Genomic DNA, 56,715 nt, shown 5'->3' on the forward strand with positions numbered 1-56,715 from the left:
GCACTTTAATCATACTTTCATATGACTAAAACGCGTCTTTGTTTTCTTAGAGGCTATTTTGTTACAGCCCCTTTTGCATATATACTCATCTATACTGGTATACTCCACTATGATAATTTGAGAATAGAAGTGAAACTATATCGAAGTATGCTATATAGGTATGGAAAGTGCAAAATATAGGTCGTCTATATATTCGATGAATAAAAAATGTAATAATATTCTTTTTTGTGAATATTGACTTGCTGAGAAGCAAATCGAAATTGAATCTAATATATATGATATCGTATGAATATTTCTAGTAAATATATACGTACTTAGCTTATATATTTACTTAGCAATAGTGGAATATTTGTTCATAGAAATATTTTAATATACTCATAAAATCATTAACATACAAATAGAAAGAAAAAAATAGATTTACTTTTAAAAATAGTATATAATATAATCTAAGTAAATAGATTTTTTGATATATATTTTGAGGAGTTTTTGCATTATGGTTGAAGTTTCTTACGAACGTTTAGCAACAATATTTAAAGCGCTCAGCGATGAAACAAGATTGCACATTATCGACATGTTGTCCTGTAATGAATTATGTGCTGCCGACATTTTGGCAAGTTTTAACTTGTCCCAATCTACATTGAGTTACCACATGAAAATATTAATTGATGCCGGTGTTGTAAATTCTCAACGCAATGGTCTTTGGACTCGCTACTCTATTAATGAAGAAACGTTTGGTGATATTTTGGACATTCTTCCACGATTGTATAAAACAAAAGATGAGTGTATTTGTGCACAAATCAAATATTGCCGTTTAGATGAGCACGAAAAAGAAGCTTAAATCATGAGACGTTGGATTATGCATGTTGATATGGATGCTTTTTTTGCATCTGTAGAACAATTGGATTATCCTGAATACAAAGGCCACCCCGTTATCGTGGGTGGTCTTTCTGCACGTGGTGTGGTAGCCACTGCATCCTATGAAGCTCGTAAATTTGGCGTCCATTCTGCAATGCCTATATCACGGGCGAGGAAACTGTGCCCTCATGGTATTTATGTATATCCTCGTTTTGATAGATATAAAGAAATTTCAAATATCATTCATAAGGTGATGGAGGAATTTACCCCTATTATAGAACCGTTGTCATTAGATGAGGCGTTTTTGGATGTTACAGGTATAACTCATAAATTTGAAGGCCCTGTGGCGCTGGGACGGGCAATTAAGAACCGCGTATTTGCCGAAACAGGGCTTATCATCTCCGCTGGCTTAGCACCTAATAAATTCCTTGCCAAATTGGCATCCGATTTAGAGAAACCAGATGGTCTGGTCGTTATTCCTTATGGCAAAGAACAAGATGTGCTTGCTGAGTTACCTATAAAACGCATTTGGGGCGTCGGTCCTCGCACAGAACAACGACTGAAGGATGGCGGGTTTGCTTTGATGAAGGATATTCAAGTATTGCCTGATGAAAGCAAATTAATTCCTTATGTAGGTAATCAAGCACGTCGCATTTGGGAATTGGCCCGTGGTATTGATGAGCGACCTGTTGAGGTAAATCGCCAAATTCAGTCCATCGGCAATGAAGAGACTTACGAAGAAGATGTAGTAGATCCTGCTGTTATAGACGTGGAATTGCACTATTTTGCAAACCGCGTGGCAAAACGATTGCGTAAACGAAACCTCATGGGTCACACGGTAGCTATTAAGGTACGGTATAATGATTTTAAAACGGTGACTCGGCAAAAACATCTAGATTCTGCCACCGATAATGAGCGTCTCATTTACGATACGTCCGTTCTATTATGGAATAAATTGATGAATGAATATAAGGGAAAAACGGATCGTAATGCTAATAGAATCCAGATGCGGACATCAGCTAATAGGAATGAATCATCAACATCGGAAACGATGGGGGCTGCACCGATACCGACTTTTGACACGTCTATTCTTGCTATGCCGTTGAAACCGTTGCGTCTCTTAGGTGTTACCGTCAGTGGACTCACAGCAGATGGCCTTGTGCAGGATGATTTGTTTACTGCCCCTATTGATGAAAGCTCCTCAAAATTGGCGACTGTGCTAGATTCTCTAGAATCTAAATTTGGTGAAAACGCCATTATGAATGGCGCTTTGTGGCAACGTAGTCATGGATTGACAGGTGATAGGCGTAAACGTAGTGAACTAAAGGCGGCGGTGGATGCTAGTGTTGATGATAACAGTCATCAAGATAAGTCGCTTCTTGACGATTCTGGTGCGATTCAAAGCGACGCGCTTAATGAGAATGAGGGAAAAAACACCACTGAAAACTTGTGATAAATATACTTTCACCAATAGAATAGTTCGTGATACAATATATATAAATCCGTGTGTATAGACATGAAAATAACCGCAAGAGAGGTATAATATGAGTATGTTTCGCGTAGCCATTCATTATGGCATTAATAGCAATGGTTTTTTGTCCTATGATACAGATACAAAAACGGTGTCCGTTGATTTACCTGAACAAGAATGGGTAGATAAGGTATTGGCATATCTTAATGCTGAGCATGTGATTCAACATGCTACAGGACTTGATACATATGAACAACTCAACGTAAAACCATTAGATTCTTTGGACAATCTAAAATTGGCATTAACACGCATGTGGGAAGCCACAGACGTACAAGTCGACTGGAGCCGTCCGGCGTAAATTATCTACGCAGAATCTAAGAAATACAAGAACCCGAAGCCTATGAGGGCTTCGGGTATAATAAGATATACATGCGTCTATAGCTCAGTAGGATAGAGCAGCAGTTTCCTAAACTGCGTGTCGCTGGTTCGATTCCGGCTAGGCGCACCATAGATAAGTACTGGCTTATTAAGTGGTTTGAATTTCTAATTTTAGTAGAAATAAGCCACTTAATAAGCCAGTTTTTGTTTTCAGGATTAATTAATTTTACAATTTTTTTACAAAACTATTAGAATAAACTTTACATTCCTTTCTTATACTGTAGTCAAAGGTAACAATGATAAATCAATTGATGGAATTGATTTAGTAGTCCAGGAGGGAATAGTATGAAATTTTCAAAATTTTTGACGCTAGCGTTGGCAGGGGTAATGGCATTTTATATTGCAGGATGTGGATCAGGTGCGACTGAAACGAAAAGTGGCGGTAATGCGTTAAGTGGAACAATTACGGCGTCAGGCTCTTCTGCATTGTTACCGTTGGCTAAAGATGCGGCGAATGATTTTAAAGCTAAGTATGCCGATGTATCTATTACACTAAACGGTGGCGGTTCTGGTACTGGTCTTAAACAAGTTTCGGAAGGTTCTGTAAATATAGGGAATTCTGATGTAGCAGCAGAAACCAAACTTAGCAAAGAAAAAGCTGCAGAATTGGTTGATCACAAAGTTGCTGTAGTAACAATTGCACCAGTAGTTAACAAGAAAATTGGTGATGTTGTTCAATCATTAACTAAACAACAATTACAAGATATTTTCACAGGAAAAGTTACAAATTGGAAAGATGTAGGCGGTCCAGATCTTAAGATTATGTTAGTTACAAGACCAGCAACATCAGGTACTCGTGCGTTATTCTCCGAATATGCACTTGATAAACAAGCAGAAGCAACAAATAAATCGCTAGAAACAGATGATTCCGGTACATTAATGCAAACTATCGCAGATAATGAAGGCGCTATCGGTTATGTATCCTTATCATATCTTGTTAATAATGATAAGGTGGCTACTGTTTCTATTGACGGTGTAGCACCAACTCTTGAAAATACATACAACGGAAAGTATTCTGTATGGGGCTATGAACATATGTATACAAAAGGGAATCCAAACGAAGCAATTAAAGCATTTATAGACTTTATCATGTCAGATGAATATGGTCAAAAACTTGAAAAACAAGGATATGGCGTAACATCTAAAATGAAAGTAAGTCGTTAAATACAGTAATATAGTTAGCTACATTCAGATAGCTAAGCTGCAAGATGGCAGTTGGCAGGTGACTGTCAACTGCCTTTTTTATAAGGAGGACGATGATGCAAGATAATAGTCGTGTAATTCGGCAAGATATATCTTGGAAAATAATCATTAGTTTAGGCGGATTTTTTATGATTGCCTTAACGTTCGCACTTGGATTTTTCTTGTTTTATCGAGGAATAGGAACTTTCACTACCTATGACCACAGTGTGTTTGAATTTTTATTTTCATCTACTTGGGCACCAGCTGATTCTCATGATGGTGGCGGAAAAGTTGGGGCCGCTATTTTTATATTTGGTTCGATTAGTACGTGTTTATTAGCGTTATTAATTTCATTGCCATTTAGTATTGGGGTCGCTATTTTTATGACAGAAATTTCTCCAGGTTTTGGCCGTAAAATTATTCAGCCAATAGTCGAAATCTTTGTAGGAATACCATCAGTTGTATATGGGTGGTTAGGGCTTACTGTATTAGTTCCTGTTATAAAAGATGTATTTGATACACAATATGGTTTCTCCGTATTGGCTGCTTCATTAGTGTTAGCGATTATGATTTTTCCTACCATTACTTCCGTATCAGCCGATGCTATTCGCAGTGTTCCTAAAAACTTTCGTCAAGCTGCGTTTGGATTAGGTTCAACTCGTTGGCAGGTTATTTATAAAATTGTGTTGCCTGCAGCAAAAAATGGAATCTTGACTGGCGTTATTCTTGGCTTGGCCCGTGCATTCGGTGAAGCATTAGCAGTCGCTATGGTTATTGGTAAAACAAAAGTATTTCCCGTATCAATTTTATCACCGACTACGAATTTAACGTCTGCCATTGCTGCAGATATGGGAGGCGCTATGGATGGAGGTGAATATAATATTGCTCTTTGGACAATGGCACTATTATTATTCTTTATTTCATTAGGCTGTATATTTTTAATTCATTATATATCTGAAAGCGACGGTGAAAATATATAATGCCCAATAAAGATAATCAAGTATTACAAGATACTACTAAAGCAATAAATGCTACTATTTTACGAGCTAAATTGTTAGATACAATTATGACTGGTGTATTCTATGTGGTTGCATTATTTTTTCTTGTTTTGTTAATTGTTTTTGCAACGTATATCATTGTAAAAGGATTTATGGATTTTGATATATCTATGATGGCCTTTGATCATAGAGGTATTGGTAACCAGCTATTTAATACAGTTTATTTAGTTATATTGGCGTTGTTGATTAGTGTTCCGCTTGGCCTCTTATCAGGTATTTATATGGCAGAATATGCAAAACCAGGTAGAGTTACGAAAATTATTCGTATTTCTATTGAGACGCTATCCTCTTTGCCATCAATTGTAGTCGGATTATTTGGGTATTTAGTGTTCATAGTGATGACTGGTTCACAATGGAATTTGTTTGCCGGTGCATTAGCTGTATCAATTTTAAGTTTACCGATTATTTCTACAACTACTGAAGATGCGCTTAAATCGTTACCTGATGGTTATAAAAAAGGTAGTTATGGCATGGGGGCAACAAAATGGCAAACCATTCGGATGGTACTATTACCCGCATGTATACCACAAATTATGACTGGTATTATTTTAGCGGCAGGGCGTGCCTTTGGCGAGGCGGCTGCATTAATGTTTACGGCAGGTATGAGCACGGATATAAATTGGAATAGCACTAACCTTTTCTCATCGACACATCCGTTAAATCCATTTAGACCAGGGGAAACACTGGCATTACAAATTTGGGCATCTCGTACAGAAGCGATTGCAGAAAATTCCACTCAAATTGCTAACTTGTGTGCAGCCATTTTAATGATTATGGTATTTACATTCAGTATTAGTGCCAGATATATTAGCCAGCATATTAATAAGAAGATGATAGGAGATAATAAATGATGAGAGAATACATAGGCGATGTTATGGGGGAATCAAACGTGCATTCTTTAGATACATCAACAGCGGTACATTCAATACAAGATAAATTTATTGTAGATAAATTAGATTTGTATTACGGTACGTTTAAAGCTTTAAAAGAAATCTCTATGAATATAAAAGAGAGTGAAGTTACTGCATTAATCGGGCCTTCAGGATGTGGTAAATCTACTTTTTTAAAAACCTTAAACCGAATGAATGATTTAGATTCAACTGTGCGTATTGAAGGTTCAGTTTTATTGGATAATAAAAATATTTTTACAGAAATTGATGTGATTAATTTGCGACAATGGGTGGGAATGGTTTTTCAACAACCAAACCCATTTCCTAAAAGTATTTACGATAACATTGCCTATGGACCGCGGGTACAGGGGATTACGAAAAAAGCTGAGTTGGACATTATTGTAGAACGGAGTTTACGGCAAGCAGCCATTTGGGATGAAGCAAAAGATCGTTTGCATAAAAGTGCCTTAGGCATGTCCGGTGGGCAGCAACAACGGCTATGCATTGCAAGAACCTTGGCAACTAAGCCGGATGTTATCTTGATGGATGAACCTACCAGTGCATTGGACCCTATTTCTACTTTGAAGATTGAGGAATTAGTTTTAGAATTAAAAAAAGATTATACTATTGTTATAGTAACTCATAATATGCAACAGGCGAGTCGTATTTCGGATAAAACAGCATTTTTTTTACTAGGTGATTTAATAGAATATAATACAACGGAAGAGATTTTTACAAATCCTAAAAATCCTAAAACAGAGGAATATATTACGGGTCGTTTTGGTTGAGGTAGGATAATGAGAAAACATTTTGATGAAGAATTATTACAAGTTAAAAGTGAATTTATTACGATGGCTTCCGTCGTAGATAAATCATTATTGCAAGCTATTACAGCATTAGAAAAAAATGATCCTGTGTTAGCGCGAGATGTAATTGAATTGGAACCTAAAATTTTAGATTTTGAACGTCTTATTGAACGTCGATGTATGCTAATTCTTTTATATCAACAACCGGTAGCTTCTGATTTACGAATGGTATCAGCTATTATGAAAATGATTTCTGAATTAAGACATTTGTCAAATCAAGCTACTGAAATTAGTGAATTAATCATTACTAATCATACTAAAATTCATTTTGGTGAAGTAGAAGAATTAGTGGAAATGGGACAAAAAGTTCGTCGCATGACCTATGATGCAATTCATGCGTTCAGCGTATCTGATGAAAGATTGGCCCGCCAAGTTGTTTCACAGGATGATGAAGTTGATAATTTGTTTACCAATGCTAAAAAAATGATTGTTAAAGGTATAAAAACAGATGCCTTTAAACCGGGAACCGGTGTGGATGCATTAATGATTTCTAAGCATATGGAAAAAATAGGCGACTATTCTGTGGCGATGGCTGCATGGACTATTTATATGATTACTAATGAACCGGTAGAAACGATTCTTGCTAGTAGTACTAATAGTAATGTATAAAATTAATGAAAGCTGAATCGGTAATTAATACATAGGTAATGCTATAGAATAGCTAATACTAATATGATTCTATAATGGAAATAGGAGCGATTATGGCAAAGAAAAAAGTGGTATATTGTGTAGAAGATGAAGAAAGTATTAGAGGATTACTTGCTTATGTATTAAAGGGACAAAATTTTGAATCTCAAACTTTTTCAGAAAGTAAATCTTTTTGGGATGCTATGAAGCATTCTCTGCCAAATCTTGTTTTGTTAGATATTATGTTAGATGGTGAAGATGGATTAACTATTTTACATAAAATGAAACAGGACTCTCGATATAAAAACATTCCTGTTATTATGCTTACGGCGAAAACGAGTGAATATGATATAGTGAAAGGCTTAGATGAAGGGGCCGATGATTATATAAAAAAACCATTTGGGGTGGTTGAATTAGTATCTCGTATTAAAGCCGTTATGCGTCGTACTGAATCTGATGCGGTAAGGGTAGACACGCTTAGCATAGGAGAGTTATCGATTCAAAGAGGTAGCCGTATCGTAACTATCGGTTCTAAAGTGATTGAGTTAACAATGAAAGAGTACGATTTACTTCTTTATTTTATAGAGAATAAAAATTTGGTGTTATCTAGAGAACAGATTATGAATCATGTGTGGGGATTTATGTATGAAGGCGAGACGAGAACGGTTGATATGCATATTATGACGCTGCGCCAAAAATTAGATACATCTAGTAAACACATAAAAACTGTACGAGGAATTGGCTATCGGTGGGAGGAAAAACACAATGAAGCAAAAGATTTTTCGTAGTTTATTTGGATTAAGTTTAAGTTGTATTATTGTGGTCATGGTAGTTTTAATGAGTCTTTCCTATAATGTATGGAAAGAAGAATTTAAGCATAATCTACGCAGTGAAACACAAACTATTGTAGCAATGGCAGAAGCAGGTAATTTCAATAAAGAGGTATTGATAAAAATTGCTAACGGAACCGGTGCTGAATATCGGTTGACATGGGTTCAAGCGGATGGATCAGTTCTATATGATTCTAATGCGGATTTAGCATCTATGGAAAATCACTTGCAACGGCCGGAAATTCAGCAAGCATTGATGACAGGTACAGGCAGTGCTATGAGAGATTCAAGCACGCTTCATGAAACTAATTATTATGAAGCAGCCCGTTTGCCCGATGGTAGCGTAATTCGTGTAGCTAAAGTGGGTGCTAATATTTATCGTGTATTATTAGCTACCGTTCCAGGCCTTTTTATTTTGTTTATAGTTATGGCATTAATTTGTTTCTTTTTATCCAAGCATTTGACGAAAAAGTTAATCACTCCGATTAAGATTGCGATTTCTAAATGGAGTAAACAGAAAGAACATAATGTAATTGGTCGTTTATCCGTTGATTACGAAGAAATTATACCGCTGATTACCGTATTAGATTCGCAAAAAGAGCGAATCGATAAGACTATACAAGAAATTGAAACAGAACGTGATACGCTCCGTGTTTTGATGGAAGAAATGAAAGTCGGTATTTTATTAGCTAATGAAACGGGACAAATTTTAATTTGTAATTCTAATTTGCGTAAATTTTTTAAACTATCAGCCACCAATGAGTTAACGAATTGTACATTATATGATCTTAATCATGAACAACAGTGGATTGACCATGTAAATCAAGTTATCCATGATAAAAAGAATGCCTCTTATCGGATTGAAGTGGAACAGAGATTTTATGATGTTGTCCTATATGTTACCGGTTCAACGCAACGCATTTTAGTGATTATTAGTGATATTACCGATGAATATCTTGCGCAAAAACGGCGTCAAGAATTTACGTCCAATATTTCACATGAACTCAAAACCCCTCTCACTACCATCAGTGGCTATGCTGAAATTATAGCCACTGAACTTTATGAAAAGAAAAGTGATGTCAAGGAAATTGGAAAGCATATTTATAAAGCAACTTGTCAAATGTTGGAAATGATTGAAAGCATTATGCACCTATCGAAAGTGGAAAAACAAACAAGCGATTTGCCATTTGAAACAGTTCCAATACAAGAATTAATTGAAACTGTTTGGAACACGTTATCATGTAAATGGGAAGATAAAAATATTACACTTAATTTAGATTGTAATGGTGCATGTATGTATGGTAATAAACAACTGTTAGAAGAAGTATTTTTAAACTTATTGGATAATGCCATTAAATTCAGTAAAGGTGATGAAAATACAATTACTGTGACCGCAGAAACGCAACCAACAATGACTACAGTGGTAGTACATGATAATGGTATTGGTATTAATAATCAAAAGATAGATTGTATTTTTGAAAGAGTTTATCAAGCTGATGCCAGTCGTGGACGCTATGAAGGGTTTGGTATTGGATTATCCTTAGTTAAACATATTATAGACTTACATAAAGGTGAAATTCGTGTAGAAAGTGAAGAAAACAAGAGTACATCCTTTATTATTTCGATTCCGAATAAGATATAACATAATTCATGAAGAGGCTGTAACCCCTAAAGAATTAAGGGATACTCTCGAATAATTGGTAAGTGAAAAGAATTGTAAAAGGACTGTAACTAGAATGCGGTAAACCGCATTCTGTTACAGTCCCTTTTTTGTTTATAAGGGCTATAGAACAAAGTCGAAAATGGACTGGCTTAAATGACAATATTAGGCATAAGATTATTTATTTTAGTAAATGGATGAAGTTATATTTTTGTGTATTCCCTATGTGTACAAATGATTTATATATGTTGACTGGGGGGGATTTCTCCTATAATGAGAGGGGCATATTCTTTATTATATAGTTGAGGGGGAATGCATGTGGAGGCTATAGAGGCACCGCTGACGGTACAGGCTAGTGTAAAGAACGAAGAAGTAAGGCGTAACTATGTTTTGGGGATTAATGGACTCAAAGGTATTGCCATTATAGGTGTTACATTGTTTCATATGTTTCCACAAACTATACAAGGTGGTTTTTTAGGAGTATCTTTGTTTTTTGTTATTAGTGGATATTTATTAGCACTTAGTACTGCACGGCAATGGAAAGAAAATCGTTATTCTATTCTATCATACTTTAAAAGTCGAATTAAGCGGATTTATCCATCACTGATGATAATGCTATTGGTTACTATAGGTGTATATGCTTATATTTTACCAAAAACAATGCAAGGAATTAGACCCGAGTTTCTATCTATCGTATTAGGCTATAATAACTGGTGGCAAATTTTACAAAATTCAGATTACTTCGCTCGTATTGCTAATGCTTCACCATTTACACCACTTTGGTTCTTATCAATCGAATTACAGTATTTTGTTATATGGCCAATACTATTTGCATGGTATAGATTTCTAGAAATTAAAATTTGCCGTTATGTAGGGTGGTCTTTTATAATTCTTTTGTGTATTGCTTCAGCATTTGTAATGCCTATTCGTTATAAATTTGGTGTGGATGTAACAACTTTATATTATGGTACGGATACACGTGTGTATGCTCTTTTATTTGGCGCTGCATTAGGGCTTTTTAAAGAGAAAAAAGTAAATAAAATAGCTCATTATAACTGGGTTAGATATATATGGTACTTTATATATATCATATTGTTAGCTGCTATAATTGGTGGATATTTATTTTTAAATGGACAGAATCCCTTAGTGTATGAGTACCTCTTATTAGCTTTTACATGTATATTTGTGAGTATGATCGCCATTTGTGAAAATAGTAATTTATCTATTGGTAAGCTCACTGATACCCCGCTATTAACTTGGTTAGGTAAACGAAGTTATGGTATTTTTTTATGGCAGTATCCAGTGCTTTTCTTGGCCCATAAATTAGAGCTGAATTCTTTTTTTGTAAATACGTTTATATACTATTTAGTATTAGTAATCCTTATTCTGTTATTGACAGTATGGACGGATGCATTGTCAAATGTTATTACGAATCGTGAAAGTAGAAGGGCATTTATCACAGATTGTAAGAAGTTTTCTATTGTTATTATAAGTGTTATTGGTATTGGCTCAGGAATATTAGGTGCGCAAGCAGTTGTTATGTCATCTGATGTAAAAATTAATGATTTAAATGAAGTACAAGCGAAAATTGAAGCTAATGCTAGTAATCAAGAATTGGCTAATAAAAAAGCCCTTGAAGCGCATAGGGAAGTATCACAAGACGAATTAAGTGGAGTTGTAGGCATAGGTGATTCTGTTATGCTTGGGGCAGAGCCGAGCTTACGTAATGTGTTACCTAATATATACATTGATGCAAAGGTATCTCGATATGTAGGGGCGGGCATTGATATTGCGAAACAGCTTGATGAAAAGGGTCAATTAGGTGATATCGTTTTAATTGGGTTAGGCACGAATGGGCCCATTACAGATTATTATGAGCCAGAGACTAAAGCATTATTAGAATATTTAGGGCCTAATCGTAAAATCTTTTGGGTTAATGTTTATGGACCAGATTTAGAATGGCAAGATTCTAATAATAAGTATTTAGAGGATATGGCTAACAAGCATTCTAATGTAACCATTATCGATTGGTATGGTGCAGTATCAAAACATCAAGAGTGGTTAAGCGATGATGGTGTTCATCCTAATGATTTAGGTGTTGAAGAATATGCAAAGCTTGTTAGAAAATCAATTGAAAATACGCTTTCTAAAACGGAAAAGCATAAGTAGTTGTGAGGGGAGGTATAGAGTATAGTAGTGAATCCATATTTTTATGAATTAGCCAAAATATCGGCTAATAAAGCTGCAGAAAATGGTATTATAGTTGACCCAAAGTGGATTTATGCCCAATGGCATGTGGAAACCGGAGGATTTACATCTAATCTGCAGGCTACGCATCATAATCTAGGTGGTATTTATAGCAGTTCTGGTAGCTGGATGTATTTTAATGATTTTCCTGAGTTTGCTGATTACTTTGGTCGCTATTTAACATATTATTCCGAAGATGGCATGGCTCACACATCTTCTTTATATGATTACGTAGCTGCGTTACACACTGGAGGATACTTTTCAGCAGATATTAGCACATATTATAATGCATTGCTTAGTATTGTTAACACAATCCCGTTTTAAGCTCTTCAATGTGCTTATTGAACATATTGATGAGTCATACTAATAGCTTGCTTAATAATGGCACTCCGGGTGTGGGGTTTAGTATAATAAAGGTTTTGAAGGAGTAATAACTATGAAACATTTACATAAATTAGTATTAGTTGGATTAACTGGTATCATATTTCCCTTGATATCGGCCATTGTAGATCCCCAAACGACTAGTATTTTCCCTTCGGTTTATGCAGCGGAATCAGCACCTATGGTTGATACATGGATCTTGTCTGATGAGGGTCGACAATATTACATCAAAGGTGGCACATTAAGATTTGCTCCAGCTACTTGGGCGGTTCGTGAATCTGGGGCGTATAGTTTCACTGCACAGATTATTTGTGTATATCCAAATGGTTATTATACAGTAAATCACTACCGAATGGCTGCTAAGGGAGCAATAGGGGTGTCTGTTGATGGAGGCCCAGTGATGGTGGTGTCTAATGATTCCATATATGGCCGTATATATCATGAGGTAAGAGATAGATATTTGATGTAAGTATTTGATTTTTTATCCCTCAATTATTCTAATCAACATTTTCCGCTGGGACATAATCGCTTAATGGTTCTTGCTTAGCTTTTAATAATTTTTCTCCATGGTCGGATTAGATGTTAGTTAAAGCGTTTCCATGAGACCGAGGTAATCATCTTTGCTAAGAACTACAATGTTGCCTTCTTTTGTGCTAATGCTCAACGGTTTATTGATTATATTAGAGTTATAGAGGCGCCGATCAGTAGCTACATAACATTGTTAACTCCCTAGTGTTTGCAGGTATTAACGCAAAGTTGTATGATATACACATGTGATAACTTTCACATGTGTATATTTTTTACCTGAAAGGGAGGATACTATGCAACACGTTCAAACCCGCAGTACTACGTCCGCGTTAGTGCTCACAGCCGTATTGATTGCCCTCGCCACATTGCTTACAATGTACACCAAAATTCCGGTGCCTGGCATTCGCGGTTATTTCAACATTGGTGATGTCGTTATTATGACATCTGCCTTATTATTAGGCCGTAAACAGGGTGCCTATATCGGTGCCATTGGCCCTGCACTGGCCGATTTATTTCTCGGCTACGCTGTTTTTGTGCCTATCACTTTTGTCGTGAAAGGCATTGAAGGTTATCTCGTTGGCACTTTATATAATAAGGATGGTTATGGTTCTGCACTGCTTGCTACTATCGCAGGTGGCGTGATTATCGTAGCTGGTTATTTTATTGCTGAATACTTTGTTATGGATCCAGGCGTTGCCTTTGGTGGTCTTTTGACTAATACAATCCAAGCCGTTATGAGCGTTATCATTAGTATGATTCTATATACGATTTTGCGTAAACGCTTAGGATAAGATTGTTTATACATTTTTTGACATGTGAAAGTAAAACATAACGAATTATATCGCTGTAAACTGATGTATGAATCGTTTATAATAGATGAATAGATATAGTAAATCCCCTAGTCATCGCATGTACTGACCCTTTAATAGTAGACTTGAAGAACTCTAGTATTAGGAAACAGTGCACATAGATAACTAGGGGATTTTGTCGTACATAGTTAGGCTGATAAATATGGTTTTCGTGCCAACATATGTGGATTGTTAAGACTATTCTTTTTCTCAATCATGCATGGCAGAATTTTATTATAATAGACCGTGCTTTTGAATACTTCTTTTACCACAAAGAGGACGTTGAGCAGTCTTAGAAATCCTGTGTAGGGAATGTAATGGGTGCAGATTTTTACTATTGATTGTGGTGGTACCTCAACATTTAATGCTACAGTAACATAGATATGAATTGTGTAAGATTTTGGATATGGATATGGATATGGATATGGATATGGATATGGATATGGATATGGATATGGATATGGATATGGATATGGCGAGTTTGACAGCCGATTATATGTAGATTATAATATAAGTACAAAAGAGCCAATGACGTGTTCTAGGCGTTAGGCTCATCATAGAATTGGAAATATGATAAACCTAACGTGTCTAAGTAGTGGTGTACTTAGTTTTAAACGTTAGGTTTATCTTTTTTGTAATATAAATTACTACTTAAGAATCAACACTACGAGGGTAGCGAACAAAATCATTAATGATAATGCTTCATATACAGGCATAATGCCACCTCCTCGAAAAGACGGAGATGAACCTAACTTACGTTACTGGCTCTTTCATTATAAGTATATAGTAGAGATTGAATATTGAAAAATACGGATTAATTTCGTACAACTTGTGCATGCACGAGTTGATGTAATACAATGGTAGTACTCATATTCTATGATAGTATTTATATGTAAAAACTAAAGGAGATGTAAATGGCAACTTTACCAAATTGTCCTAAATGTAACGATGAATATACTTATGAAGATGGCAATATGTTTGTGTGCCCTATGTGCGGTCATGAGTGGACCGAGGCTGATGCGGCTGCAGCAGCGGAAGCAGGTGTTATCCGTGATGCAAACGGCAACGAATTGAACGATGGTGATACTGTTGTAGTCGTAAAAGATCTTAAAGTAAAAGGCGCTGGCGTATTGAAACAAGGTACGCGGGTGAAAAACATTCGCCTTATTAGTGATGCTAGTGACGGACATGATATTGATTGCAAAATTGACGGCTTTGGTGCTATGGCGTTGAAATCTGAAATGGTTAAGAAAATCTAGTGTGATGAAAAACACTTTCAGTTTTTTGCAATTTATGTTACGCTGATTATCCATTTATCAATCGTGTGTTGATTTTGCACGTACAGTCTGCAAAACAATTGTTATAATTATATAGATGAAAGCTACGCCGTATGGCTGAAATTTCATGTTGCCCTACTAACAGACGTTGGTAGGGCTTTTTTCGTGGTATAATGAGTTATATTTTCTAGGGGCTAGATGAAATTAGTTTTATACCTATTTATTTCTTAGTAAGTGGTATATCAGGTAAAGTGCAATGTTGATAGATATACAAGAATGGACACAGGACTGATGTTATGGAAAGGATGGATAGTAATGGAATCTAATGAATCCTTAAAATCATATACATATAACTTGCTTGCTGAACGTGGTGTTACGGTAGAGTCTATAGCAGAACTTGTGATGTATGTACAGAAACCGTATTTGCCAAATCTCACTATGGAGGAATGTATTGATAGCGTTCACTCGGTGCTTGATAAACGAGAGGTGCATAATGCTATTATTACTGGTATTGAGTTAGATAAATTGACAGAACAAGGTGTACTTTCACAACCATTACAAAATATTGTAGAGAATGATGAAGGTTTATACGGTATCGATGAGATTTTGGCTTTATCTATCGTTAATTTATACGGATCTATCGGATTCACTAACTATGGTTATTTAGACAAGGTAAAGCCTGGTATTATTAAACAATTAGATAGCAAGGTAGGAGGTCGGTGCAATACATTCCTAGACGACCTCGTTGGTGCTGTAGCGGCAGCTGCAGCGGGACGCATTGCACATAACGAGCCAACGAGAGTAATTCATGCAGTAGTGGCGGGATGATAGTACACGAACTATTGATAGAATAATAGTAGATGTAGCGTATTAATAGAGGGATAGTATATGGAACACATTTTAATTGTTATCGACATGCAAAATGATTTTATTTCTGGTGCGCTAGGTACGCCTGAGGCGCAGGTTATCGTACCTTATGTGGAACAACTTGTAGCTGAATGGGACGGGCCTATTTATTTTACTCAAGATACTCATGAGACTAATTATTTAGATACTCAAGAAGGGCAACATCTGCCTGTAGTGCATTGTGTGAAACATAGGTCGGGCTGGAACATCCACGAATCTTTGATTGACGCAGCCCGTAACAACGAGCATGTGAGGGTAATTGAGAAGCCTTGTTTTGGGTCCTTAGATTTGGTTCGTCAATTACAAGATATGCATGCTCAGAATCCAATCGGGGATATTACCATTGTAGGGCTCTGTACTGATATATGTGTGGTTTCTAATGTGCTGCTTGTGAAAGCAGGACTCCCTGAGGTGCCTCTCATTATTGATGCTGCTGGTTGTGCTGGTGTTACTCCTGAAAAACATCGTGCTGCTTTAGAAACCATGCGTAGTTGCCAGTGCCACGTTATAAATGACTAAATTTAATCTACATTTTGTTGAGCACTTACATTCTAGTGAGTATCTATATTCTAGGAAGTATCTGAATTCTAATCAGTATTTACATTCTAGTTTAGCTCGATTTATCTAGTCATGAATTATACCGTGCATATAGATTGAAATGATAACGCCTATTATAAGGGTATCGGCATATTGGTTAGATACTCTGTAATAGGCGTGTTGTATATGTATGAATGATATGCATATATTCGGTTGCTTTTAGTATAGATACGGTGCCTATAATGCTTGACGTAGTCTATTATATCCAACTAAAATATACTGTAGAATAGTATGCATAACTAGGAGGCATGTGCCATGAGTAATGAATTAAAACCTCTACATTTTGATACGGATTATACGATGGAGGAAGCGTTGGCTGAGGCGAAACGCTGTTTAAATTGTCCTAAACCATTGTGCCGCATGGGTTGTCCTATTGAAAACGAAATTCCTCGATTCATCCAAGCTATTGCACACGGCAATTTTGGTCAAGCTAATGACATTTTAGCGGAACGCACGAATTTACCATCTATTTGCGGTCGCGTATGTCCTCGTGAAAACCAATGCGAAGGCAATTGTATTATGAACAAGGCTAAGAAACCGCCTATCAATATTGGTAAATTGGAACGCTTTGCTGCTGATTTTGAAAGCATCAACGAATTGCGTAAACCAAAGAAAATTAAACAAGACCTTGGTAAGGTAGCTGTTGTTGGTTCCGGCCCTGCAGGGCTGTCTGTTGCTGGTGATGTGGCAAAACTCGGTTATGATGTAACTGTATTTGAAGGCCAATCTGAACCAGGTGGTGTATTGTTGTTTGGTATTCCTGAATTCCGTTTGTCTAAATCTGTAGTACGCCGTGAAATTGCACGTCTCGAAGGATTAGGCGTAAAGTTCGTATGTAATACTTTCATCGGCCAAGACAAAACATTGGATGACTTGTTTGCAGAAGGTTTCGATTCTATTTTCATTGGTACTGGTACACATATTCCGCAAGAAGTTCGCATGGACAATGATGAAATCCCAGGTGTATTTCAAGCCATGTTCTTACTCACAAATGTACAATTAGTAGACAATGGGGAATTGGAAGAAAAAGATATTCCTGTGAAACAAGGCGATCGGGTTGTTATCATTGGCGGTGGTAATGTAGCGATGGATGCGGCTCGTACTTGTGTACGTTTAGGCTGTGAATCTGTAACCGTTGCGTATCGTCGTAACCAAGAACAAATGCCTGCACTGTTCTCGGAATATGAAGAAGCACGTCAAGAAGGCGTACAATTCCAATGGTTCGCATCTCCTGCTGGTGTAGAAGGTACAGACAAAGTAGAAGGGTTTAAATACGAAGTAATGGCCCTTAACGAAGATAGTGCCGGTATCCACGGAACTGGTAAGTATCAAGTGATGCCATGCGACAAAATTATCATCGCTGCTGGGCATAAACCAAATGCACGTCTTGTTGGAGAAGGCAATAACCTTGCAGTAGACGAAAAAGGCTACATCATTACTTCCGAAGAACCATATGGCATGACAAGTCGCGAAGGTGTATTTGCTGGTGGTGACGTAGTACATAAACCAGCTACCGTAGTATTGGCTATGCGGGAGGCAAAAAAAGCCGTTGATGGTATGGTAAAATATATGGAAATTAAACGGGCTATGGCCAGTGCAGAGTGATGTCCTGCATGGCGCTGTAATTGTAAATGCTAACCCTATGGTTTAACTATAGTATGGTGTAATTTTAGTACATTTAAATTCATTGTATTGATTATTCAATCATATATATAATGTAACCCTCATGGAACTGACATATGCCGTGAGGGTTTTTATATTAGTTTGTAGTCACCGAGAAAACATAAATAGCGATTAATAGATTATATATTTATAGTGAATGCAAGAGTATGTTGCTCTGATGGAGAGATAGGAGGTTATTATGAAACCTGTCATCGTAACTTGTGAAGCTCAGACAGAGACGATGCTACGGCGCCTCGGCATGCTCATACTCATTTGGCGAAAACAATTATGTCTGACCCAGTCGGACCTATCTGTCCGAACTGGTATACTGCAATCCTATATTAGTAACCTCGAAACCGGTTCTGTAGATCCTCGGTTATCTACACTGTACAGAGTCCTGCAAGGACTTGATAATATGCCTTTTGTAACATTTTTCGAAGGCCCTGAAGGCATCGTCACATTAGAATATCCCATCACTTCACTATCGTTACCTTTGGACGATGATCATAATATAAATTTTCATTAATATGCTATAGAATTAATACTTTCACCAATACCGCGAATTTGCTATAATAGAACTATTGATAAGGCCATTGTGCCAATATTAAGGAGGCAAAAATCGTGGAGTTAATTCAAAATTTGAAAAACCAAGTAAAACCATTAGGTAAAAAAATCGTGTTGCCTGAATATCAGGACGAACGCGTATTGGTAGCTACTGAAATTATTTTGAAAGAAGGTTTCTGTACACCTGTATTAGTAGGTAATCCTGCAGAAATCGCTGAAGCCGCAAAAGCAGCTGGCGTATCTGTAGAAGGTGCAGAAATTATTGATCCTAACAATTACGATGGTTACCAACAAATGGTAGACACTTTCGTAGAATTGCGTGCTAAAAAAGGTATGACTCCTGAAAAAGCTGACGCAACAATGAAAGGTGATTGCTTGTTCTTCGGCGCTATGCTTGTTCGCCTTGGCGTTGTAGATGGCATGGTTGCTGGTTCTGCTACTCCTACTGCATCTGTATTGCGCGCTGCATTACAAGTTGTAGGCACAAAACCAGGTCTTAAAACTGTATCTTCTTCCATGGTTATGTTCACAGATAAAAAAGAATATGGCGATGAAGGCATGTTGATTTTCTCCGACTGCGGTGTATTGCCAAATCCTACATCTGAACAATTGGCTGATATCGCTGAATCCACTGTAGAAAAAGCTCGCAAAGTTGTGGGTATGGCTGACCCTCGTGTATCCATGTTGTCCTTCTCTACAAAAGGTTCCGCATCTACTCCAGAAGTAGACAAAGTTGTAGAAGCTGTTAACATTTTGAAAGAACGCAATGTTGACTTCAAATTCGACGGCGAATTGCAATTGGACGCATCTATCGTTCCTTCTGTAGCGGCTAAAAAAGCTCCTGAATCCCATGTAGCAGGTAAAGCAAATATCTTGATTTTCCCTGATTTACAAGCTGCTAACATTGGTTACAAGCTAGTTCAACGCTTTGCTGGCGCTGACGCTATTGGACCATTGATTCAAGGCTTGGCTAAACCAGTTCACGATTTGAGCCGCGGTTGCTCCGCTCAAGACATCGTAGACGTATCTGCTATCGCTGCTGTTGAAAGCATTTAATACAATATATGTAATAGAAAAAAGCCGATTTCTTGGAGTCGGCTTTTTTGCTATATATGCTTTGAATTCAAGGTAATAATTGGAACTGATAACTTCATAACCTTACAACTTATAATTGAAAAGCACCAGCCTATTTGTTATGTCTGGTGCTTCTATAATGTATGATTCGTATTATTTGATTTCGTTTAAATGATCGATAATGTCTTTTGCTGCTGTACAGCCAGGGCAATCGCAAAACTCAGCACCTTGCGATTTGATTTCTTCTGCGTGAGTACGTATAGAATCGGCTGTTTCTTGACCAAATATTTCTGCTGCTGTTGGAGAGCTCATAAAGTCGATTGTTTCATCAATCAAAGCGATATTTTGTTTTACAATAGAGCCTAATTTTTTGTTAATTCGGCTTATTTATCAGTACCTTCTGCAGCAAGCCATGCATTGGCAAATGTTTTAACTGCTTCATTGCTAGATATTGCATCGGCTAATGCTTGTACTTGTGTTTTTAATTCTTCGTGTGTCATCATGAGCTCCTCTGATAACCAATACTATATGATGTTGCTAGATAATTAGTTTTGTACAGCTGTAAAACGTTGACGGCCAAATTTGTGGTTTTTAATTTCGTCAACGAGGATTTGTGCATATGTTTCGTAGGAAATATACGGTTGACCTTCGTTGTTTACGATGAAATTTTCGCTACCTAATGTGTAGTTGTCAGTTTCAGGACCTTCGGCGTCAAAAATAGCTGCAGGGGAGAAGAATGTCCAATCCACATTGCTGAATTTGCGGATAATATCTAACGCTTTACCTTGTGCTTTCGCAAGACCAAGGTATTCTGCAGGAAAATCAGGCGTGTCATATAATTGTACACTGTGATCTTCATTGACATAAAGGCTACCAGCACCGCCTACAACGATAAGACGTGTATTAGTGTCTGCTAATGCTTGTAACAACAATACTGTTAAATCTTCTTGTAAATAGAATGTATCTGGCGTAAACGCGCTTGTAGCGTTTACTACTACATCGAATTGTGTTAATTCTTCTTTTGTTAATGATAACGCATCTTTTATAATGGTAGGAATGCCTTCGATGGCCCCTTCGCGACGCACAACGCCAGTTACTTGATGACCTGCTTTTAGGGCTTTCTCAACAATACGACGACCTGCATTACCATTTGCACCGATTACTAAAATGTTCATGATGATTCTCCTTTTTGTGAAAGCTAACGCTTGTTATGTATATAATCAATAATCTGTTAGTGGAACACATACTCACTGTGAAAGCTGACTATCTAACATTAGGTAATAGGATCATACATGGCATGTTTTGCTAATGCCCATTATCTAACATTCGATTATTTGCTGTTACACTAGGTTGTGCTCACCTGATGACCTTATTATAGGAGGATACAAATATTTTGTACAGTAGAATTATTTTAGATAGGTACTATCAAAAGTGATAGAATTGTGGTATTTATTGAATAAAAAAATTACAAAATATTTTGTACCTATAGAAAAGATACTATAAAATACTTGAATAACTTTCAAATTGTGTTATCATTGGTAAATGGAAACAATATGTAATTCTATATCGTATATCAGTATATAAATAAAATTAGACCTTACATGACTAGATATGATTACTATATATTATAATAGATATCTATCATGGTGAGGGACTATCAGAAGGAGTCCTTATGGGAGAACAATTAGTAAATGTACATGATCTCGTTGGAAGATGCCCTTATGCAACGAGTCAGAAATTATTGAGTGGGAAATGGGCGCTGCTCATTATGCACGAATTATCGGATGGCCCTGTGCGTTTTCGTGAGTTAGAAAGACGATTACATCCCATTACCCAAGCGACGTTGACGAGAGCTCTTCGTCAACTTGAAGATGACGGCCTCGTAAATCGACAAGTATATGGCACCATACCACCAAAAGTAGAATATAGCCTCACCGAAGTAGGCGGGGAATTTAAAAGTGTATTAGATTCACTAGAAACATGGGGATATAAATACATAGACTTCATGAAAACAACTGGACGCATTTAATCTGAAGGTGATGCAGAGCGGTATTATCAATCCCTCTTTACAGATGATCGAAAGATATCCTGTGTATTTTTTATTATCTCCATATTTACCACCGTTGAAGTGAGAGATGGAAACAGGACTTTAATTTCATCTATATCAATAGAGAAGAGACTCGTCCTTTGCATAGGTTAAAACGAGAGATGAGAACAGGAACCTAAAAATGAATTGCGTAGGCCAAAGGCCGTTAAGCGCTCCTGAATTTTTAGGTTCCTGTTCTCATCTCTTTTGTATTTGGCGGGAAGGATGAGTCTCTTACTCTGTTTAACGTAGAATTTTTAAGTCCTGTTTCCATCTCTTCACCATTTATAGTGATAGATATGGTATAATAAAAAATACAGATGATATAAATTCTCATATATAAAGAGGTATTGATAATAATGCTAAACGTAACTTTTTTGGCACATAGCGGCTTTCTAGTAGATGACGGGAAGCGTTGTTATGTGTTTGATTATTATAAAGACCCTAATACTATCGTGTGGCAGTTGGCAAAGCGTGGACGTGAGTTGTGGTTTTTTATCAGTCATAGTCATGGCGATCATTTTAATCCGTCTATTACAGAGTTTGATGGGCCTAGAACTAGGTATATTTGCCATCAAGATGTGCCACTAGATGGAAAGGTAAAGAAGTGTATTACCATGCGTCCTGGTCAAGATGCGCTCATCGATGATGTAGCTATTCATATGTATGGCAGTACCGATGAAGGTGGTTCTTTTTATATTAAAACAGATTTTACTAATATCGATTCGGACACTATATTTCATGCAGGGGATCTCAATTGGTGGCATTGGCTTGGTGATACTCCTGAGAATAATCGAAATGCGAAATACATGGCGTGGCATGAGTTTAAGGAATTGACTGGACTTGCAGTAGATGTAGCGATGTTTCCTGTAGATTATCGTCTCGAAGGTGCTCAGGAGTGGGGGGCCATTGAATTCTTACGTTATGTGACAGTTAAGAAAGCTTTCATCCCTATGCATGTCAATGGACCACTATGGATTCCATCAGTGTATTTCAAGGCCCTCTATGAGGATGTGCCGATTTGGCAACCTCAAAAAAGTGGTGATGAGTGCACAATTAACTAATATTAGGATCAAGTGATGATAAAAACAAAACCGATGGCTACGCTATTATTAGTAGTGATGAGCATTATATTTTTAATTTCATATCCACAGCGTGATGATGCCTTTTGGGCGTTTGTCATGCATATATCGGGAGCTGGCATGATTGGTGGCCTCGCCGATTGGTATGCGGTGACAGCGCTATTTACAAAGCCTTTAGGCATACCTTTCAAAACGGCTATTTTGCCGCGTAGTAAAGAACGGCTTATTAAAATAGGGCGTACCATGCTTAGTGAAGAGTTGCTCAGGGTACCGCAAATGTACTATGCTATTAAAAAAGAGCGAGTTATGGTGCGCATTATTGAATATAGTCTGAGTCACAATGGAGAACGTCAAATGCGTAATCTCTTGCATGGTGTAGTCACTCAAGTGTTGTCTCACATGGATATTGAGCCCATGCGCAAAGAGATTAACAAGGCCGTTTATTGTGGTGTATCTAATTGGAAGGCAACACCTTTAGTTATTTTATTTGGTCGCTGTATGTTAGAAAGAAATACGGCTACTGTATTTTGGCTCTATTTTAATCGTACTTGTCAGCGTGTCATTTCATCGAATCAGGTATACCCTTATTTGTATCGCGTTATGTTAGATATTATGAAGCGGTATACAAAAAATTCCTTTTTTAGGGAACTGGCCATTGCTTTTGGTGGTGATGGACTTTCAGCAGAACGGTTAGTGGAAATGGTGCAGAAGAAGTCGGTAACATTTCTTCAAGAAAATGAATCTCTTGATTCACCATTAGGCAGATATGTGTGGGGGCAAGCTATCAAGTTTTTCAACAATTTAGAAACGAATCAAGAGTGGCAGAATTTTATTGAAGAACATAAAAATCAGTGGATTCACATGGTTCTTGACGAATGGGAAGGCAAACTTATTGACGGTGATACGGTAGATTGGACTCGTATTATGGACATGGTACTACACCGTTTACATGTATTTGGTACAGACGTTTTGCTAAATCCAGATAAACAAGCTCCATTTGAACGCTTTTTCTTGCTCAGATCTATTTCGTGGCTGCAAAAATTAAACCCTCTCATCGATAGTGTAGTAGGCGCTGAGTTGTCGCCTTATTCTCCCGATGAGATGACTCGCATTGTGCGTGGTAAATTGTATTATGACCTTCAAATGGTTCGTATCAATGGTTCTTTGGTAGGTGCTGTGTTAGGTGGGCTGTTCCACGGCATCACAGTATTCATTAAGGGGGTGATTTGATGGTTCGTTCTTGTAAATGGATGACGCCAAAACAGAGGGCTAATACGATTCTTGCCATCACTGCAGTACTCTATGTGATTGTGTTTATAGGGCAATTTTTTTACGATGGTGAAAGTTGGTATCAGCCACTCTATTGGGCTGTGCAATCAGCTCTTATTGGAGGCGTAGCGGACTGGTTTGCCGTAACGGCTTTATTTCGCAAGCCTCTTGGTTTTCCCTATCATACGGCACTTATTCCGCGTAACAAAAATCGTCTGATTAATGGAATTATCCAATTAGTGGAAACAAAGATGCTCACTAAAGAGCGCTGTCGCACATTGTTACGCAATGTAGAATTCGTACCATTGTTGGAACGATTTTTGCTTTCACCAGAAGGACAGAGGGCAGCTCGATTAGTCATTCACCAAGGATTGCAGTTGTTGTGGCAATCGCAACATGCATCGGAATGGGGACAATGGGGGGCTGCGCGAATCCGAGAATTGTTGCGCAAGCATTCCCTTGTACCTGTATTAAAACATGTTTTGTTAGATTTATGTGAGCATAATCGCTATGAACCGATGGTGGTACAAGTGCTCAGTGTGGTGCAGTCGCGCATTAATCATCCGGCTATGATAACATGGCTCACTGCAGTGGTGGCAGAGGAAGCTCATAAGAAGAAACGAAAGGGATTTTTAACAGATTTACTCATTTCCGTATCGGAAGCTACGGATGTTATCAATTATCGTGAATTAGCAGAATCGATCATTCAAGAAACGTATGCTATGCTAGAAACTTGGAAAAGACCTAACAGTCCGGAAAGAACAGCATGGCTGCGCCAATGGGTAGGTCCTATCCGCAATATGGAGGACAATGAAGAAGTGTGCATCGCGCTTGATGAAGCGTGGCAACGTTGGATTCGCGAACAAGATTGGGAATCTGTTATCGAACATCACATTTGTCCTTATATGGATGAATTATTAATCGTCGGTGATGAAAAAGGTGAAACTCCAGCTCAGGTTCTAGTCAATGTTATTCTTGGACTGTGGCATGTGTATGGTAAAGATGAGGATTTACGCCATCGTATTGAACATACCATTCAAGACATTGCACAATATGTACTAGAACATGGTTATGATCTTATTGAAACCGTTATCCGCCAGGTGTTGGGTGGCTTGAGTACGGATAAATTTATCTACTTTATCGAATCAAAAGTAGAAGACGATTTAAGCTGGATTCGTATCAATGGTGCCATTGTTGGCGCTGTGGCAGGATTAGTGACGTGGTCACTCCTTGAATTTTTATATGTGCCACTGTTGGCGGTGTTCATGTAGTCTATTGAATATATCGCCTTTAGTAACAACACTTTTTGTCTATCCGCAAAGTTGCTTTAAATAAGTTTAAACCGCAATAACCCCAGTAATTTACTGAGTTTATTGCGGTTTTTACACACATTTTTTATCTTATAATCCATAGCTAAATAGTTATAGTATATAAAAAAGAGCAGTATCTCTTATAGAGGTGCTGCTCTTTTTGTTAATATTATAGGTTATACATGCTGAGTGAACAGAGTTTTGACATATACAAATATCACACATTTTGTATTTGATATACGCTTTTGGGTGATTATTGTAAAGCTTGATTTGTTAATGGTAATGTAATGGTGAAAGTAGTAAATACATTTGGTTCGCTTTTGGCTATAATTGTGCCGTGATGCAAACGAACTACTTTATCTACGAAATATAAACCTAAGCCAATGCCATGATTAGATTTTTTGTTTCTGGACTGTTCTGTTTGATACATTCGGTGGAAGATTTGTGTTAGATTTTCCTCTTCTATGCCAATACCATTGTCTGTTACTTCTATTACTAGATAATAATTATTACGTTTTGCCGTAATTGTTATAGTTGACTTTGTAAATTTGATGGCATTATCGATGAGATTTGTTATTGTTCGGCGTAATGAAATTTCATGGCCTGTAATGGTTAAGTCCTCCGCTATGGATGCATTAATAGTGATATTTTTCTCTGCACAAAGCCGTGTGTAATCATAAACAATATTGTTTAGCATAGATGTTATATTGACTGAGGATGCATTTATTTCGTAATTATTTTCTAGTCTGGCTACATCTAGTAATTGTGAAACTAGGGAAGACATAAATTTAGCTTGTTCGAGAATGTGGGTCATTCCTTCACGCATTTCATCTAAGGTTTTTGCGTATTTTATGCCATATTCGCTTTCTGCTTGGATAACAGAAATTGGTGTACGCAATTCATGAGAAACGTCAGAACTAAACTGTTTTTCTCGATTGGATGAATCCTCTAATCCAGATAACATGCGGTTAAAGGTTGTTGTTAATTCGTACACCTCATCTTTTGCGATTTCTGGTAGTTCGATACGACGGCTTAAGTCGTTGTTTTTACCGATGACTTTAGCTGTATGTGTTAGTTTTCGCAAAGGTTTTAAGCCTTGTTTAATGAATAAATAACCACCAAGAGATGATACTACTAGTGCAATAATATTGCCTAATAGTAATGCATAAATTGTCTTCCCTTTTTTGGCGGTAATTTTTTGACTTGCAATAGCTCTTAAATATCCGCGGTAATTGGGGGCATTAATAGGCACATCATAATAGTAGAACGTTAAACCATTCGACTCAATTTCACCGACTCGACCTAGTGAAATGGTAGATCGATTAGGAAAACCATCTGGTGCATAGCCTTTGGTAATCATACCATCTTCTGTGTAAACTAGATAGAAGATACCATCTTCATATGGTTTAAACTTTCGAATATCGGTAGACATCATTAACGTTTGCTGTTGTAAACGGTCTCGAATTTCTATCGCGTCTACAGCGCCTATGTAATTATAATAGAAAATAGACATAGAAATCAGCAGAGTGCACAAGAACAGTGAGTACCACAACATAATTTTGAACGTCAGTGGGATGCGATTCCATAAATGGGCAAGAGCACCCGACATAGAATTGAGGTCATGGTCCTTTTGATTAGATTTCTGTTTTGAGGACATAACCTACTCCGCGAACAGTTTGAATGAGTTTCACATGCTCATCGGTGTCGACTTTCTTGCGAAGCTCTTTGATATATACGTCGATGAGATTAGAATAGCTTTCATAATCGTATTCCCATACATGATCGAGAATTTGTTGACGAGATAATACGATATTTTCATTGCTTGCTAAAAAGTAGAGTAAATCGAATTCCTTAGCTGTTAGTGTAATCGTTTCTCCATCGCGTTTTACCGTACGTTGTGGCACGTTAATAGTCAAAGGACCAACGGTGATATCATTTTGAGCGTGGCGTGCATTACGGCGTGCTAAGGCATAAATGCGTGCGGTTAATTCTTCGAGATCAAATGGTTTTACCAAATAATCGTCAGCCCCCGTGTTAAGACCGGTTACCTTATCTTGTAAGGAATCTTTGGCAGTTAACAATAATACTGGTGTAGTATGACCTTCGTTACGCATTTGTGCTAATGCACTAATACCGTCTAATACAGGCATCATAATATCCATAATAATAACGTCATAACTAGATGTATTAACGTAGTCGATAGCTTGCTGACCGTTGAAACATGTATCTACAGTCATGTTTTCAGCTCTCAAGTACTTGGCGGTAATACCGTTCAGCATTTCCTCGTCTTCTACTAATAAAATTTTCATATATTCATTCTCCTTATGTACAATTATAATTAGTTTTCAATCACATATATAATAACTATAATATGCGTCTCTCCATGAAAACTTTCGCATAAAACAATTAGTTAGTAATCATATGATTACTAACTATATATATTATATAACTAAATCTATTTATTGTCATACCTTATACAAATGTAATGAGTAAAAAATGAACATTATAACTATATCGAAGATTGCTGTATATGCATAGATAAGCAGCAAATTACGAAATTTAGATGTTGTAAAAGAAATCACAAAAAAAAATATGATAATATTTATCAAAAAATAAAACCATACTGAAATCGAGAGGTTTTGATGTAAAATTTTCTTTTAAAATCGAGGTGTTTTTAGTAGGAATTTAAAAGTTTTGATGAGTATTCATAGAGATAGAAATAGAGAACAATCAGATAATATGCATATTTATCGGATATTAGTAAGATTGAGAATTGGGAAAAAATTCGGAAGCGAACAGCTATAAAGGATATACATAAAAGTAAATAGAATTACATTAGTTTCTAATTCAATTGTTTGCAATTTATCAAGCAAAATATGTATTGATAGAGAATATCAATTAAAACCATTAAAATTAATTATGCATAATAAGATTTAGACATACGGTGAAATGCTATCTATAATTATATGTAAAGCTATAGAAAAATCCCACAAATGTGAGGTTTTTCTTTAAGGAAAAATGATTAGGTTATCAAAAATTTTTATAAGGTTTTTGAATCTAGATAGTCTAAGAAATTTTCTTATTATAGGTAGTTATGAGGAGGTCAATATGGAACAGTTTGATGTTCTAGTAGTAGGTAGCGGTGGCGCTGGTATGCGTGCGGCTTTAGAAGTTGGTCGTCGCAAAGGCTTAAAAGTAGCACTTATTACTAAAATTTTCCCAACCCGTTCAGCAACAGCAATGGCACAAGGTGGTGTTAACGCGTGCTTGAACAATGTAGCACCAGAAGATACTATCGAAACACATACATTCGATACAGTAAAAGGTTCTGACTATCTTGGTGACCAAGATGCTATCGAATTCTTCTGCTCTCGTTGTCCAGAAGGCGTACTTGAAATGGACCACATGGGTGCTCCATTCTCTCGTACTGAAGAAAATAAAATTGCGCAACGTAACTTTGGTGGTCAATCTTATCCACGTACTTGCTACTCTGCGGATAAAACTGGTCACGTTATTTTGCACACTACTTACGAACAATGCTTGAAAGAAGGCGTAAACTTCTTACAAGAGTGGTACCTTTTAGATCTTGTTAAATCTGCAGATGGTCGTGTAGGCGGTGCTGTAGTATGGAACATGAAAGAAGGTCGTGTAGAACAAATTAAAGCGAAAGCTATCATCCTTTCCACAGGTGGTGCTGGTCGTGTGTTCTGGACTCGTACAACAAACCCATTCCTTTCTACAGGCGATGGTATGGCAGTTGCATTCCGTGCAGGTTCTGCATTAAAAGATATGGAAATGATTCAATTCCATCCAACTGGTCTTGGTCGTACAGGTATCTTGATGTCTGAAGCGGTTCGTGGTGAAGGTGGTTATCTTCTTAACGCTGAAGGCGAACGTTTCATGAAAAAATATGCGCCAAATAAAATGGAATTGGCATCCCGTGACGTTGTAGCGAAAGCTATCGAAGATGAAATCGCTGCAGGTCGTGGTTTCGGTTCTGGTCTTAACGCATATGTAGTAGCTGACCTTCGTCACTTAGGCCCAGAAGTTATCATCGAAAAACTTCATGGTATCCGTGACTTGGCATTATGCTTCGAGCACTGCGATCCATTGACTCAACCAGTACCTATCCGTCCTACATGTCACTATATCATGGGTGGTATCGACGTAGTAGATTACAAAACTTGTGCTACTGCATTACCAGGTTTATTCGCATCTGGCGAAGCTTCCTGTATCTCCATCCACGGTGCTAACCGCTTGGGTGGTAACTCCCTTGCTGACGGCGTAGTATTTGGTAAAGTATCTGGTGCTGGCGCAGCAGACTATGCTGAGACTAATGAACAACCAAATGTGGATGCAGAATTGGCTGCAAAAGCAAAAGAATGGGAAGACAAATTCGTTGAAGTAACGACTCGCGAAGGTGGTCGTCCTGTAGTAGAAATCCGCGATGCATTGGCTAATGCAATGTGGAACAAAGTAGGTATCTTCCGTAATGAAGAAGGTATTACTGAAGCATTAACAGAAATCAATCAATTGATTGAAGAATATAAAACTTGTTATGTAGGTGACCCTGATCGTACTTATAACATGGCTTTCGTAAACTATTGTGAAATCGGCTCCATGTTGACTGTAGCAAAAGCTATTGCAATGGGCGCTTTACACCGTCGCGAATCTCGTGGCGCTCACGTTCGTGAAGATTTCCCTAAACGTAATGATGAAAGATATTTAAAACACTCTTTGATCAGCTTGAACGCAGATGGCGAATATGAATTATCCGAACGCGATGTAGTGTTCACTAAATACGAACCACAAGAAAGGAAGTACTAAGATGAGACAAATCACCTATCATATCCACCGTTACCAAAATGGTCGCGCGTTTGTACAAACTTTCAAATTCGACTATGAAGCTGACCGTACAATCCTTTGGGGTCTTCAAAAAATCAAAGATACTCAAGATCCAACATTAACATTCTTGGCAGCTTGCCGTTCCGCAGTTTGCGGTGCTTGCTCCATCCGTGTTAATGGGGAAGCTATGCTTGGTTGCGAAGCTAAAATCGACGAATTAACTGAACGTTATGGTACAGATGAATTGACTATTGCTCCAATTGGTAACTTCAAAGTTCTTCGTGACTTAGTTGTAGATTGGGAATCCAAAGTGGATCGCCTCAAAACAGTGGCTCCTTGGATTTTCCTTAAATCTGAATTCAATGAAGGCGACAAACTCGTTCGTCAAACTCCAGCAGACTTCAAAAAATTCGTTGCTGGTACAGAATGTATCCTTTGCGGTTGCTGTGCATCTGAATGTAATAAATTGACAGCAAAACAAGATGATTTCTTGGAACCATATGTGTTTACAAAAGCTAACCGTTTTGTATTGGATAGCCGTGATGACGCACCTATGGCGCACATTCAACCTGCATTTGATAATGGACTTTGGAAATGCGTTCATTGTATGAACTGTATCTCTCGTTGTCCAAAACACTTAAAACCTGCTCAAGATATTTCCAACTTGCGTAAAGAAGCTACTAAAGCTGGTCTTACTAACAGCAAAGGTGTTCGTCACGCAGTGGCTTTCAAAGAAGACCTTTACAAAACTGGTCGCTTGAAAGAAGTTTCTATGAGTTTGAAATCCGATGGTATCGTGGATTCCGCTAAACAAGCATTCTATGCATTACGTTTGTGGAAACACAGCAAAATCGACCCATTTGAACTCATCGTACCTCAAAAACCAGTAAATGGTATCGACGGTGTTCGCCGACTTATGAAAGCAGCTGAGGAGGTAAACAAATAATGAAATACGCATTTTTCCCTGGTTGCGTTCTTGAAAGCGCTGCCAAAGAAGACTACTTAGCAACTGTTGCAGTAGCTAAAAAATTGGGCATCGAATTAGAAGAGCTTGATGGTTGGACTTGCTGCGGTGCGTCCCACGTTCAAGATATTGCTCCTGAAATCACATTAGCTACTAATGCTCGTAATATCGCTTTAGCAGAAGAAAAAGGTCTTAACCTTTTAACTGTATGTAACACTTGTACTTTAATGCTTCGTGAAGCTAAAAATGAATTAGATAGCAACGAAAAAGAAAAAGAAGAAGTGAACAAAAAATTGGCTCAAATCGGTAAACAATACCGCGGTACTACTGATATTACTCATTTCTTATGGGTTCTTATCCGCGATTACGGTTTGGACAAATTGAAAGCAAAAGTTGTAAAACCATTAACTGGTTTGCGTGTAGCTGAATATTATGGTTGTCATATTCTTCGTCCTCAAACTGAAATGGGGTTTGAAGATTATCAAATGCCTACATCTTTAGCAGATTTGATTTCTGCTATCGGCGCTACACCAATCGACTTCTCCCGTAAACTCGATTGCTGTGGTTTCCATGCTGTATATCCTGCACATGATTCTGTAATGCAAATGACTGGTTCTATCAACAAAGATGCAGCTACAGAAGGCGCTGATTGCGTAGTGACTCCTTGCCCACTTTGCCAAATGCAATTGGATATGTTCCAAAAAGAAGCAAAAGCAGTAGTAGGTGCAGATAAAGACATGCCAATCTTGCATATGTCTCAATTAGTTGGTTTAGCTTTGGGTATCACTCCAGAAGAAATGGGTATGCCTAAACGCCACTTAACTGACACAGCAGCAGTTACTAAATTTGTTGGTTAATTCGTTTGATTTAGACTTTTAACGTATGTAAATTCGTCGCAGAAGTTTCTTGTATTAGTCTAAATCCAAACCTATTATCATAATTACCGTAAATACCCTCTCCTATATTGGAGGGGGTATTTATTTTGTAATGTTTGGTATATAATGTGAAAGTTAGTAGGTTGTTATGGAGGGGCTATGGTAGAACAATTATTACAATATATAGATACCAGAATTGAACATGAAAAAGCTCGTCGTGTGTTTGCTATTGACTTTCAAGGTGATAGGTATTTTATAAAACAAGATATCAGTAATCATAGATCTACATGGATTAAACCATCTCCACGGGCTGCTTTTGATTATGAATTTTATAAAATGAATTACGTTCGTACCCGATTGCCATTGGCACCTAAAATTATCGGATTCCGTGAACATTATTTTGTAACATTAGATTGTGGCCAGAATCTCACCTATTATAGTCATTTACCAAAAGAGCATCATGACGATTCGACAATAAGAGAGCTGGTAAAACATATCTTTTATGTATTTGGTAAATCTTTGGGGCAATTACATGACTATGGCATTGCTCATGGTCGTCCTGCATTGAGAGATATAGTATATAATCCAGATATTGACCAAGTTACGTTTCTTGATTGGGAGAATAATCGCAGGTGGTCTGCGTTTACTCCATCTGGCTGGGATCTCTTGCTCTTTATCCATAGCTATATTAGAGAAGGCGATTTACCTCTTGATTATCTTCAGGTGGCTCTTGATGGATACAACACAGCTCATACAGCTCGTCATACGATGCTCCATGTAAAAGAGGTTCTTTGTAAATATGATTATCTATTTTCACTCTGTCGCCTTTTAGAACCATTCCATTTTGTTGATACTGAGGCTGCTGTAAAGGCTTATGATTTTGTGTTAGGGCTTAAAACTGAATAATGTGGTAAAATATAAGGGATAGTATTATAGATATAATAGTGCGTATCATGTTGAGTTTTGCCTTTATGTGTGTTGTGCCTTTGCAAGACATATGCTTTCAAAACAGATATAAACTACCTTAGAGGTAGCGAGTTAATAAGAAATTGGAGTAAATTAAGTGGACTATATTATTACCTTTATGGAAACATATGGCTATGCGGCCATGTTTATTGCCATGGTTCTAGAAAATGCGAATATACCAATTCCTAGTGAAATCGTGCTTGGTTTTGCGGGATACCTCGTGGCACAAGGTGTATTCGATATGAATGTGACTATTATTGTAGGCACTGTAGCAGGCATTGTAGGGTCTATTTTGTCCTATTGGATGGGGGAATATGGCGGGCGCCCATTGTTGTTAAAATATGGTAAATACATATTTTTTAATGAACATAAATTTGAATTAGCAGAAAAGCTTTTTAATAAATGGGGCGGCACTGCTGTTTTTGTAGGTCGATTGTTACCTGGTGTGCGCACTTTTATTTCTTTTCCAGCTGGAATGGCGCGGTATCCTATGTGGCACTTCATCATTTGGACTGTGTTGGGAACCATACCTTGGACGATTTTACTAGTCTATCTTGGTAAAGTTCTAGGGGATCGTTGGCAAGATTTAATTCAATACAATCATGAACTATTAATTGCTATGGTTGTGGTATTTGCGATTATTGCTATTGTATTTGGCATTAAATATTACCGCAAACGCCGTTAATTCCAAGGAGTTGGTTATGAAATTATCTCGTATAACCCCTATATTGTTTATTGTTTGGCTAGTCTTTTTTATGATAGGCAATAATGTACTGCCTATTACAGATCCGGTGGAATCCAATTATGCTTTAACGGCCAAGGAAATGGTGCTGTCTGGTGATTGGTTATCGCCACAGATTTATGGGACATATTGGTATGATAAGCCGATTATGATTTATTGGCTTATTGCATTGGGATTTAAAATAGTTGGGTTTGCCGATTGGGTTGCACGCATGCCAAGTGCTATGTTGGGTGCTTTGTCAGTGGCGACTTTATTCCAATTGTTGCGCTCCATGAGTGGTCGTTGGTTAGTGGGTCTAGTTGGTTCGTCTATCCTCGGTACATCTTTGATGTTCTGGGTTGTAGCACATGGCATTATTACTGATATGGTGCTACTCTATACTACTTTGATGGTTATGGCCTATGCTTATAAGGGTCTTGTAAAAAATTCCCCGAAGGCGATGGTGGTAGCTTATATCTTCTCAGGTCTTGGAGTACTCACCAAAGGCCCTGTAGCATTGGTATTACCAGGTTTGATTTTGCTCATTTACGCTGCTATTTATCGATCCAAAACGATGCTTTTGAGATTGTTAGACTGGCGTGGGATTTGTGCTTTTCTCATAGTTGTATTACCTTGGTACGGCTACATGTATGCTGTTCATGGACAGGATTTTATCGATGGATTTTTGGGTTTGCACAATATTACCCGTGCAACCCAGTCTGAACATCCTAGTGATAATGTGTGGTGGTATTATATCGCCATATTCCTAGGTGCATCATTACCGTGGACAGGGGCTGTTATTTACGGTATGATTGCTGGTTTCAAAGCGAAGCACCAAGGTTATGTGTATAATATGTGTTGGGGCCTTGGCACTGTAGTGTTTTATACATTGATGGCCACGAAATATCCATTGTACACTTTTATTAGCTTAATTCCTTTTAGTGTTATTGCAACGATGGGTTCTTTGAAAGCCTTACGGCCTGGCCGTCCGCGGTATGTGGCATGGGTTATTATAGGGCCTACACTATTACTGTGGTTGGCTTTTGTAGGGGGATCCTTCGTTGTTAATTGGGGCTATTATGGATTGCTCTATGTCTTTGCTGGCATCTCAATCGCGGGGATGTTGTGGGCATGGTGGACTCGTAGACGCTATCGATTACTTAGTTTTATCGTTATTGGCACTATGCTTATTTCTTCAGTTGTCCTTGTAGAAGGGTTAGCACCTCTTATTAGACAACGTAGCTCCATAGATATTGCAAGCGTTGTTGGTAACTATGATGGCGGTGTATATTACTATGAAGGATATAGTACATCGGTAGTTTATTATACAGGTCATAAGGTTATCAAAATTAATGGTGATCAATCTCGTTGGTCTGATCGGGATAAGCTGAAACAACGTAGCGCTGAATGGGCTAAAAAATATCTTATGGATCAAGTATCTGAACAGGATTTTATCAATACCCTAGCAGCGGGTAAGCAAGTGATGCTTGTCGTTCCAAAAGGTGAAAAACAGCATTTTATGGAATCTTTGATTGCCCCATATGTAAGTGAATATAGTGAAGTAGGAAAATCTGAAATTTATATTTTAAATAAACGGAAAGCTTATATCGAAGAATTATAAGTTGATATAAGATATATCATCGGTGACACATGTCCACGATTTTGTTATAAAAATAAACACCCGCTTATGTTAGTTATATCTAACATGAGCGGGTGTTTTACTTGTAAGATTGTTCTACTTTTTATTACTTACATAAATATCTCCCTCTGGTCCTTGATGTGTTAAATGCCAGTTTAGACGAGATAGTTTTGCAGGGAATTGATTTGTATCTGTAATGAGGAGAATTTTTTTATCTTCAGGGAGTTGTGATATATGAATAATAGGCATCATTTTTTTTACATCCCAACTCAAAGGTGGATTGTTTGGATCGAAACTTGTATTTTTATCTGACATATCTAGTTTGTTAACAGTCTTGGCACTATAAAAGGTAGTGGATACATGGTATTTTTTACGACCATCTACAACGACTGTATTGTTATCTTGCGTGTAGCGTGTTAAATATTTTGCTGTATACACATCAGATTGTTTATGTGTTATTGGTATGGCAATACAGAGTGTTAAAATTATGTATACAATGCCGGTACCTATAGAAACTTTACGAACTATAGTTTCGTTATTACGCCACCAGTAGGCACAGAGCATTATCATAGGTATTAGTGCTGGGAATGTGTAGGTTGTATACTTCGTTGCCATTGCTTGGAAGAATAAAATTACTACCATAGCCCATATTGCTAAAAATTGGGTACTTGGATTTGCTTGTGAAGAGGTTAATGATTGGATATTTTGTCTCAGCCGTGGCAGCGTTAATAATGAGGTGTTTTGATTTTGGGCTAATGTAGATTTGATTTTCTTGAAAGCTTTCACAAGAATCATTGGTGTCCAAGGAATCAGGGCAACCGCATTGATCATGAGATAATAGTACCATACATTATCGCGTGGGTGCTCTGATACAGTGGCACGTAGCCAGTTGTGTACCCCCAAGAATGTTGTGATGAAAGCATCACCATGGACGAGATACATGTAGATATACCAACTACCGCCGAGACTGCTAATTATGAGTAGACCAGATATGAGATGCAAATGGAGTAGTTCTTTTATATCCTTGCGAACTGCGAGAAAGACTAGGATGATTAGACCGGGCAATAGGAAACCGACAGGGCCTTTCGTGAGTACGCTGAATGCGGCGCACACATAGGCACCGTAATAGTAAAGCCCGCTAGAACCTGTGGTTTTACGGCGTTCATAACCTAAATAGAAATAAATCAATGTATTAGCAAAAAAGAAGACTAATGTAGAGTCTGTAATAGCTGCTTTAGAAAATAGCCAAGCCTCTGCGGAAATGGACATCATCATTGCCGCAATGCGTGCAATTTGGCGATTCATAATGCGTTTTGTAAAATTATATATTAAATATACATTGGCTACGCCGAATAGGGAGGGAAAGAATCTCGCTGCGAAGTCGGTAAAACCAAATAATTTAAAGGCGGCTACGAGTTCTAAATAAAAGAAAATCGGTTTATCATACCAGTAATGGTCGAAAATGCGTGGTGATATATAATCACCAGATAAGACCATTTCTTTAGCTGTTAGTGCATAGTTTGATTCTACTGGGTCTGTGATAGCTAAATTACCATTACCAAATAGATATAATATAGTGGTACAAATTAAGAGCACCACTAAAAATGGGTCATATGAGTATGCACTTTTTGTTAGGTTTTTTAATGTATTTTTTATCCTTTGTTGCCAATTAGGTGGATTACATTCTTCGTGGTTGCTCTTATAAAACATAATAGTATCTCCTCGTTATTTTGCCTGTGTTATGACATATTGAATATATTGACTTATATGGACTTACTAATGACCTTGTGTATATGATTGCTGTACAGATATCGGTTGTTGAGATAACTCGATTAGTTTAATACCGTGATATAATTTTAGAAATAATGCTTTTATACTGTGTTTTGTGTGGGATAACATATTCATGAGTAATCTCTTAATATATGTATTGAATAGTATGTAAAGTAAATAGGTGATAGTGAAACCGCCAATTACATCGAAGGGATAATGATGACCTAAATAGATGCGAGATAAACCAGTAAGTATTGATAAGGCAATGAATACTGAACCAATGCGTTTGTAGTAGTGATGCACACCGAGGGCAATAGCCATAGTCGCCATAGCGTGAGTGCTAGGGAAACTAGATGTTGCACTATGTGGAATAACGAGGTGTACCGTATGTTCCACAAATGGGCGAGGCATATAGATAAGGTGTTCCAATCCATAATTGACGCCTAATGTGATACCTAATAGGCTGATGACAGATATAGCATTTTTTAATAGGCTACGATCTTCGTAGATAAAGCTCCATGTAATGAGTAATATAAGATACGCACTCATGATGATCGGCATATATTGGCTGATGGCAATCATGGTTTGGTCTAATGTGTGATTTTGTAAGGCCATATTATTTATAAGTGTAAATAATTCGTAATTCATATTGTTCTCCTTTGTTGATGTTGAGTATAGTATAGAGGTGAAAAATTACGAAATTATTACAGCCTTATGACAATTGGCGAAAGAATGCTTATTATAGAGGTCATCTATATAGTCAAAGGTGGAAAAGGTCAGTATAATAAGCGATATAAGAAGCATAGTATTATGTTTTGCAGATAGCATTTGATGTGAGGTGAAACATGTAGTATTTGATAAGCGATTTTGCATGAAATTTTATATGAGGTTAGGAATGGAAAGTTGTATATGAACATAAATTGGTTTGATCGTCTCGGTGTACAGCGGAAAATATTAATTAGTAATTTCCTTATGATATTACTTCCAGTTGTATTTGTTTCTATATTAGTTATGGGGGTATGGGGTGTTTTGCGCTATACAAACCCTGTGGAACATCGATTTTGGATGATGCTGGCTCCTAGTGGTTTGCAAGAGCAAATGGTGCAATGGAGTTTGGGGCGGCTCAATAAAATGCAAGTCAAATCTACTAACCAAGACGTAGAGGATATTCGCGATGCTAGTAGTGTCATAGAGGCATTAGGTGTGGATTTGATGGTTGTTAACAATGGTGAAATTAAATATATTACACCAGGTGCTACGGTACAGGACATTATTTACAATATTAATTATGAACATGTAGATTCTGACGGTGCCATACAACCATTGGTCACTATTGATACAACTAAGAACATTGGTTACAATGTAGATAATATTCATCTTCTCTTATGGGATGAGGATATGTTGCAATTCATCAATAATTACGATGATGGCGATTTTATTATTGCTTCTGGGCGAGTGCCTTTTATGGCAAAAACGTTAGGCGAAGAATCGTTAGAAAAAATCTTTGTAGAAGGTATGTTTGGTGCCGCTATTGCAGTGGTTATTATTGCTATCATTGGCTTTGGTATATATGTATCGAATCGCGTTAGTGCTTATATATTACAACCCCTTCAAGATTTACAAGGTGCAGCTAGAGCTTTGCGCGAGGAAGGAAAGTTTAACATAATACCGGTGCGACAAATGGATGAATTAGGTCAAACTGTAGAGGCTTTTAATACTATGCAGCGTTCGTTGCAGGCGGAGGCGCAACAACGACAAGAGTATGAAGCTAGTCGTCGGGATATGATGGCTGGTATTTGTCACGATATTTCAACACCACTCACATCTGTGAAAGGTTTTTCTAGTGCTCTCATCGATGGGGTTGCCAATACAGAGGAGAAACGTCAACGTTATGCTCAACGGATTTATGATATGTCTAATAAGATAGAGAACCTAGTCAATATGTTGTCGGATTTTTCAAAACTAGAAATGGGTCAAGTGCTGTACTGTATGGAATCCGTGCCTATAGCTGCAGTGTTAGAAGAATTCGTTGTACAAAAACGGGATGATTATAAGGACCAAAAGCTACAATTGACGTCTATTTTAGAATCACCTGATGTATTAGTCTATATTGATACGAATCAATTTATGCGTGTGTTAGATAATCTTGTTAATAATAGCTGGAAATACAGAGACCATGATAATTTGCATATTTGTATAGAATCTCGTATTGTGAATGATGCGGTACAAGTCATTGTAGAAGACGATGGACCAGGTGTTGAGGCAGAGTCGCTGAATCATATATTTGATATTTTCTACCGCACCGATAAGGCGCGCAATGATGTTGCTATGGGTAGCGGTATTGGTTTGGCTATTGTGAAACAGATTGTAGAAGATTTTGGTGGTACCATTATTGCTGAATCAGCGATAGGCCATAAGGGGCTACGTATGACGATGACATTGCCTATCATTAAATAAGTTATATATGGAAATCTTTACTGTATGGTTTATAGCATATAAAAGGGTAGTTGGTAGGCTATAGAATTCAGAGGGAAAGGAAGTACAATGAAACGAATTTTAATTATCGAAGATGATGCATCTATTGCTGAGTTGGAACGGGATTATTTAGAAATAGAAGGATTTGATATTCAGTGGGTCGATAATGGGCAAACTGGATTACATAAGGCTTTAGATGAAGAGTTCAGTCTTATTCTTTTAGATGTGATGCTTCCTGGACTAGATGGATTTGCGGTGTGCCGTGCTATTCGTAAAGAAAAGGAAACACCAATCATGATGGTTACTGCTAAACGGGAGGATATCGACAAGATTAGAGGCTTAGGTCTTGGTGCTGATGATTATATGATTAAACCCTTTAATCCTGCAGAAATGGTGGCTCGTGTGAAAGCTCATATTCAGCGTTATGAACGCGTAAGTCGTGCCGCATCTCCTGTAGAAGATAAGGTGAAATCTACTATTATTACGGCTGGACCGATGGTAATTGATCAAGATAGCCGTATTGTTACTATAGATGATGTTGTTATAGCGTTGACGCCAAGAGAATACGATATTCTTCTATTATTAGCGTCTAACGCTGGTCGTGTATTTACAAAAGAAGAAATATTTGAACGCGTTTGGGGACTTGATGCTATGGGTGAAACCTCAACTATAATGGTTCATATAAAAAGATTGCGAGAAAAAATTGAACTACCTAATAGGGATGTACAATTGGTAGAAACCGTATGGGGTGTAGGGTACCGGTTCCATAAGTGGGTAGACTGATTGGTTAATATCGTAGAGTATCGCATAAGGTATCATATAGGGGCTTATATGGATTATTGTATGGAATATTATATGATGTAGAGTATTTATGGAGTGTCCTATGGTGCATCGTACAGAGTATAGTACACAGCGCAGTTCCTAATTATAAAAAGGCGATTCTAGTTTATATACTAGAATCGCCTTTTGTGATTTCTGAGGAGTCATTGGGCTTATAGGAGAAAAAGGTGTTGTTGTTAGCGATGATAGAATTAGTAATTTCCTAATATACATAATATTTGTAACATTCCCTATTAATAATCCCTATAAAATGAATATGTTTTATTGACATACATATAACATATTGATATAGTAGGTTATAAGTTGTTGTATATGCAGAAAATAGATTAGCATCTGTTATATGTTGAGTTGCATCGAATGTGATGATTTCACCGCAATGATGATTGGCATCGCATATGACCAGTATTAGCGTATAGAATCTGATAACGTATAGTTGCATATACATATGTATAGTTATATGAGAAAGAGGGATGTTATGAAGAAACGATGGACTATCATCATTGCTCTTCTGGCTGTCATTATAGTGAGCATTGCCTATGCCTATCATGAGCAGAAGGAACCGACAGCAGTAGAGCAAAAAACGGTACGGATTGCGTATTTGCCGATTACTCATGCACTACCTGTATTTGCTACAAAGGAATTGGAGACTCCTGATGGGCCAGTACATGTAGAGCTCGTTAAATACGGTTCTTGGCCTGAATTGATGGATGCTTTGAACACTGGTAAAGTTGACGCTGCTGCAGTTCTTGTAGAATTAGGCGTTAAGGCTCGTGAACAAGGTATTGACGTACGCGCTGCTGCCCTTGGTCATACAGAAGGGAATATCATCATTGTTGGTAATGATATTAATAGCGTCCAAGATTTAAAAGGCAAATCCTTTGCCATTCCTCATAAACAATCAACTCATAAGATTCTTGTTGATTTAATGCTAGAAAAAGCAGGCCTCACAGAAAATGATGTACGAGTTGTAGAAATGAGCCCGCCTGAAATGCCGGCAGCTCTTGCAGTAGGACAAATTGCAGGATATACGGTGGCAGAACCATTTGGCTCCTTGGCGCTTGCCTTGAATAGAGGGAAAGTATTTGAGGATCCTAATGCATTATGGCATGATAATATCTGCTGTGCCCTCGTATTTAATGGTGAGTTTGTAGATACACACCATGAATTGGCGAAAGCTTTCACGAAAGCCTACCTCGATGCAGGTGCATACCTAGACGGGCATCCAGAAGCACAAAAAGCGATTTCCAAGAAGTATATGAAGTTCAAAGACCCTGTTATCGAGCGGTCATTGCAAGTGATTAGCTATAAAGATTTGGCCCTCACTGAAGAAAGGTATCAAGATCTTGTACATCATATGAAACATATCGATTTGATTAAGACTGTCCCAGCCTATACGGATTTTGTGGATACATCGCTGTTGCCATAGGAGGAGAGTATGAAAAAATACACATATATACCAGGCTCATTTATCGTAGCGTGGATTATTTGGGAATTAATTGTCCGCCTCGGCGGTTTTAACGAAGCCTTGTTCCCGACGCCATATAGAGTGTTACTCGGTTTTGGAGAGCTCATCAATGATGGTGTTCTCATTAAGGATATCGTAGATAGTTTGGTACGTTTCTTTATTGGCTACACCATTTCTGTTGTCAGTGGTGTATTACTAGGTCTTGTTCTTGGGTGGTACAAGGAAATTTGGAACTATATTAACCCTATTGTGCAAGTTATTAGGCCTATTTCTCCTGTTGCGTGGTTGCCGTTCATTGTATTGTTCTTCGGCATCGGACAAGCACCAGCGATTGTGATCATCTTTATTGCTGCGTTTTTCCCTGTATTATTGTCCACTGTATCGGCCATTCAAAATATCGATCCTGTATATATTAAGGTGGCACGCAATTTTGGCATTAAACAACCAGCGCTTTTATTTAAAATTGTATTACCAGCGGTATTTCCTAGCATTGCTTCCGGTTTGCATATCGCCCTTGGTACGGCGTGGATATTCCTCGTTACAGGAGAAATGGTTGGTTCCCAAACAGGGCTTGGATTCCTCATTATCGATATGAGAAACAATTTGCGCAATGACTTACTCATGGTTGCCATCTTGACCATTGGTTTCGTCGGTCTTTTCCTTGATTGGGGGGTATCGATGATTGAAAAATGGATTTATAAACGTTGGGGTATTGAAAAATAGGAGGTCATCATATGAGCTACATTTCAGTGCGCAATGCACATAAGGAGTTTTTAAAAGATGGTGAGCCTCTAACTATTTTGGAGGACATCAATTTAGATATTGAAAAGGGCGAATTTATCTGTCTTTTGGGGCCTTCTGGTTCTGGTAAAAGTACCCTCTTGAACGCAATGGCAGGTTTTGACCTTGTTACATCTGGCTCTATTACCATTGACGGGGAAGAGGTGAAAGCACCGCAACTTCGGTATGTAACGGTATTCCAAAACTACGGTCTTTTGCCGTGGCGTACGGTGGAAAGCAATATTGAGTTAGGCCTTGAAAGTAAAGGAGTGCCAAAAGCTGAACGTCCTGCCATTGTAGATAAATACGTAAACATGGTAGGTCTTGACCATGCCCGTACACGATATCCTGCGGAATTGTCAGGCGGCATGCAACAACGGGTGTCCATTGCTCGTGCATTAGCAGTTGATCCTGATATTATCTTTATGGATGAACCATTAGGTGCTCTCGATGCGTTGACACGCATTAATTTGCAAGATGAAATTTCTCGCATCTGTCGTGAAGAAGGGAAGACAGTAGTCTTCGTCACTCATGATATTGAAGAAGCCGTGGTTCTTGCAGACCGCGTTGTAGTCCTCGCTGCAAACCCTGGTCGCGTGCAAACTATCATTCCTGTTAATATCATCGATCGTACAGATCGTACATCGGCGACCTTTGTTAATATTCGGAACCATATTTTTGAACAATTCCAAATGGCAAAAGAAGACAAAATCGAATTCTATATTTAGTTATTATTAGGCTTGCTATATCTTGAGGACATCTGCTATAATATACCATTATGGAGAGGTGTCCGAGTGGTTTAAGGAGCTGGTCTTGAAAACCAGTGACTCCGCAAGGGGCCGTGGGTTCGAATCCCACCCTCTCCGCCAAGATTACTAATGATTCTTATAGATGTTTGATAGTGTTTATAAGTGTTGAAATACAAGAGAAAATAAAGACTTGTGTAGAAAATAGAAATGTTGGATAGTATTTTAGGACATTTGGAAAATTTGCCCCTAAATTGCCCCTTTTCTATACAAAAAAATATAGCCCCATAATGGACTGGATTAAATCCATTATGGGGCTGTTTTTTGAATTGATATATTTGCATCTTTATTCTATAGAATATATAATAAAAAGTAATTGTGTATAATATGATATACATCTTATGTATAGAAGTTAAGAAAAGGAGATTCTATGAACCGCCTGAATTTTTCGCGCACGCAGATTTTAATTTTGCTCAGTGTGTGGCTCACGTTTTTGATTAGTTTTGTAGTACGTTTATCTTGGTCATCGGTAATGCCTATCGTTAATGAAGCATTACAGTTTACGCCACAAATGGGTACATCCTATTTGTCTGCCTTTTACGTGGGATATGCTATCGCCGTATTGCCAGGGGGGATTTTGGCTGATCGTATTGGCTATAGAAAAACAATTCTGTTTAGTTTGCTGAGTATGGCTGTTGTAACGGCTCTTATGAGTACTATTGATAGCTATGCGTATGGTTGGTGGCTTCGACTCCTTCTCGGTGTTGTATCGGGACCTGTACAGGCATCTTGCCTCAGCGCCTTAGGGGATCATTTTGGCCCTAATCAACGTGGTGCAGCAGTTGGTATTTTCATGAGTTGTACGTCTTTTGGTATTACTACAGTTAATCTTTACGCACCATTTGTGGCTACCTATTATGGTTGGCAAATGGCATTCCTTGTAACTGCTGCTTTGCCATTAGTCGTATTAGCACTATGTTATTGGAATGTACGTAAACCAAGTGCTCATATTTTGGCACAACGAGAAGCAGAGGCGGCGCCTGCAGATAGTCATATAGGAGAGGCAACATCATTAAAAGAGAACTTGCTCCATATTTTGCAAAATCGCAATGTAAAATTCCTCGCTATTGCTGGGTTCTTTGCTACTGGTACTACATGGGGCGTTACACAATGGGCCAATTTATATATGGTAAAACAATTAGGGGTAACGGCTATTTATGCAGGTCAAGTTATGACTGCTTTCGGTACGGCAGCATTAATTGCAAAGCCAACAATTGGTATACTTTCAGATTTATTACCAATTAAGAAAAATCATTTAACTGCGTTTGTTATGTTTCTCTTCGCACCGGCATTATTGATTTTTGCTAATACATCAAATCCAAATATGCTTTTTGTTACAGGGCCTATCCTTGGCATAGGTGCTTTCATGCACAGTGCTCTTACGAATGCTCTTGTCATACAATCAGCAGCGCCTCATTTGCGCGGTACTACGGCTGGGTTTGTTAATTTATTCAACCAAATTGGCGTTATGTTGGCACCGATGCTTCTTAGCAATGTGTTGACTTGGACAGGAAACTATCAATATGCGTTAATGTCTATCGCTATTGCACCAATTTTAGGAGCCATTGCGTTATTCTTTGTTCGTTTAGGTAAATAATGTGAAAGCATAAGAGTATGCACCGCATTGTGTTGCTTTCTAATGTTAGACATCAAAACAGCTAACATTAAGGAGCGCACATTAGGGGCATACTTTTTTTATTGCATAGATAGTAGGTATGACGAAAGGTTGTCACACCATTCATGTAATTTTGAGACTTCATAATAGCTGTTGTCATGCTATACTAATAGAAAAACGATGAGTAGAACAGTTTTACATAGATGAGTAAAACTGTTTCCACATAGATGAATAGAACAATTTATACATAGATGAGTAAGTTCATTTATACATAGAGGAGTTTATTATGGAAATTATCTGTTTTGGCGATAGTATAACCCGTGGATATGATGTTCGTTTTGGATTAGGGTGGGTAGAATTATGCGATGCTAGTATGGAACAAGTTCGATTTGAAAATCATGGTGTCGATGGTTTATCTGTACAAGGTTTAATTAATAATCTTGAATACTGGGGCAGTGACAAAAAATATGATGATACACGTTATATTTGTATCATGTGTGGTACCAATGATATTTTGCAAGGTCGACATAGTCAATATGTATATGAGAAACTAGTGAAAGCTTGCACTATAGCTGCTGAAAAAGGTCATGTCATTATTGGGTTAGAACCGCAAATTGACGGTGATATGGATGGACTCAATACAGTATTAGTAGAGGTTAATGAAAAACTCCGTCACTATGGAATGGCAGAGGAGTATTCGGTGATTGATTTTTACTCTGTTTTGCATGATGCAGATGATATTGGTCAAATCGTCTTTGCTGGTGAAGTGCATCCCAATGAACGAGGATATCGGTTGATGGCTTATAAAGCATTGGAAATATTTACTCGATTATAAGCTGTGTTTTCAATAGAGAATGGGAGGCCATATGAGTATTACCATGTATTACGGTCGCGCCGGTTCTGGCAAGACGAGGGCCGTATATGAGCGGATTAAACAAGTTATATCGGAATGCCCAGGGGAACCGATTATTTTATTAGTACCAGAACCAGCTACGTATCGTGTGGAGCGGGAGTTGGCGGAATGTATGCCCCATAAAGGATTTACTACTGTGCGCGTCGTTGGATTTGGACGATTGGCGTACCAAGTCTATCAATCTATTGGCAATGCTGATATGCATGAGTGTAGTATTTCTAAATTGGGTCGGTCTATGTTATTGCGCCTTGTTATGAAACGGAAAGTCAATGAATTAGGTTTATTGTCGCAAGCGGCAAAACGACCAGAGTTTTCCTCGGTTCTACAAAATCTATTTTCTGAATTTAAATCATTCCGTATTGGACCGCAGGACTTAGAATCTGGTGCTCAAAAGGTTTCTAACGAAGTGTTGCGTAAAAAATTACGTGAATTAGCAATCTGTATGACTGCCTATGATGAGGAATTAGAAAAACACAGTCAAATCGATGATGACCCAATCATGGCGTTAGTAGAATCTCTACCACAATCGCCATTAATGAAAAACAGCCATGTTTTCGTAGATGGATTTCATTGGTTTACGCCAGTTCATTTTGAATTGCTGTATATGATGTTTGATTTAGCGAAAGAATCAGTCATCACCGTAGATTTGCCAGATGATCCAAAACGCTTGTTACAAAAGAAACATAGTCATACTCTTTTTGCCCGTTCCATTGAAATCTTAGATAATCTATATGCTATATATGGAGAAAAATTATCCTTTCAAGCTTGTGAGGGTCATCGTGGAACCGATGTATTGCAGTCATTGGAACAACATTTCTTTCATAACAGGCATAATGTAGTGAAAACGACAGTGCCCATTATTTCTGCGTATAATCGCGAACGTGAGGCAGATTGGGTGGCTCGAGATATTCTCGCCTATATTGAAAGCAATCCGAACGCACGGTACCGCGATGTATGCGTAATGTTGCGCGAATCAGAAATCTATGGAGATATTTTAGAAAAAGTATTTACTCGTTATGGTATTCCTCATTTTATGGACCGTCAACGACCTATGAAAAACCATCCCCTAGGGGAATTGTTAATCGATTTATTAGGTGTTGTAAAACATAATTACAATCGAGATAATATGTTCCGATTGTTGAAAACCGATTTAACACCGCTTTCACGAGATATGGTGGATGAATTAGAAAATTATGTATTGGAATTTGGCATTGATCATTATAGATGGGCGGTAGAGCGCTGGACTTATATGAATCGAGTGTCCCATGTGGACGATGAAGCGCAGCCAGATGCAGCGCGTCGTGAGCGAGTGAACGAATCCCGTCGAGTTATCATGGATATTTTAGAGCCTTGGTTTGATTTTGCTGCCAATCAAAACCTCCATACAGGACGCCAGTGGTGTGAGCGTATTTACGGTGTATTAGAAGAATTACAAGTGCCTCAACGACTCTATGAATGGACAAAAGAGGCGGAGGAACATGGCGATTTAGAATCAAAGGCTAGCCATGAGCAAATGTATAATGCCATCATCGGATTCTTGGACGAAATGATGATACTCACTGATGAAGAGCTGTTGTCCTTAGATGAGGTGATGGCTCTCTTGGATGAGGCATTAGAAGATGTAAATTATTCCATGATTCCTCCATCTCTTGACCATGTGGCAATCACTACCATTGAACGGGCTTATAGTCAGTCGTGGCCACGCGTGTATGTGATGGGCCTCAATCAAGGTGTATTCCCTCAAAACATGGGGGATGAAGGGCTGATTAAGGATAAGGATCGTGAATTGTTGGCACAGGCAGGTATCACTTTAGCAGAAGGCGCGTTGCCTAAGGCGTTTAATGAAAATTTTCTTCTCTACCTCGCTATGACTCGTGCTAGTGAGCAATTGATATTGTCCTATGCAGGGGCTAATGAAGATGGAGAAGGACTTGAATCGTCACTCATTGTGAAACGATTACAATCCCTTGGCTTTTGTGGTAAACCAATAGAGGTGCCACTTACAATTCAATCTGGCACAGAGGGGGATTATGTGTGGCGCCCAAATCAGAGCCTATCCTTGTTGTCCGAACGTTGGGGTGCCCTTTTTAGCGGCGTCCATGTGGAACCTGTGTGGTGGGGGCTTTATAACTGGGCCCGTGAAAGCCCTATATATCGCCCTCGTTTAGCGGAGGTGAGTCGCGGTATTCGCGATAATAATCATGTACCTGTACTCACAAAGGATCTCGTAAAAGGATTGTTTTTACCAAAGGGCTACATGTCTGGATCCGTTACACGACTTGAAAAATATCAACAATGTCCATTTAAATTTTATGCTCAATATGGGCTGAAATTGGAAAAACGAAAAATCAGGTCCTTTGGAGCACCAGAAATTGGCACTTTTTTACATGCCAATTTAGAAAGACTAGGGGCTTACTTATTAGCAGAGAATAAACAATGGCGCGATTTAGACGAAACGGCACAGAAAGAATTATGTGCTAAAATCGGGGCGGATATTCTCAAGGAACATCGCTACGATGAAGATGAAACAACGGCGTATCAACAGGCCATTGAAGAGCGCATTGTGCGTACTTTCAGAAAAACGGTGTCCCGCCTAGTGGAATGGTCTAATCAAAGCGCATTTGACACGAAATATGTAGAACAAGATTTTGGTCGTCCTAATGGATGGGATGCTATTAAGGTACCTATTGGTGACAATTATTATTTGCGTCTTGTAGGACAAATCGATCGCATTGATGAATATAATGCAGATGGTCATACGCAGGGCATGGTTATCGACTATAAATCAGGTAACACATCGGTGAAGGCCCAGGATATTTACTATGGCCTTAAATTACAGTTTATGACCTATTTGCTGGCATTAGAGTCATCATATGCTAAGACCCATGGTAAAACCATGTATCCAGCGGCGGTATTATATACATATGTTAAAAATCCACTCACACCAGTAGATACACCAATTTCCTATGAAGAAGCAGAAGTAGAAGCGCGTAGAAATAATACATTAAGCAATAAGGGCTATGTTACAGATGATGTGGAGATGTTGGAAAACATCGATAATAAGATTTATACCTATGGCTCTAGTAAAGGACCTTATGTACCTGTGCGAGTAGGTAAAAGTGGGATTAATAAAAGTGATGTACGATATGTTAAAACAGCTGGTGAATTCGATGTTATGTGTCGCTATACAGAAACGGTGATGGCAAATATTGGCACATCTATTAGCAAAGGAGAATTTCCCATTGCTCCGTACCAATTGAATAAGGCCATACCTTGCTCCTATTGCGATTACAAATCGGTGTGTCGTTTTGATAACCAACGGAATCGCTATCACTACTTAACAAAACTCAGTGAAGATGAGGCTCTACAGCGCATGAAGGACGAGTTGAATGGTAATGCTGAAGATACTACAGGAGGTGAAGTATAATGGCTGTATCATGGACACCAGAGCAGGCATCTGCCATTATGGCTCCGAAGGATAGCACATTGCCAGCACAAACCTTATTAGTAGCGGCAGCGGCGGGGTCTGGTAAGACCGCAGTTCTCGTAGAACGAATTATTACGCGGTTACAAGATATGGATAATCCATTATCTGTACAGGAACTGATGGTCGTCACATTTACAAAAGCGGCGGCTGCAGAAATGAGTGCCCGTATTGGCGTTGCATTAGCAAAGGCGATGGAATCTACAGATGATCCGGTATTGCAACAACGGTTGGAACATCAACTCAATCTCTTGCCATCGGCGCATATTTCTACACTTCACTCCTTTTGCCAATGGGTGATACGCTCTTATTTTTATAAATTAGATATTAATCCTACGGCGCGCATCGGCAATGAAGCGGAAATGACCTTGTTAAAACAAGAGGTGTTAGATACTTTATTACGACAGGCATACGAAGACAATACATATCATATCTTTGATTTGTCCGATTTCTTTAGCGATGATAAATCCGATGCAGGATTGCAACATAAGGTGCTCAGTCTTTATGAATATGCCATGTCCTTACCAAATCCTGATGGATGGCTTACACATGCAGTACAGCCTTATGAGGAGGCACAGTCACAATCCCTCATCGATACCTTGTGGGGACAGGCGGCTTGGGCGGAACAGCAGAAGCAAATCGGCCAGTTAAAAGAACGATTGCAGCGCATGGAAGCCATCTTGGCTAGTCCTGTAGGGCCTCATAAGTGGTCGTCTATTTATGATAACCAAATAGCCGCTTTAGAACTGCTAAGCAATGCCTGTACATGGGGCGATATGGTAGATACGTGCAAACAGTTAGATACATTTACTAAGGGAACTTTCACCAGTTTAAAAACATTGATTGCCAATGGCACCGTAGATATAGGTTTAGTAGAAGAATTTAAATCCTTAGGTTCTCAAAATAAGGATATTCTAAAAGGAATGCAAACTGGTTTGTTTCATATAGAAGAAAGGGTGTTACAGCAACAGTTTGTTGACCAATATCCTATTATTCAGAATTTGGTGAATCTTACCATTGCGTTCCATAGCGCCTATGATGTAGCTAAAAAAGAACAAGGCATTATGGATTTTAGCGATTTGGAACATTTGTGTTTGGCGCTCCTCATAGAACCGGGGACGGAAGAAAATCCTAAACCATCTGATGTAGCAAAGGAATTGCAGGATACTTTCAAAGAAATCATGGTCGATGAATACCAAGATACGAATGGTGTACAGGAGACGATTATCAATCTTATATCCAAAGTGGATAATCGGTTCTACGTTGGCGATGTGAAGCAGGCGATTTATAGTTTCCGCATGGCAGACAGTTCGCTATTCATGAATAAATACAACACCTATGGTGGCGTTGATGCTGTTGAACGGCGCATCGATTTGGCGAAAAATTTTAGATCCCATGAAAATATTTTGGCTGTAACAAACTTTATATTTTATCAGATTATGACTGCTGATGCGGCAGAACTAGATTATACGGAACGAGAATCGCTCATACCAGGTCGCGTGGTTGAGGATGCACCTCCTGATTGGGTCGGTGGGCCTGTAGAATTACACTTGCTTGATTTGAGTGATACAGGAGACCAAGATAACAGTACTGAAGCGTATTCAAATGGTGCTCATAGCGGACATTCTTATGGGGATAGTTCTAGTGATACCGGTGGTGATTCTCCAGAAAGCAATGAGCGGGAATTAGATTTTATCATCCAGAAGATCAAGGAAATGCACGCTGCTAAAGTGCAAGTGCAGAATTCAGATGGTACATTCCGACCGATTCAATGGAGGGATTTTGCTATTCTGCGCCGTTCTGTGGCCACTTGGGGGACTCGTGCCGTAGCAGCTATGCGTGAAGCTGGTATTCCAGCGGTGGTAAATGAGCGAGATGGGTATTTTGAAACTCAAGAAATTCAATTGCTCTTAGCGCTGTTACAGATTATTGATAATCCCTGCCAAGATTTACCGATGGCTGCAGTACTGCACTCTGGCCTTGTTGGGTTAGATGCTAATGAACTAGGGGCTTTACGTTTGTGTGGCGATGGATTCTTGTGGCAGTTGCTGCCCGATTATGCTGCTACTACAGGTCGTGAGGATATAGCACAATTTGTAGCCCATATGGAACGGTGGCGCACCTTGTCTCGCCGTCGTGGCATTAGCGATTTACTGTGGGATATTTACGAAACCTTGGATTATGTAAATTATGTGGGCGCTATGCCTAATGGATTGGTGAGACGTGCCAATGTGCTTGCTTTATACGACCGTGCAAAAGGATTTGAAAGATCTGGGTTCCGTGGTCTTTTTAGATTTTTACGCTTTGTTGAAAGCTTACGGGACAGTAATCAGGACATGGCGGTTGCTAATGTAGTGACAGAAGCGGACGATGTGGTACGCATCATGACGATTCACAAATCGAAGGGGCTTGAATTCCCTGTGGTGTTCCTTACAGGTATGCAGAAATCATTTAATATGATGGATTTTCGCTCACCATTGCTCATCGATAAACATGCTGGTATTGGGCTTAAAGGATATTATCCAGATTTACGCGTATCCTATCCATCTATGCCTTGGCTATATTGTAAATCTGTGAAATTAGATGCTTTGAAAGCCGAGGAACAACGTATCCTATATGTAGCTCTTACAAGGGCTCGTGATAAATTATTCATGACTGGTTATATTAAGGGATTTATAACTGATACGAATGCATTGACACCTATAGGCAAGCGTGTGAAACAGGCAGCAGTGACAAAAACACAGGCGTTGGAAACTGATTTAATTACATCGGGCAACTCCTATCTTGATTGGGTGATTACCGCTTTTGCACGTCACCTCGAAGGAGGGGCTCCGTTGAGGAATAGTATCGAATTTGAAGGGGATACTACTTTTGATTTGTTGGACCGAAACTGTCGTATTAAGGTGGAAATTCACGATGGTAACCTTTATGGACATCTTGATTACAAGGCTGATATTGATGAAAGTACTATCAATGTAGTGCGTAACCTTGGTGCAGTTAATGATGTGGTGTTACCAGAGCATATTGTAAAGCGATTCGATTTTGTCTACCCTAACGGTGTAGCCTCTAAGACGAATGCTAAGATTTCTGTCAGTGAGTTGAAACGACGATTTGCTGCTTTAGATGATATACAGGCTAATGAATCGAAGATGTTGTTAGAACTTGTTAACGAGGAGCAGTTACAAAATTCTGTATTTGGCAGAAAGCCGAAATCTTTAGCTCAAGAGGATGATGTGCTCACAGGTGCTCAATGGGGGACATTGATGCATGAGGCTATGCAATGGCTACCTGTACAGTCTTATACGGAAACATCTATGGCGGATATGCTAGATTCCTTGGCACAGAGTGGCAAATTTAGCAGTGAAGAACGGAATATGTTGAGTGACCGTAGTTTGCTAACATTTTTCCTCTCCGATTTGGGGAAACGGCTTATTGCATCAAAACGAGTAGAACGAGAAATGCCTTTTAGTATGCTCTTTGATGCGAAACGTGTGTATCCCGATGTGGAAGAAGGGGAACAACTATTCCTGCAAGGGATTATCGATACCGCTTTTGAAGAAGATGGACAGTGGGTATTAGTAGACTATAAAACAGACCGAGTCAAAACAAGTGATGAACTCATTGGACGGTATAAAATACAAATGGACCTTTATAAAGAGGCCCTAGAAACATTGACGGGCATGACTGTGAAAGCTACCTATATTTATAGTTTTAGACTGCATGAGGCGATACTCGTATAGAGTGAGCCGTAATATTTGATTATAAAAGTAACTTCTGCTGAAAGTGAACTGCACCCCAAAAATGGGACACAATTTTTGGAGGTGCAGTTCAAAGGTGGGAGTTACTTTTTTAATTAAGATTTATAAAAAAAATATGAAAAAAGACTACCCAAAAAGTATCTTTTATAATATAATATTGATGAATTTAAAATGAATAGAATGTTTCTGTTTAGAATATTAAGAAACAGGGATATTCAACAAGTAGTTGGTTTGGTTTGATTTGATTAATGTAATTGAATATGTTGGTTTATTCCCCCTTCTTATAAGTCTTATTGTAATTATAAGCGGGGGGTATAAGTGTATATACCCGTTTTGGTATATACACTTTTATTTTTGCCAAAATTTTAGAAATATAGTGGTAAAAATATAGGTACACCTTTGTAAGTCCTGTTAATGATGACTTTAGGGAGTCATATACAATAAATCAATAATTTAAGGAGGTTAACAGAAAGTATGAACAAAGCGTATAAGGTTATTTGGTCTTCCTTGCGCCAATGTTATGTTGTCGTATCGGAAAAGGTGCATAATCGAACGAAGAGTAATGTTCGTTCTGTACACATGATGAACCCTATTGAGTCGATGAAAGAATCCTTTAAGGCTCTATTGCAAGCAAAAGGGGGCATACCAAAAGGAATCTCGGTAGCTGCATTTGTGACTGTGTTGGCGTCTGGGATGCTCGGTGTATTGCCTGTAGAAGCGGCGAATGAAACAAATCAAGCAGTGGATGTTATGTATGTACCTGGCATTGATCCTTCGACTGGTAAGACTCAAATAATTCGTAACTATTTTATTATTACAGAAGACCCTAATGACTCAACTCCGCGCTATAATACTAGCCCAAATGGTACTGGTGTGGCAATTGGCTATGATTCGGCGATTAGTACAAATAAGGGGACTGCAGTTGGTACCTATGCAAAATCTGGAAATAGCTCCGTAGCTGTTGGTACTAATTCTCAGGCAATGAATTATTCCACTGCTGTGGGGGTTGATTCTGTTGCTACAGGGGAAGGATCGGCAGCTTATGGTGAGAGTGCTAAGGCTTATGGCGCAAGGTCTAGTGCGTTAGGTGATAATGCGGTTGCTGGTGTGAAGGATTCTACTAATGTCAATTATGCTACCGCTGTAGGTGGTTATGCCAAGGCTACTGGTAACAATTCTACTGCTGTAGGGGCTGGTCAAATGGCAGATGCTGCTACTGCATCAGGTGAAAATGCAACAGCTCTTGGTTCTAAGACCAAGGCAACTGTTGCGAATAGTACTGCACTAGGATATGGAGCGAATGTGAGTGTAACTAATTCGGTAGCATTAGGCGCTAATGCTACAACTAGTACTGCTAGCAGTGTATCTGGTACAGTTACTATCGGTAGCGGGGCTACAGCGTTGACCTATAGTGCGGATGATTTTGCGGCGAGCACTAATGATTTGAGTTCTGGTGCGTCTAGAGGTGTAGTGTCTGTTGGTTCTAAAGGTGCAGAACGTCAAATTCAAAATGTAGCAGCAGGTGCTATTTCTGCTACTTCCACAGATGCTATTAATGGCTCCCAACTATACTATACCGCTAAGGCTTTAAATGATAATAAAGCAGATAAATCGACACAGTATGTGTACAAAGTTAGCAATAATGCAGGAAGAGCTGCTAATACATCTGGAAACGTGGATACATGGACTCTTGGGAATCCAGATAGCTTAAGCTTCAATGCCACTGATAAATTGAATGTAAGTACTGATGGCGCTGGTAATATAGTATATGATTTGAGTGATTCTACAAAATCTAAACTAGTTACTGATGTACAATCTGGTAAAAATACTACTGTAGTAAAAGTTCAAAATGGTGATGGTTCCTATACATATACAGTAAATTCTGCGTCCCCATTTGAATATGTGACAGAAAATGGCGATAAATTGGTGCTTGTTGACGGTAAGTTATATAAGAGTGACCAATTAAATGCTGATGGTAGCTTAAAAACAAATGCACAGCCTTATACTGGAAATACGACTATTAATGCAATTGACCAAAATGGTAATAAACAAGTTATCGGTAACATTAAAGGTGGTTCTATTACAAATGGGTCTGACCAAGCTATAACGGGAAACCAATTATACAACTATGTCAATGTTAATGGTACAGCTGCTACTAATACAGATGGAAAAGTAAACTTTGTTAACGGTACCAATACAACTGTTTCCGTAGATCCTGCTAACGGTAATATTTCCTATAATGTAGCTAATACATCTCTTAGTGTAGGCGGTAGTGGCTCTGTTAATGCTCCTAGTAGCAGTAATGCGAATTCTTTTGTTAATGCTAGTGATTTGACAACTGTTTTAAATAGCATGCATTGGAACGTAACGTCTAGTGCTGCAGGCGGTACTAATACTGGCCGTTCAGTGGCACCTGTGAAAGCTGGCGACACAGTGACCTTTATTGCTGGAGATAATATTAAAATCGATCAAGATGGTAAAAATTTCACCATTTCTACTACGGCTCCAACCAATGGACAAGATGGTAAAGATGGTAAAAATGGCGATACCATTAAAGTTACAAACAATGGTGATGGATCCTTTACCTATGAAGTTATCGATAGTGATGGCAATACTAAAAGCACCCAAATCGTAAAAAATGGTGTTGACGGTGCTAAAGGCGATACAGGTGCGCAAGGTATCCAAGGTGCCAAAGGTGACACTGGAGCAGCAGGTAAAGATGGCAAAGATGGTAAAAATGCCACCGCTAGTGTGACTGATAATCCGGATGGAACTCATACCATTACGATTACCGATGGTAATGGTGCAACAAGCACAACAACTGTAAAAGATGGAGCCAAAGGCGAAAAAGGTGACACAGGAGCCAAAGGCGATACTGGTGCACAAGGTATTCAAGGTGAAAAAGGCGATACTGGCGCACAAGGTATCCAAGGTGAAAAAGGTGACACTGGAGCAGCAGGTAAAGACGGCGTAGATGGTAAAAATGCTACGGCGGATGTAAAAGATAATGGAAATGGAACTCATACCATTACGATTACAGATGGCAATGGTAATCAAACAAGCACAACCGTAAAAGAAGGAGCTAAAGGCG

Annotated in this window: 47 protein-coding genes and 2 tRNA genes; 42 read left to right on the forward strand and 7 right to left on the reverse strand. The window is 38.4% G+C overall.

Annotated elements, in window-relative coordinates; translation table 11 throughout:
• The first annotated feature begins 493 nt into the window (after positions 1 to 493).
• The 15 genes from EO120_RS04310 (at position 494) to EO120_RS04385 (ending at position 13,824) form a co-directional block, all read left to right on the forward strand.
• A complete protein-coding gene (locus tag EO120_RS04310) occupies positions 494 to 838 on the forward strand; it encodes an ArsR/SmtB family transcription factor (protein WP_127134257.1) in 345 nt (114 codons plus the stop codon).
• A 3-nt stretch (positions 839 to 841) separates the two neighbouring features.
• The gene (gene dinB / locus EO120_RS04315) at positions 842 to 2,308 is read left to right on the forward strand and encodes a DNA polymerase IV (RefSeq protein ID WP_241234878.1); all 1,467 of its coding nucleotides are present in this window, start codon (positions 842 to 844) and stop codon (positions 2,306 to 2,308) included.
• Between the two features lie 91 nt (positions 2,309 to 2,399).
• Entirely contained in the window at positions 2,400 to 2,684 is a 285-nt protein-coding gene (locus EO120_RS04320; protein ID WP_127134258.1) for a hypothetical protein, read from the forward strand.
• A 73-nt stretch (positions 2,685 to 2,757) separates the two neighbouring features.
• Positions 2,758 to 2,834, forward strand: a tRNA-Arg gene (locus EO120_RS04325).
• Between the two features lie 215 nt (positions 2,835 to 3,049).
• Complete coding sequence (locus tag EO120_RS04330) at positions 3,050 to 3,928, forward strand: phosphate ABC transporter substrate-binding protein (protein ID WP_127134259.1); 879 nt, start codon at positions 3,050 to 3,052, stop codon at positions 3,926 to 3,928.
• A 92-nt stretch (positions 3,929 to 4,020) separates the two neighbouring features.
• On the forward strand, positions 4,021 to 4,926 hold the full coding sequence (gene pstC, locus EO120_RS04335) for a phosphate ABC transporter permease subunit PstC (protein ID WP_127134260.1): 906 nt from the start codon (positions 4,021 to 4,023) through the stop codon (positions 4,924 to 4,926).
• Complete coding sequence (gene pstA / locus EO120_RS04340) at positions 4,926 to 5,855, forward strand: phosphate ABC transporter permease PstA (RefSeq protein ID WP_127134261.1); 930 nt, start codon at positions 4,926 to 4,928, stop codon at positions 5,853 to 5,855. The genes pstC and pstA overlap by 1 nt, the downstream gene beginning before the upstream one ends.
• A complete protein-coding gene (gene pstB / locus EO120_RS04345; RefSeq protein WP_241234879.1) occupies positions 5,852 to 6,682 on the forward strand; it encodes a phosphate ABC transporter ATP-binding protein PstB in 831 nt (276 codons plus the stop codon). The genes pstA and pstB overlap by 4 nt, the downstream gene beginning before the upstream one ends.
• Positions 6,683 to 6,691: 9 nt before the next feature.
• Positions 6,692 to 7,369 carry a phosphate signaling complex protein PhoU gene (phoU, locus tag EO120_RS04350; protein ID WP_127134262.1) on the forward strand — a complete coding sequence of 226 codons (678 nt, stop codon included), beginning with the start codon at positions 6,692 to 6,694 and terminating at the stop codon, positions 7,367 to 7,369.
• 92 nt (positions 7,370 to 7,461) lie between these two features.
• Positions 7,462 to 8,175, forward strand: a complete 714-nt coding sequence (locus EO120_RS04355) for a winged helix-turn-helix domain-containing protein (RefSeq protein WP_127134263.1) — start codon at positions 7,462 to 7,464, stop codon at positions 8,173 to 8,175.
• Positions 8,153 to 9,859, forward strand: a complete 1,707-nt coding sequence (locus EO120_RS04360; RefSeq protein ID WP_127134264.1) for a sensor histidine kinase — start codon at positions 8,153 to 8,155, stop codon at positions 9,857 to 9,859. The genes EO120_RS04355 and EO120_RS04360 overlap by 23 nt, the downstream gene beginning before the upstream one ends.
• Before the next feature lie 336 nt (positions 9,860 to 10,195).
• Positions 10,196 to 12,046 (forward strand): acyltransferase family protein, encoded by a 1,851-nt coding sequence (locus EO120_RS04365; protein ID WP_206512467.1) that lies wholly within the window; start codon positions 10,196 to 10,198, stop codon positions 12,044 to 12,046.
• Positions 12,047 to 12,073: 27 nt separating this feature from the next.
• Positions 12,074 to 12,448, forward strand: coding sequence for a glucosaminidase domain-containing protein (locus tag EO120_RS04370; RefSeq protein ID WP_241234880.1), 375 nt, complete (start codon positions 12,074 to 12,076; stop codon positions 12,446 to 12,448).
• 112 nt (positions 12,449 to 12,560) lie between these two features.
• Positions 12,561 to 12,974 (forward strand): hypothetical protein, encoded by a 414-nt coding sequence (locus tag EO120_RS04375; RefSeq protein ID WP_127134267.1) that lies wholly within the window; start codon positions 12,561 to 12,563, stop codon positions 12,972 to 12,974.
• A gap of 352 nt (positions 12,975 to 13,326) precedes the next feature.
• Positions 13,327 to 13,824 (forward strand): ECF transporter S component, encoded by a 498-nt coding sequence (locus EO120_RS04385; protein ID WP_127134268.1) that lies wholly within the window; start codon positions 13,327 to 13,329, stop codon positions 13,822 to 13,824.
• A 704-nt stretch (positions 13,825 to 14,528) separates the two neighbouring features.
• Here EO120_RS04385 and EO120_RS09370 read toward each other — a convergent pair.
• Positions 14,529 to 14,597 carry a putative holin-like toxin gene (locus tag EO120_RS09370; RefSeq protein WP_420906949.1) on the reverse strand — a complete coding sequence of 23 codons (69 nt, stop codon included), beginning with the start codon at positions 14,595 to 14,597 and terminating at the stop codon, positions 14,529 to 14,531.
• A 198-nt stretch (positions 14,598 to 14,795) separates the two neighbouring features.
• On the opposite strand from EO120_RS09370, the gene EO120_RS04390 reads away from it, so the two are divergent.
• The 6 genes from EO120_RS04390 (at position 14,796) to pta (ending at position 19,943) form a co-directional block, all read left to right on the forward strand.
• Complete coding sequence (locus EO120_RS04390) at positions 14,796 to 15,140, forward strand: zinc ribbon domain-containing protein YjdM (RefSeq protein ID WP_127134269.1); 345 nt, start codon at positions 14,796 to 14,798, stop codon at positions 15,138 to 15,140.
• Between the two features lie 333 nt (positions 15,141 to 15,473).
• Entirely contained in the window at positions 15,474 to 15,986 is a 513-nt protein-coding gene (locus EO120_RS04395) for a phosphatidylglycerophosphatase A family protein (RefSeq protein WP_127134270.1), read from the forward strand.
• Positions 15,987 to 16,046: 60 nt separating this feature from the next.
• The gene (locus EO120_RS04400; protein ID WP_127134271.1) at positions 16,047 to 16,583 is read left to right on the forward strand and encodes a cysteine hydrolase family protein; all 537 of its coding nucleotides are present in this window, start codon (positions 16,047 to 16,049) and stop codon (positions 16,581 to 16,583) included.
• Between the two features lie 333 nt (positions 16,584 to 16,916).
• Positions 16,917 to 18,266 carry an NAD(P)-dependent oxidoreductase gene (locus EO120_RS04405; RefSeq protein ID WP_127134272.1) on the forward strand — a complete coding sequence of 450 codons (1,350 nt, stop codon included), beginning with the start codon at positions 16,917 to 16,919 and terminating at the stop codon, positions 18,264 to 18,266.
• Positions 18,267 to 18,582: 316 nt separating this feature from the next.
• Positions 18,583 to 18,849, forward strand: a complete 267-nt coding sequence (locus EO120_RS04410; protein WP_241234881.1) for a helix-turn-helix domain-containing protein — start codon at positions 18,583 to 18,585, stop codon at positions 18,847 to 18,849.
• A gap of 95 nt (positions 18,850 to 18,944) precedes the next feature.
• Positions 18,945 to 19,943 carry a phosphate acetyltransferase gene (gene pta, locus EO120_RS04415; RefSeq protein WP_127134274.1) on the forward strand — a complete coding sequence of 333 codons (999 nt, stop codon included), beginning with the start codon at positions 18,945 to 18,947 and terminating at the stop codon, positions 19,941 to 19,943.
• A gap of 171 nt (positions 19,944 to 20,114) precedes the next feature.
• Here the strand turns inward: pta and EO120_RS09345 are convergent, their stop codons facing one another.
• Both EO120_RS09345 and EO120_RS04425 read right to left on the reverse strand, forming a co-directional pair.
• Positions 20,115 to 20,297, reverse strand: coding sequence for a hypothetical protein (locus EO120_RS09345; RefSeq protein ID WP_338142080.1), 183 nt, complete (start codon positions 20,295 to 20,297; stop codon positions 20,115 to 20,117).
• A gap of 209 nt (positions 20,298 to 20,506) precedes the next feature.
• On the reverse strand, positions 20,507 to 21,136 hold the full coding sequence (locus tag EO120_RS04425; RefSeq protein WP_127134275.1) for an NAD(P)-dependent oxidoreductase: 630 nt from the start codon (positions 21,134 to 21,136) through the stop codon (positions 20,507 to 20,509).
• 497 nt (positions 21,137 to 21,633) lie between these two features.
• Between EO120_RS04425 and EO120_RS04430 the strand changes: the two genes are divergently transcribed.
• From EO120_RS04430 to EO120_RS04445, 4 genes are all read left to right on the forward strand, one after another.
• Entirely contained in the window at positions 21,634 to 21,990 is a 357-nt protein-coding gene (locus EO120_RS04430) for a winged helix-turn-helix transcriptional regulator (RefSeq protein ID WP_127134276.1), read from the forward strand.
• Positions 21,991 to 22,406: 416 nt separating this feature from the next.
• Positions 22,407 to 23,111, forward strand: coding sequence for an MBL fold metallo-hydrolase (locus tag EO120_RS04435; protein ID WP_127134277.1), 705 nt, complete (start codon positions 22,407 to 22,409; stop codon positions 23,109 to 23,111).
• A 15-nt stretch (positions 23,112 to 23,126) separates the two neighbouring features.
• Positions 23,127 to 24,359, forward strand: a complete 1,233-nt coding sequence (locus EO120_RS04440; protein ID WP_127134278.1) for a DUF445 family protein — start codon at positions 23,127 to 23,129, stop codon at positions 24,357 to 24,359.
• Positions 24,359 to 25,669 carry a DUF445 domain-containing protein gene (locus EO120_RS04445; RefSeq protein WP_127134279.1) on the forward strand — a complete coding sequence of 437 codons (1,311 nt, stop codon included), beginning with the start codon at positions 24,359 to 24,361 and terminating at the stop codon, positions 25,667 to 25,669. The genes EO120_RS04440 and EO120_RS04445 overlap by 1 nt, the downstream gene beginning before the upstream one ends.
• Positions 25,670 to 25,961: 292 nt before the next feature.
• Here EO120_RS04445 and EO120_RS04450 read toward each other — a convergent pair whose 3' ends face one another.
• Together EO120_RS04450 and EO120_RS04455 are read right to left on the reverse strand one after the other, a co-directional pair.
• Positions 25,962 to 27,365 (reverse strand): sensor histidine kinase, encoded by a 1,404-nt coding sequence (locus EO120_RS04450; RefSeq protein WP_127134280.1) that lies wholly within the window; start codon positions 27,363 to 27,365, stop codon positions 25,962 to 25,964.
• The gene (locus EO120_RS04455) at positions 27,343 to 28,017 is read right to left on the reverse strand and encodes a response regulator transcription factor (RefSeq protein WP_127134281.1); all 675 of its coding nucleotides are present in this window, start codon (positions 28,015 to 28,017) and stop codon (positions 27,343 to 27,345) included. Before EO120_RS04455 ends, EO120_RS04450 begins: the two co-directional genes overlap by 23 nt.
• A 799-nt stretch (positions 28,018 to 28,816) precedes the next feature.
• On the opposite strand from EO120_RS04455, the gene EO120_RS04460 reads away from it, so the two are divergent.
• From EO120_RS04460 to EO120_RS04485, 6 genes are all read left to right on the forward strand, one after another.
• Positions 28,817 to 30,535 carry an FAD-binding protein gene (locus EO120_RS04460; RefSeq protein ID WP_127134282.1) on the forward strand — a complete coding sequence of 573 codons (1,719 nt, stop codon included), beginning with the start codon at positions 28,817 to 28,819 and terminating at the stop codon, positions 30,533 to 30,535.
• A gap of 1 nt (position 30,536) precedes the next feature.
• Complete coding sequence (locus EO120_RS04465) at positions 30,537 to 31,499, forward strand: succinate dehydrogenase/fumarate reductase iron-sulfur subunit (RefSeq protein ID WP_127134283.1); 963 nt, start codon at positions 30,537 to 30,539, stop codon at positions 31,497 to 31,499.
• A complete protein-coding gene (locus tag EO120_RS04470) occupies positions 31,499 to 32,374 on the forward strand; it encodes a CoB--CoM heterodisulfide reductase iron-sulfur subunit B family protein (RefSeq protein ID WP_127134284.1) in 876 nt (291 codons plus the stop codon). The genes EO120_RS04465 and EO120_RS04470 overlap by 1 nt, the downstream gene beginning before the upstream one ends.
• A 177-nt stretch (positions 32,375 to 32,551) precedes the next feature.
• The gene (locus EO120_RS04475) at positions 32,552 to 33,298 is read left to right on the forward strand and encodes a BUD32 family EKC/KEOPS complex subunit (RefSeq protein WP_127134285.1); all 747 of its coding nucleotides are present in this window, start codon (positions 32,552 to 32,554) and stop codon (positions 33,296 to 33,298) included.
• 157 nt (positions 33,299 to 33,455) lie between these two features.
• Entirely contained in the window at positions 33,456 to 34,043 is a 588-nt protein-coding gene (locus EO120_RS04480) for a DedA family protein (RefSeq protein ID WP_127134286.1), read from the forward strand.
• A 16-nt stretch (positions 34,044 to 34,059) separates the two neighbouring features.
• Positions 34,060 to 35,700 (forward strand): ArnT family glycosyltransferase, encoded by a 1,641-nt coding sequence (locus tag EO120_RS04485; protein ID WP_127134287.1) that lies wholly within the window; start codon positions 34,060 to 34,062, stop codon positions 35,698 to 35,700.
• A gap of 114 nt (positions 35,701 to 35,814) precedes the next feature.
• On the opposite strand, the gene EO120_RS04490 is transcribed toward EO120_RS04485, so the two are convergent.
• Both EO120_RS04490 and EO120_RS04495 read right to left on the reverse strand, forming a co-directional pair.
• Complete coding sequence (locus EO120_RS04490) at positions 35,815 to 37,428, reverse strand: ArnT family glycosyltransferase (RefSeq protein ID WP_127134288.1); 1,614 nt, start codon at positions 37,426 to 37,428, stop codon at positions 35,815 to 35,817.
• A 66-nt stretch (positions 37,429 to 37,494) separates the two neighbouring features.
• On the reverse strand, positions 37,495 to 38,136 hold the full coding sequence (locus EO120_RS04495) for a phosphatase PAP2 family protein (RefSeq protein ID WP_127134289.1): 642 nt from the start codon (positions 38,134 to 38,136) through the stop codon (positions 37,495 to 37,497).
• A gap of 261 nt (positions 38,137 to 38,397) precedes the next feature.
• On the opposite strand from EO120_RS04495, the gene EO120_RS04500 reads away from it, so the two are divergent.
• The 11 genes from EO120_RS04500 to EO120_RS04550 all read left to right on the forward strand — a co-directional run.
• Positions 38,398 to 39,945: a sensor histidine kinase gene (locus EO120_RS04500; RefSeq protein ID WP_127134290.1), complete on the forward strand. Its 1,548-nt coding sequence runs from the start codon at positions 38,398 to 38,400 to the stop codon at positions 39,943 to 39,945.
• Between the two features lie 87 nt (positions 39,946 to 40,032).
• Positions 40,033 to 40,746: a response regulator transcription factor gene (locus EO120_RS04505; RefSeq protein ID WP_127134291.1), complete on the forward strand. Its 714-nt coding sequence runs from the start codon at positions 40,033 to 40,035 to the stop codon at positions 40,744 to 40,746.
• 532 nt (positions 40,747 to 41,278) lie between these two features.
• The gene (locus tag EO120_RS04510; protein ID WP_127134292.1) at positions 41,279 to 42,229 is read left to right on the forward strand and encodes an ABC transporter substrate-binding protein; all 951 of its coding nucleotides are present in this window, start codon (positions 41,279 to 41,281) and stop codon (positions 42,227 to 42,229) included.
• A 9-nt stretch (positions 42,230 to 42,238) separates the two neighbouring features.
• The gene (locus EO120_RS04515) at positions 42,239 to 42,991 is read left to right on the forward strand and encodes an ABC transporter permease (RefSeq protein WP_127134293.1); all 753 of its coding nucleotides are present in this window, start codon (positions 42,239 to 42,241) and stop codon (positions 42,989 to 42,991) included.
• 11 nt (positions 42,992 to 43,002) lie between these two features.
• The gene (locus tag EO120_RS04520) at positions 43,003 to 43,776 is read left to right on the forward strand and encodes an ABC transporter ATP-binding protein (protein ID WP_127134294.1); all 774 of its coding nucleotides are present in this window, start codon (positions 43,003 to 43,005) and stop codon (positions 43,774 to 43,776) included.
• Between the two features lie 52 nt (positions 43,777 to 43,828).
• Positions 43,829 to 43,917, forward strand: a tRNA-Ser gene (locus EO120_RS04525).
• A gap of 307 nt (positions 43,918 to 44,224) precedes the next feature.
• Positions 44,225 to 45,451 (forward strand): MFS transporter, encoded by a 1,227-nt coding sequence (locus EO120_RS04530; RefSeq protein WP_127134295.1) that lies wholly within the window; start codon positions 44,225 to 44,227, stop codon positions 45,449 to 45,451.
• A 304-nt stretch (positions 45,452 to 45,755) separates the two neighbouring features.
• Positions 45,756 to 46,304 (forward strand): SGNH/GDSL hydrolase family protein, encoded by a 549-nt coding sequence (locus EO120_RS04535; protein ID WP_127134296.1) that lies wholly within the window; start codon positions 45,756 to 45,758, stop codon positions 46,302 to 46,304.
• 31 nt (positions 46,305 to 46,335) lie between these two features.
• Positions 46,336 to 49,809 (forward strand): PD-(D/E)XK nuclease family protein, encoded by a 3,474-nt coding sequence (locus EO120_RS04540; protein ID WP_127134297.1) that lies wholly within the window; start codon positions 46,336 to 46,338, stop codon positions 49,807 to 49,809.
• Positions 49,809 to 53,606: a helicase-exonuclease AddAB subunit AddA gene (addA, locus tag EO120_RS04545; protein ID WP_127134298.1), complete on the forward strand. Its 3,798-nt coding sequence runs from the start codon at positions 49,809 to 49,811 to the stop codon at positions 53,604 to 53,606. The genes EO120_RS04540 and addA overlap by 1 nt, the downstream gene beginning before the upstream one ends.
• A gap of 492 nt (positions 53,607 to 54,098) precedes the next feature.
• On the forward strand, positions 54,099 to 56,715 hold a 2,617-nt coding region (locus EO120_RS04550; RefSeq protein ID WP_127134299.1), incomplete at its 3' end, for a collagen-flanked surface repeat-containing protein.

This window comes from Veillonella caviae, assembly GCF_003992125.1.
GTDB lineage: Bacteria > Bacillota > Negativicutes > Veillonellales > Veillonellaceae > Veillonella > Veillonella caviae.

What these genes read in the sequence shown, in the direction of transcription:
- EO120_RS04310 (WP_127134257.1), top strand. Translation starts at nt 494, where the DNA reads ATGGTTGAAGTTTCTTACGAACGTTTAGCAACAATATTTAAAGCGCTC.
- dinB (WP_241234878.1), top strand. Translation starts at nt 842, where the DNA reads ATGAGACGTTGGATTATGCATGTTGATATGGATGCTTTTTTTGCATCT.
- EO120_RS04320 (WP_127134258.1), top strand. Translation starts at nt 2,400, where the DNA reads ATGAGTATGTTTCGCGTAGCCATTCATTATGGCATTAATAGCAATGGT.
- EO120_RS04330 (WP_127134259.1), top strand. Translation starts at nt 3,050, where the DNA reads ATGAAATTTTCAAAATTTTTGACGCTAGCGTTGGCAGGGGTAATGGCA.
- pstC (WP_127134260.1), top strand. Translation starts at nt 4,021, where the DNA reads ATGATGCAAGATAATAGTCGTGTAATTCGGCAAGATATATCTTGGAAA.
- pstA (WP_127134261.1), top strand. Translation starts at nt 4,926, where the DNA reads ATGCCCAATAAAGATAATCAAGTATTACAAGATACTACTAAAGCAATA.
- pstB (WP_241234879.1), top strand. Translation starts at nt 5,852, where the DNA reads ATGATGAGAGAATACATAGGCGATGTTATGGGGGAATCAAACGTGCAT.
- phoU (WP_127134262.1), top strand. Translation starts at nt 6,692, where the DNA reads ATGAGAAAACATTTTGATGAAGAATTATTACAAGTTAAAAGTGAATTT.
- EO120_RS04355 (WP_127134263.1), top strand. Translation starts at nt 7,462, where the DNA reads ATGGCAAAGAAAAAAGTGGTATATTGTGTAGAAGATGAAGAAAGTATT.
- EO120_RS04360 (WP_127134264.1), top strand. Translation starts at nt 8,153, where the DNA reads ATGAAGCAAAAGATTTTTCGTAGTTTATTTGGATTAAGTTTAAGTTGT.
- EO120_RS04375 (WP_127134267.1), top strand. Translation starts at nt 12,561, where the DNA reads ATGAAACATTTACATAAATTAGTATTAGTTGGATTAACTGGTATCATA.
- EO120_RS04385 (WP_127134268.1), top strand. Translation starts at nt 13,327, where the DNA reads ATGCAACACGTTCAAACCCGCAGTACTACGTCCGCGTTAGTGCTCACA.
- EO120_RS04390 (WP_127134269.1), top strand. Translation starts at nt 14,796, where the DNA reads ATGGCAACTTTACCAAATTGTCCTAAATGTAACGATGAATATACTTAT.
- EO120_RS04395 (WP_127134270.1), top strand. Translation starts at nt 15,474, where the DNA reads ATGGAATCTAATGAATCCTTAAAATCATATACATATAACTTGCTTGCT.
- EO120_RS04400 (WP_127134271.1), top strand. Translation starts at nt 16,047, where the DNA reads ATGGAACACATTTTAATTGTTATCGACATGCAAAATGATTTTATTTCT.
- EO120_RS04405 (WP_127134272.1), top strand. Translation starts at nt 16,917, where the DNA reads ATGAGTAATGAATTAAAACCTCTACATTTTGATACGGATTATACGATG.
- EO120_RS04410 (WP_241234881.1), top strand. Translation starts at nt 18,583, where the DNA reads ATGCTCATACTCATTTGGCGAAAACAATTATGTCTGACCCAGTCGGAC.
- EO120_RS04425 (WP_127134275.1), bottom strand. Translation starts at nt 21,136, where the DNA reads ATGAACATTTTAGTAATCGGTGCAAATGGTAATGCAGGTCGTCGTATT.
- EO120_RS04430 (WP_127134276.1), top strand. Translation starts at nt 21,634, where the DNA reads ATGGGAGAACAATTAGTAAATGTACATGATCTCGTTGGAAGATGCCCT.
- EO120_RS04435 (WP_127134277.1), top strand. Translation starts at nt 22,407, where the DNA reads ATGCTAAACGTAACTTTTTTGGCACATAGCGGCTTTCTAGTAGATGAC.
- EO120_RS04440 (WP_127134278.1), top strand. Translation starts at nt 23,127, where the DNA reads ATGATAAAAACAAAACCGATGGCTACGCTATTATTAGTAGTGATGAGC.
- EO120_RS04445 (WP_127134279.1), top strand. Translation starts at nt 24,359, where the DNA reads ATGGTTCGTTCTTGTAAATGGATGACGCCAAAACAGAGGGCTAATACG.
- EO120_RS04450 (WP_127134280.1), bottom strand. Translation starts at nt 27,365, where the DNA reads ATGTCCTCAAAACAGAAATCTAATCAAAAGGACCATGACCTCAATTCT.
- EO120_RS04455 (WP_127134281.1), bottom strand. Translation starts at nt 28,017, where the DNA reads ATGAAAATTTTATTAGTAGAAGACGAGGAAATGCTGAACGGTATTACC.
- EO120_RS04460 (WP_127134282.1), top strand. Translation starts at nt 28,817, where the DNA reads ATGGAACAGTTTGATGTTCTAGTAGTAGGTAGCGGTGGCGCTGGTATG.
- EO120_RS04465 (WP_127134283.1), top strand. Translation starts at nt 30,537, where the DNA reads ATGAGACAAATCACCTATCATATCCACCGTTACCAAAATGGTCGCGCG.
- EO120_RS04470 (WP_127134284.1), top strand. Translation starts at nt 31,499, where the DNA reads ATGAAATACGCATTTTTCCCTGGTTGCGTTCTTGAAAGCGCTGCCAAA.
- EO120_RS04475 (WP_127134285.1), top strand. Translation starts at nt 32,552, where the DNA reads ATGGTAGAACAATTATTACAATATATAGATACCAGAATTGAACATGAA.
- EO120_RS04485 (WP_127134287.1), top strand. Translation starts at nt 34,060, where the DNA reads ATGAAATTATCTCGTATAACCCCTATATTGTTTATTGTTTGGCTAGTC.
- EO120_RS04490 (WP_127134288.1), bottom strand. Translation starts at nt 37,428, where the DNA reads ATGTTTTATAAGAGCAACCACGAAGAATGTAATCCACCTAATTGGCAA.
- EO120_RS04495 (WP_127134289.1), bottom strand. Translation starts at nt 38,136, where the DNA reads ATGAATTACGAATTATTTACACTTATAAATAATATGGCCTTACAAAAT.
- EO120_RS04500 (WP_127134290.1), top strand. Translation starts at nt 38,398, where the DNA reads ATGAACATAAATTGGTTTGATCGTCTCGGTGTACAGCGGAAAATATTA.
- EO120_RS04505 (WP_127134291.1), top strand. Translation starts at nt 40,033, where the DNA reads ATGAAACGAATTTTAATTATCGAAGATGATGCATCTATTGCTGAGTTG.
- EO120_RS04510 (WP_127134292.1), top strand. Translation starts at nt 41,279, where the DNA reads ATGAAGAAACGATGGACTATCATCATTGCTCTTCTGGCTGTCATTATA.
- EO120_RS04515 (WP_127134293.1), top strand. Translation starts at nt 42,239, where the DNA reads ATGAAAAAATACACATATATACCAGGCTCATTTATCGTAGCGTGGATT.
- EO120_RS04520 (WP_127134294.1), top strand. Translation starts at nt 43,003, where the DNA reads ATGAGCTACATTTCAGTGCGCAATGCACATAAGGAGTTTTTAAAAGAT.
- EO120_RS04530 (WP_127134295.1), top strand. Translation starts at nt 44,225, where the DNA reads ATGAACCGCCTGAATTTTTCGCGCACGCAGATTTTAATTTTGCTCAGT.
- EO120_RS04535 (WP_127134296.1), top strand. Translation starts at nt 45,756, where the DNA reads ATGGAAATTATCTGTTTTGGCGATAGTATAACCCGTGGATATGATGTT.
- EO120_RS04540 (WP_127134297.1), top strand. Translation starts at nt 46,336, where the DNA reads ATGAGTATTACCATGTATTACGGTCGCGCCGGTTCTGGCAAGACGAGG.
- addA (WP_127134298.1), top strand. Translation starts at nt 49,809, where the DNA reads ATGGCTGTATCATGGACACCAGAGCAGGCATCTGCCATTATGGCTCCG.